General features: G+C 37.5%; 53 protein-coding genes and 1 other RNA gene. 14 read left to right on the top strand and 40 right to left on the bottom strand.

All coding sequences use genetic code 11. The features are described from left to right. Nucleotides 1-40 precede the first annotated feature (40 nt). The 4 genes from ABXH06_RS16290 to ABXH06_RS16275 are packed head-to-tail and all read right to left on the bottom strand — an operon-like array spanning nucleotide 41 to nucleotide 5,232. Nucleotides 41-760, bottom strand: coding sequence for a cytochrome b/b6 domain-containing protein (locus ABXH06_RS16290; RefSeq protein ID WP_353518881.1), 720 nt, complete (start codon nucleotides 758-760; stop codon nucleotides 41-43). A gap of 20 nt (nucleotides 761-780) precedes the next feature. After that, nucleotides 781-1,086 carry a DUF3240 family protein gene (locus ABXH06_RS16285; protein WP_311576337.1) on the bottom strand — a complete coding sequence of 102 codons (306 nt, stop codon included), beginning with the start codon at nucleotides 1,084-1,086 and terminating at the stop codon, nucleotides 781-783. Beyond that, nucleotides 1,079-4,153, bottom strand: coding sequence for an efflux RND transporter permease subunit (locus ABXH06_RS16280; RefSeq protein ID WP_353518924.1), 3,075 nt, complete (start codon nucleotides 4,151-4,153; stop codon nucleotides 1,079-1,081). The genes ABXH06_RS16285 and ABXH06_RS16280 overlap by 8 nt, the downstream gene beginning before the upstream one ends. After that, nucleotides 4,153-5,232 carry a type III secretion system chaperone family protein gene (locus ABXH06_RS16275; protein WP_353518880.1) on the bottom strand — a complete coding sequence of 360 codons (1,080 nt, stop codon included), beginning with the start codon at nucleotides 5,230-5,232 and terminating at the stop codon, nucleotides 4,153-4,155. Before ABXH06_RS16275 ends, ABXH06_RS16280 begins: the two co-directional genes overlap by 1 nt. A gap of 161 nt (nucleotides 5,233-5,393) precedes the next feature. Here ABXH06_RS16275 and ABXH06_RS16270 point away from each other — a divergent pair, with 161 nt between their 5' ends. Then, entirely contained in the window at nucleotides 5,394-5,888 is a 495-nt protein-coding gene (locus tag ABXH06_RS16270) for a helix-turn-helix transcriptional regulator (protein WP_311576341.1), read from the top strand. A 21-nt stretch (nucleotides 5,889-5,909) separates the two neighbouring features. Here the strand turns inward: ABXH06_RS16270 and ABXH06_RS16265 are convergent, their stop codons facing one another. Genes ABXH06_RS16265 through ABXH06_RS16225 form a run of 9 tightly spaced genes read right to left on the bottom strand, consistent with a single transcriptional unit; the run spans nucleotide 5,910 to nucleotide 12,615 of the window. Further along, nucleotides 5,910-6,608 carry a hypothetical protein gene (locus ABXH06_RS16265; RefSeq protein ID WP_311576343.1) on the bottom strand — a complete coding sequence of 233 codons (699 nt, stop codon included), beginning with the start codon at nucleotides 6,606-6,608 and terminating at the stop codon, nucleotides 5,910-5,912. Beyond that, nucleotides 6,608-7,402, bottom strand: a complete 795-nt coding sequence (locus tag ABXH06_RS16260) for a hypothetical protein (RefSeq protein WP_353518879.1) — start codon at nucleotides 7,400-7,402, stop codon at nucleotides 6,608-6,610. The genes ABXH06_RS16265 and ABXH06_RS16260 overlap by 1 nt, the downstream gene beginning before the upstream one ends. Then, the gene (locus ABXH06_RS16255; RefSeq protein WP_353518878.1) at nucleotides 7,392-7,739 is read right to left on the bottom strand and encodes a cupredoxin domain-containing protein; all 348 of its coding nucleotides are present in this window, start codon (nucleotides 7,737-7,739) and stop codon (nucleotides 7,392-7,394) included. Before ABXH06_RS16255 ends, ABXH06_RS16260 begins: the two co-directional genes overlap by 11 nt. Continuing rightward, entirely contained in the window at nucleotides 7,723-9,045 is a 1,323-nt protein-coding gene (locus tag ABXH06_RS16250) for an ATP-binding protein (RefSeq protein ID WP_353518877.1), read from the bottom strand. The genes ABXH06_RS16255 and ABXH06_RS16250 overlap by 17 nt, the downstream gene beginning before the upstream one ends. Beyond that, complete coding sequence (locus ABXH06_RS16245) at nucleotides 9,046-9,705, bottom strand: response regulator (RefSeq protein ID WP_353518876.1); 660 nt, start codon at nucleotides 9,703-9,705, stop codon at nucleotides 9,046-9,048. It lies immediately after the preceding gene. A 33-nt stretch (nucleotides 9,706-9,738) separates the two neighbouring features. Then, nucleotides 9,739-10,617, bottom strand: a complete 879-nt coding sequence (locus tag ABXH06_RS16240) for an FAD:protein FMN transferase (protein WP_353518875.1) — start codon at nucleotides 10,615-10,617, stop codon at nucleotides 9,739-9,741. Nucleotides 10,618-10,656: 39 nt separating this feature from the next. Continuing rightward, a complete protein-coding gene (locus ABXH06_RS16235) occupies nucleotides 10,657-11,943 on the bottom strand; it encodes a DUF3570 domain-containing protein (protein ID WP_353518874.1) in 1,287 nt (428 codons plus the stop codon). Beyond that, complete coding sequence (locus ABXH06_RS16230) at nucleotides 11,934-12,152, bottom strand: DUF4266 domain-containing protein (RefSeq protein WP_311576358.1); 219 nt, start codon at nucleotides 12,150-12,152, stop codon at nucleotides 11,934-11,936. Before ABXH06_RS16230 ends, ABXH06_RS16235 begins: the two co-directional genes overlap by 10 nt. A gap of 1 nt (nucleotide 12,153) precedes the next feature. Next, the gene (locus ABXH06_RS16225) at nucleotides 12,154-12,615 is read right to left on the bottom strand and encodes a TlpA disulfide reductase family protein (protein ID WP_353518873.1); all 462 of its coding nucleotides are present in this window, start codon (nucleotides 12,613-12,615) and stop codon (nucleotides 12,154-12,156) included. A gap of 217 nt (nucleotides 12,616-12,832) precedes the next feature. On the opposite strand from ABXH06_RS16225, the gene ABXH06_RS16220 reads away from it, so the two are divergent. The 3 genes from ABXH06_RS16220 to ABXH06_RS16210 are packed head-to-tail and all read left to right on the top strand — an operon-like array spanning nucleotide 12,833 to nucleotide 15,145. Next, nucleotides 12,833-13,471 (top strand): hypothetical protein, encoded by a 639-nt coding sequence (locus ABXH06_RS16220; protein ID WP_353518872.1) that lies wholly within the window; start codon nucleotides 12,833-12,835, stop codon nucleotides 13,469-13,471. Next, nucleotides 13,471-14,214 (top strand): DUF3307 domain-containing protein, encoded by a 744-nt coding sequence (locus tag ABXH06_RS16215; RefSeq protein ID WP_353518871.1) that lies wholly within the window; start codon nucleotides 13,471-13,473, stop codon nucleotides 14,212-14,214. Before ABXH06_RS16220 ends, ABXH06_RS16215 begins: the two co-directional genes overlap by 1 nt. 28 nt (nucleotides 14,215-14,242) lie before the next feature. Further along, nucleotides 14,243-15,145 carry an alpha/beta hydrolase gene (locus ABXH06_RS16210; RefSeq protein WP_353518870.1) on the top strand — a complete coding sequence of 301 codons (903 nt, stop codon included), beginning with the start codon at nucleotides 14,243-14,245 and terminating at the stop codon, nucleotides 15,143-15,145. A 220-nt stretch (nucleotides 15,146-15,365) separates the two neighbouring features. Here the strand turns inward: ABXH06_RS16210 and ABXH06_RS16205 are convergent, their stop codons facing one another. The 7 genes from ABXH06_RS16205 to ABXH06_RS16175 all read right to left on the bottom strand — a co-directional run bounded on the left by ABXH06_RS16205 (nucleotide 15,366) and on the right by ABXH06_RS16175 (nucleotide 25,201). Next, on the bottom strand, nucleotides 15,366-17,054 hold the full coding sequence (locus ABXH06_RS16205) for an MORN repeat-containing protein (RefSeq protein WP_353518869.1): 1,689 nt from the start codon (nucleotides 17,052-17,054) through the stop codon (nucleotides 15,366-15,368). A gap of 942 nt (nucleotides 17,055-17,996) precedes the next feature. Then, nucleotides 17,997-21,197 carry an efflux RND transporter permease subunit gene (locus ABXH06_RS16200; protein WP_353518868.1) on the bottom strand — a complete coding sequence of 1,067 codons (3,201 nt, stop codon included), beginning with the start codon at nucleotides 21,195-21,197 and terminating at the stop codon, nucleotides 17,997-17,999. Between the two features lie 10 nt (nucleotides 21,198-21,207). Beyond that, nucleotides 21,208-22,362 carry an efflux RND transporter periplasmic adaptor subunit gene (locus ABXH06_RS16195; protein WP_353518867.1) on the bottom strand — a complete coding sequence of 385 codons (1,155 nt, stop codon included), beginning with the start codon at nucleotides 22,360-22,362 and terminating at the stop codon, nucleotides 21,208-21,210. 141 nt (nucleotides 22,363-22,503) lie between these two features. Next, nucleotides 22,504-22,854 carry a hypothetical protein gene (locus ABXH06_RS16190; RefSeq protein ID WP_353518866.1) on the bottom strand — a complete coding sequence of 117 codons (351 nt, stop codon included), beginning with the start codon at nucleotides 22,852-22,854 and terminating at the stop codon, nucleotides 22,504-22,506. 56 nt (nucleotides 22,855-22,910) lie between these two features. Further along, on the bottom strand, nucleotides 22,911-23,813 hold the full coding sequence (locus tag ABXH06_RS16185) for a cation diffusion facilitator family transporter (RefSeq protein ID WP_353518865.1): 903 nt from the start codon (nucleotides 23,811-23,813) through the stop codon (nucleotides 22,911-22,913). Then, nucleotides 23,800-24,531, bottom strand: a complete 732-nt coding sequence (locus ABXH06_RS16180; protein ID WP_353518864.1) for a transglutaminase-like domain-containing protein — start codon at nucleotides 24,529-24,531, stop codon at nucleotides 23,800-23,802. The genes ABXH06_RS16185 and ABXH06_RS16180 overlap by 14 nt, the downstream gene beginning before the upstream one ends. Nucleotides 24,532-24,541: 10 nt before the next feature. After that, nucleotides 24,542-25,201, bottom strand: coding sequence for a cation diffusion facilitator family transporter (locus ABXH06_RS16175; protein WP_353518863.1), 660 nt, complete (start codon nucleotides 25,199-25,201; stop codon nucleotides 24,542-24,544). A 77-nt stretch (nucleotides 25,202-25,278) separates the two neighbouring features. Between ABXH06_RS16175 and cadR the strand changes: the two genes are divergently transcribed. The 4 genes from cadR to ABXH06_RS16155 all read left to right on the top strand — a co-directional run bounded on the left by cadR (nucleotide 25,279) and on the right by ABXH06_RS16155 (nucleotide 26,742). After that, the gene (cadR, locus tag ABXH06_RS16170; RefSeq protein WP_353518862.1) at nucleotides 25,279-25,668 is read left to right on the top strand and encodes a Cd(II)/Pb(II)-responsive transcriptional regulator; all 390 of its coding nucleotides are present in this window, start codon (nucleotides 25,279-25,281) and stop codon (nucleotides 25,666-25,668) included. 42 nt (nucleotides 25,669-25,710) lie between these two features. After that, on the top strand, nucleotides 25,711-26,088 hold the full coding sequence (locus tag ABXH06_RS16165; protein WP_353518861.1) for a MerR family transcriptional regulator: 378 nt from the start codon (nucleotides 25,711-25,713) through the stop codon (nucleotides 26,086-26,088). 61 nt (nucleotides 26,089-26,149) lie between these two features. Beyond that, on the top strand, nucleotides 26,150-26,539 hold the full coding sequence (gene merC / locus ABXH06_RS16160; protein WP_058405786.1) for an organomercurial transporter MerC: 390 nt from the start codon (nucleotides 26,150-26,152) through the stop codon (nucleotides 26,537-26,539). Next, entirely contained in the window at nucleotides 26,527-26,742 is a 216-nt protein-coding gene (locus ABXH06_RS16155; RefSeq protein ID WP_353518860.1) for a GDCCVxC domain-containing (seleno)protein, read from the top strand. Before merC ends, ABXH06_RS16155 begins: the two co-directional genes overlap by 13 nt. Before the next feature lie 224 nt (nucleotides 26,743-26,966). Here ABXH06_RS16155 and ABXH06_RS16150 read toward each other — a convergent pair whose 3' ends face one another. The 11 genes from ABXH06_RS16150 to ABXH06_RS16100 form a co-directional block, all read right to left on the bottom strand. Beyond that, nucleotides 26,967-29,162 (bottom strand): DEAD/DEAH box helicase, encoded by a 2,196-nt coding sequence (locus ABXH06_RS16150; RefSeq protein ID WP_353518859.1) that lies wholly within the window; start codon nucleotides 29,160-29,162, stop codon nucleotides 26,967-26,969. Further along, entirely contained in the window at nucleotides 29,159-30,478 is a 1,320-nt protein-coding gene (locus ABXH06_RS16145) for an ATP-binding protein (protein ID WP_353518858.1), read from the bottom strand. The genes ABXH06_RS16150 and ABXH06_RS16145 overlap by 4 nt, the downstream gene beginning before the upstream one ends. Nucleotides 30,479-30,482: 4 nt before the next feature. Beyond that, on the bottom strand, nucleotides 30,483-32,735 hold the full coding sequence (locus ABXH06_RS16140) for a tellurite resistance TerB family protein (RefSeq protein ID WP_353518857.1): 2,253 nt from the start codon (nucleotides 32,733-32,735) through the stop codon (nucleotides 30,483-30,485). Between the two features lie 149 nt (nucleotides 32,736-32,884). Next, entirely contained in the window at nucleotides 32,885-33,085 is a 201-nt protein-coding gene (locus ABXH06_RS16135; RefSeq protein ID WP_353518856.1) for a DUF5348 domain-containing protein, read from the bottom strand. A gap of 15 nt (nucleotides 33,086-33,100) precedes the next feature. Beyond that, nucleotides 33,101-33,292: a hypothetical protein gene (locus ABXH06_RS16130; RefSeq protein WP_353518855.1), complete on the bottom strand. Its 192-nt coding sequence runs from the start codon at nucleotides 33,290-33,292 to the stop codon at nucleotides 33,101-33,103. A gap of 1 nt (nucleotide 33,293) precedes the next feature. After that, nucleotides 33,294-34,742 carry a TnsD family Tn7-like transposition protein gene (locus tag ABXH06_RS16125; protein ID WP_353518854.1) on the bottom strand — a complete coding sequence of 483 codons (1,449 nt, stop codon included), beginning with the start codon at nucleotides 34,740-34,742 and terminating at the stop codon, nucleotides 33,294-33,296. Then, entirely contained in the window at nucleotides 34,739-35,689 is a 951-nt protein-coding gene (locus ABXH06_RS16120; protein WP_353518923.1) for a TniQ family protein, read from the bottom strand. The genes ABXH06_RS16125 and ABXH06_RS16120 overlap by 4 nt, the downstream gene beginning before the upstream one ends. 4 nt (nucleotides 35,690-35,693) lie before the next feature. Then, complete coding sequence (locus ABXH06_RS16115; protein WP_353518853.1) at nucleotides 35,694-37,142, bottom strand: ATP-binding protein; 1,449 nt, start codon at nucleotides 37,140-37,142, stop codon at nucleotides 35,694-35,696. After that, a complete protein-coding gene (locus ABXH06_RS16110) occupies nucleotides 37,132-39,315 on the bottom strand; it encodes a TnsB C-terminal domain-containing protein (RefSeq protein WP_353518852.1) in 2,184 nt (727 codons plus the stop codon). Before ABXH06_RS16110 ends, ABXH06_RS16115 begins: the two co-directional genes overlap by 11 nt. Next, a complete protein-coding gene (locus ABXH06_RS16105) occupies nucleotides 39,312-40,136 on the bottom strand; it encodes a TnsA endonuclease N-terminal domain-containing protein (RefSeq protein WP_353518851.1) in 825 nt (274 codons plus the stop codon). Before ABXH06_RS16105 ends, ABXH06_RS16110 begins: the two co-directional genes overlap by 4 nt. Nucleotides 40,137-40,180: 44 nt before the next feature. Further along, nucleotides 40,181-40,522: a hypothetical protein gene (locus ABXH06_RS16100; RefSeq protein ID WP_353518850.1), complete on the bottom strand. Its 342-nt coding sequence runs from the start codon at nucleotides 40,520-40,522 to the stop codon at nucleotides 40,181-40,183. 377 nt (nucleotides 40,523-40,899) lie between these two features. Between ABXH06_RS16100 and ABXH06_RS16095 the strand changes: the two genes are divergently transcribed. Both ABXH06_RS16095 and ABXH06_RS16090 read left to right on the top strand, forming a co-directional pair. Next, on the top strand, nucleotides 40,900-41,250 hold the full coding sequence (locus ABXH06_RS16095) for a DUF6957 family protein (protein ID WP_503012502.1): 351 nt from the start codon (nucleotides 40,900-40,902) through the stop codon (nucleotides 41,248-41,250). Between the two features lie 20 nt (nucleotides 41,251-41,270). Then, nucleotides 41,271-41,516, top strand: a complete 246-nt coding sequence (locus ABXH06_RS16090; RefSeq protein ID WP_353518848.1) for a hypothetical protein — start codon at nucleotides 41,271-41,273, stop codon at nucleotides 41,514-41,516. Between the two features lie 117 nt (nucleotides 41,517-41,633). On the opposite strand, the gene ABXH06_RS16085 is transcribed toward ABXH06_RS16090, so the two are convergent. The 5 genes from ABXH06_RS16085 to gcvT form a co-directional block, all read right to left on the bottom strand. After that, nucleotides 41,634-43,043 (bottom strand): UvrD-helicase domain-containing protein, encoded by a 1,410-nt coding sequence (locus ABXH06_RS16085; RefSeq protein WP_353518847.1) that lies wholly within the window; start codon nucleotides 43,041-43,043, stop codon nucleotides 41,634-41,636. 3 nt (nucleotides 43,044-43,046) lie between these two features. Next, nucleotides 43,047-44,771, bottom strand: a complete 1,725-nt coding sequence (locus ABXH06_RS16080) for an ATP-dependent nuclease (RefSeq protein WP_353518846.1) — start codon at nucleotides 44,769-44,771, stop codon at nucleotides 43,047-43,049. A 289-nt stretch (nucleotides 44,772-45,060) separates the two neighbouring features. Further along, nucleotides 45,061-47,949 (bottom strand): aminomethyl-transferring glycine dehydrogenase, encoded by a 2,889-nt coding sequence (gcvP, locus tag ABXH06_RS16075; protein ID WP_353518922.1) that lies wholly within the window; start codon nucleotides 47,947-47,949, stop codon nucleotides 45,061-45,063. A gap of 209 nt (nucleotides 47,950-48,158) precedes the next feature. Beyond that, nucleotides 48,159-48,548: a glycine cleavage system protein GcvH gene (gene gcvH / locus ABXH06_RS16070; protein ID WP_311576417.1), complete on the bottom strand. Its 390-nt coding sequence runs from the start codon at nucleotides 48,546-48,548 to the stop codon at nucleotides 48,159-48,161. A 108-nt stretch (nucleotides 48,549-48,656) separates the two neighbouring features. Beyond that, nucleotides 48,657-49,763: a glycine cleavage system aminomethyltransferase GcvT gene (gene gcvT, locus ABXH06_RS16065; RefSeq protein ID WP_353518845.1), complete on the bottom strand. Its 1,107-nt coding sequence runs from the start codon at nucleotides 49,761-49,763 to the stop codon at nucleotides 48,657-48,659. A 429-nt stretch (nucleotides 49,764-50,192) separates the two neighbouring features. On the opposite strand from gcvT, the gene ABXH06_RS16060 reads away from it, so the two are divergent. Further along, nucleotides 50,193-50,726: a hypothetical protein gene (locus tag ABXH06_RS16060; RefSeq protein WP_353518844.1), complete on the top strand. Its 534-nt coding sequence runs from the start codon at nucleotides 50,193-50,195 to the stop codon at nucleotides 50,724-50,726. Between the two features lie 53 nt (nucleotides 50,727-50,779). On the opposite strand, the gene ABXH06_RS16055 is transcribed toward ABXH06_RS16060, so the two are convergent. The 4 genes from ABXH06_RS16055 to ABXH06_RS16040 form a co-directional block, all read right to left on the bottom strand. Continuing rightward, a complete protein-coding gene (locus ABXH06_RS16055; protein ID WP_353518843.1) occupies nucleotides 50,780-52,042 on the bottom strand; it encodes an FAD-dependent monooxygenase in 1,263 nt (420 codons plus the stop codon). Between the two features lie 52 nt (nucleotides 52,043-52,094). Further along, on the bottom strand, nucleotides 52,095-53,354 hold the full coding sequence (gene ubiH / locus ABXH06_RS16050) for a 2-octaprenyl-6-methoxyphenyl hydroxylase (RefSeq protein ID WP_353518842.1): 1,260 nt from the start codon (nucleotides 53,352-53,354) through the stop codon (nucleotides 52,095-52,097). Nucleotides 53,355-53,553: 199 nt separating this feature from the next. After that, nucleotides 53,554-54,894: a Xaa-Pro aminopeptidase gene (pepP, locus tag ABXH06_RS16045; protein WP_353518841.1), complete on the bottom strand. Its 1,341-nt coding sequence runs from the start codon at nucleotides 54,892-54,894 to the stop codon at nucleotides 53,554-53,556. Nucleotides 54,895-54,953: 59 nt separating this feature from the next. Beyond that, nucleotides 54,954-55,523: a UPF0149 family protein gene (locus ABXH06_RS16040; protein ID WP_311576433.1), complete on the bottom strand. Its 570-nt coding sequence runs from the start codon at nucleotides 55,521-55,523 to the stop codon at nucleotides 54,954-54,956. 230 nt (nucleotides 55,524-55,753) lie between these two features. Between ABXH06_RS16040 and ABXH06_RS16035 the strand changes: the two genes are divergently transcribed. From ABXH06_RS16035 to ssrS, 3 genes are all read left to right on the top strand, one after another. Next, a complete protein-coding gene (locus ABXH06_RS16035; protein ID WP_311576436.1) occupies nucleotides 55,754-56,050 on the top strand; it encodes a cell division protein ZapA in 297 nt (98 codons plus the stop codon). A 59-nt stretch (nucleotides 56,051-56,109) separates the two neighbouring features. Continuing rightward, the gene (locus ABXH06_RS16030) at nucleotides 56,110-57,342 is read left to right on the top strand and encodes a hypothetical protein (RefSeq protein WP_353518840.1); all 1,233 of its coding nucleotides are present in this window, start codon (nucleotides 56,110-56,112) and stop codon (nucleotides 57,340-57,342) included. Nucleotides 57,343-57,454: 112 nt separating this feature from the next. Beyond that, nucleotides 57,455-57,636: non-coding RNA, 6S RNA (gene ssrS / locus ABXH06_RS16025), on the top strand. Nucleotides 57,637-57,671: the final 35 nt, after the last annotated feature.

The following is a 57,671-nucleotide window of genomic DNA, read 5'->3' as shown; positions in this document are numbered from 1 at the left end:
TCTTCAAGAGTTATATCACTGGATCTAACAGAGGTGATAGTTATTTATCTTGGTCAGTCTTTTTGGGGAGATACTTATAACCATTCACCATTGAAGACACTAAAGCGCTTCGCTCTCGTCTCTCCGCAATGATAACTCCAATAATATGCAGTGGGATCAAAAATATCAGTCCATAGAAGCCATAGACATGTGCAGTAATAAAAGGTTTGCGAACTTCTCTCATTTTTTTATAAGCGATTTCATCTACGTTATCCTTTGAATTTGGCTTAATTTCATTCGCTTTGTCTTTATCAATAGCAATAGAATGGGCAAAATATTTTCCCAATGGAGGGTAGTAAATGTCTGTTCCCGCAATCACTAACCCTGAAATCATTTGAATTGTCATTAAAAAAAGTAAAGCAAATACCATCAATTTTCCCGCAGGGTTATGGCCTTTGTAAGTGCTCTTTTTCCCTTGAATAAAGTTCACTAACTCGGCTTTAAACCCTTTTTGAAAAGGTAAAATTTCAGTCCATCGTTCATGTGTTCTGCCTATAAAGCCAACCATAATTCTAATGATTAGGTTGAAAGCAAAAACGTAACCGACAAGCACATGTATCGTTTTTAATAACACTTTACCGTCAGTACTAACCCCAATCAGTTTACTATTAAGAATAATGACACCAATAATGATCAGTAATGAAATACAAATGACATTAATCCAATGAAAAAGCCTAATTTTACGACTCCAAACAAACACTTGCTCTCTTTTGTTACTCATAATATGTTCCTTTTCTGAGTTCATTCAAAATGACCACTGTCTAATACTGGAGTGATCCAATATTTTAACTTGGCACTAGGACAAACTGAACTTACGTTGCTTTTTAATTTATCAATATTGACTTTTGAAATCAGCACTTCAATTTGAAAATATGATTTATAGCCTTCAACCTGCTCCGAGATATCATATAAACTATGTTCTTTGCTATAACCATGAATATTTTTTAAATTAAACCCTGTGATGCTAGGTAAGGCAATTAACACATCAACAACATCATCTTTTAGCTCAGTTGGTACATTTAATGTGAATATGACTTGATCAACCATTTTTTTTCTCCAACCAAAAGTAAAAAACTGGCAATAAATAAAGGGTGGTTATTGTTGATGTTATAAGCCCACCAATAACAACGATAGCCAATGGTTTTTGAATCTCTGCGCCTGGACCTGTCGCAAAAGCAAGTGGCATTAATCCAAACATGGCAGTTGTTGCAGTCATTAACACAGGCCTAAGTCGTCGGTTTGCTCCATTGATAACACGAAGAATTAAATCTGTTGCAAAGACCTTTGTTTGTTCAAAATAACTTACCATTACAATGCCGTTTAACACCGCTACCCCTAGCAAAGCAATAAATCCAACCGAAGCGGGTACAGATAGATATTCTTTGCTTATATATAACGAAATCACGCCGCCCATCAAAGCAAAGGGAATATTGGCAAGAATTAAAGTAGATTTTGCAATTGAGTTAAAGGTTGTAAATAAAATAATAAAAATAAGCACCAGTGCTAATGGAATTAATAATAGTAAATTATTGGTTGCTCTTTGCTGACTTTCAAACTCTCCACCAAAAGATAAGGTATAACCTGTTGGGAGTTTTATTTTATCTTTTATTTTAGCTTCTAACTCATTCACATAACTGACAACATCTCTGATGGAGATATTAACACTCACAGATGAAAATCGATTGCCTTTTTCTCTTTCAATAAGCAAAGGACCAGATTTGAAACGTATCTCTGCAATTTGCGCTAAAGGTAATAACGTATTATCAGGCATAAGTATCAACTGTTTTTTAAGTGCTTGAATAGACGATAGTTCTCTTTGATTTAATTTGTGATTATAGTTTCCATTAAACACAATGGGGATAGTGCGATTCCCTTCAAGTAACGAAGATACTTGTACCCCTTCGACTTGAGATTTTAAATAATCACTGAGTGCGTCAGTCGATAAAGCAAATTGACTCGCCACTTCGGGAAGCAGCTTAATATTGATAAATTTTCCACCTTCAATAATAGCCATTTGAACATCTGAAGCCCCGTCAATTTCTTTTGCTAATTGGGCTATTTGTTCCGCTAACTTGGAAAGTGTTTGCATTTCATTGCCAAAAACTTTAATAGAAACATCTCCTGTTCCCCCCGTTAACATTTCAGAAACTCGCATTTGAATTGGCTGAGTGAAACCAACATTCATGCCAGGGTAATCACTGAGTGTTGCCCTGATATTTTCAATAAGTTCTGCTTTACTATTAAATCGCCATTGCGCTTTCGGTTTCAATTCCATAAAAACATCTGTTTCATTAAGCCCCATTGGATCTAAACCAAGCTCATCAGAGCCAGTTCTTGAAACAATTTGTTTTATTTCCGGCGTATTTTTTAATAAGGCTTGTTCAACTTGTTCATCAATATCGATTGAAGCAGACAATGAAATACTTGGTGACTTTTCTAATTGAACGATAATATCCCCTTCGTCTAAGGTTGGCATAAAGCTCTTTCCAAGTCCTTGGAAAAGAAAGAAACTAAAAATAAAAACACTAAACGATAGTACTATTATTACGACAGGCTTATTGATCACCTTTGTAAGTGTTTTCGTATAAAAACTCTGTAACACTTTGATTAATTTCGGTTGAGTCACAGGGCCATTTTTTAATATGAATGAAGCTAATATAGGAATAATAGTCAGTGACAAAACTAAAGCGCTTAACATTGCAAAAACAATAGTTAGCGCAACCGGCTTGAATAGCTTACCTTCTAAACCAGATAGCAATAAAAGCGGAGTAAAAACAATAATAATGATCACTGTACCTGAAAAGACTGGTGTTGCAACTTCCTTACAGGCTCGAAAAATCACATGTAACCGGGGTAAATGTTGATTGTTAGCTAACCTGTTGACTATATTTTCAACAATGACAACGGATGAATCAACTAACATGCCAATCGCAATGACTAAGCCACCTAAACTCATTAAATTTGCCGATAATTCAAATTGTTTCATTAAAATAAAAGTAACCAAAGCTGCCATAGGTAATGACAGTGAAACTACCAACGATGAGCGAATATCCCCTAGAAAAATAGCGAGTAAAATAATAACCAAAATCACTGCCTGACCTAAAGCAGTTGTTATTGTGCTTATAGCTGTATTAATTAAATTGGAACGATCATAAAAAACATTAATCTTGGTTCCATCAGGTAAAGATTTCTCTATTTCTTTTAATTTATTTTTTACATCTTCAACAACTTGTGCTGTATTGCTATTCTTTAATGCAATGATTAAACCTTGCGTTGCTTCAACACCATCTTTAGTGACCGCACCATATCGGGTTAAAGCACTTTCATTGACATTGGCAATATCACTAAGGCGAATCACTTTATTATCGATTATGCGAATAACGGTGTTTTTTATTGAATTTATGTCTTCAAATTTCCCTTCTGTTCTTAAAATTAAAGCATCATTACCTTTGATTAATCGGCCAATTCCGCCATTTCTATTCAGTAAAGAAATTGACGTTTCAATGTCTTTGTATGAAATGTTGAACTGTTGCATGGTTAAAATATTTGGCACAATCGCGTAAGTTTTTACATAACCACCCAAACTATTTACATCAGCAACACCGGATACGGTTCTTAATAATGGCCGTATTTGCCAATCAAGCAATTCTCTTTTCTCAGTAAGCGATAACAAAGGGTTTTCAACCGTAAACATAAACACTTCACTCAAAGGCGTACTCATTGGCGCCATACCGCCACTAATATTAGCGGGAAGTGATGACATAATACCCATCAAACGTTCATTTACTTGCTGTCTTGCCCAGTAAATATCTGTGCCATCTTTAAAATCAATCGTAATGTCTGTGATGGAATATTTAGTTGTGGATCTAAGCATCTCTTGTGAAGGTATACCTAGTAATTCAGTTTCAATTACTTTCGTCACTTGAGATTCTATTTCAACCGCATTCATGCCTGGTAGCTTAAGCACTATTTTCACTTGAGTAGGTGAGATTTCCGGGAAAGCATCTATAGGAATACTTAACCATGAATTAACTCCAGCAAACATCGCCATTAAAACAAATACACTGACAAAAAGTCGCTGTGTTAATGAGAATTTAACCAGTAAATTCAGCATCATTCTGCTCCCAGTTTAAGTAAGTAACCTTGCAAAATGCTTACTGAACTAATTAATGCTTTTTGGTTTGCAATATTCTCATCGCTTGTAAAGTAATAATCTCCCCCTGTCGACCCCATTATATTAATTGGAGTTAATACGACTTCGTTGCTCAATTTTATAGCAATATAATTAATGTCCTCAAATTCAAAAACAGCTGATTTATTTATTTGAAACCCATTGAAATTTTCTATTAGCGTAGCTTGTAAAACTTGTCCAATTGTGAAATTGCATTCAGAGACTTTTCTTGGTGTTGCCCATAATATTTTATAATATTTATCTGCTATATTTTCTATGTTATTGATCTTTAACAAACAGTTCGGCGATACTTTAATGTGAGATATTTGAGTTGCGCGAAGTAACGGAAGGGATACTTTGACTTGAATAGCATCAGCATCAAAAAGCTCAAAAGCAACCTCTCCTTCTAAGCTATTTTCTGATAAGTCTGGTATTTTTACTCTGCCTGCTCTAGGACTGATTAACGTCACTCTTTCATTTTCATCAATATTTAGAAAGGCCATTTGATGTTGGAAATGTTCAAATTTTAACTTCAAGTCGAAGTAGTTTTTTGTGATCGCCAGCCATTGAGAGCTTTTGATTATGTTGTTTTTAAAATATTCTTTATTGGTTTTATAATGTTTTTCAGCCGTTATAAATAATGTTTGAGCTGATTTATATTCATCAATAAAATGATGAACATCAAACCCTTCTACGGTTGCAACAGTATCTCCTTTATTAATCAAACTTCCATTATTTATAAGGTAACGAACACTTTGTACATTAAATGGAAAATTGACCGAATACATCTCACCGGGTTTAATGCTAACTTCGCCAATAACATTTTGCCCTTCAATAAAGCTAACTTGTTTGATCTCATTAAAGTGAGTCTCAAAACTTCCAAGTGTTGATAATGCAATTTTTTTTACATTATCGTAAGAAAAAGCGTGCGGTGATTGAAGTAAAACAATAAATAAAAGACAAAAAAGTGTATATTGAAACGTAGAATAATTTAGACTTTTTTTTATAAATAATAACATCATATGATTCGATTAACGTTTAAGAAATGTATGATGTGATAATTGCTTATTTTGAAAAGTCAATCATGAGACAAATGTCGAGCTTCCATAAATAAATTGTTTTTTTGTTGTATGGTACAAATGTCTATTGTTATTTTAAATAATTGTTAAATAAAGGTTTTACTATGAGAGATGGTGTAATAGCAATAATTTTATTACTCATAATGATCTTAAATTTTTTTGATGTACTAACAGATATTTCATTAGGTGTGCCCCTATGGCATATTTTTTCTGAGAGTTTAATTGTTGTTGTTTCTGCGATAGGTGCATTATTTTTAATTAGAGATATGAAAATTAGAACATCTAATATTGTTAATTTAAAGAAAGAGTTAAATTTATCTGATGACAAGTTAAGAAATATTTCTGATGAAATGAAAAATGCACGTCATGAATACAGTGCCATTATTCAAAATCAATTCGATCGTTGGGCTCTGACCTCAAGTGAACAAGAAGTCGCTATGCTGCTATTAAAAGGCCTCAGCTTTAAAGAAATGAGTGCTGTGAGAAACACCAAAGAAAAAACAATTAGACAACAAGCCTCAACTATCTATAGTAAGGCGAATGTTGAAGGTAGACATGAATTCGCTGCTTGGTTTTTTGAGGATTTTATACAAGATTAAATGCCCCAAAAGCTGCTTTGTTTAAAACTCATACTCAAGTGCCACTCTTAACGTATGATCTTTGCCTGCATTTGAAATTTCGGAGATAAAGGCCGCTTCCCATTTTAATTGTTTTTGTCCATCAAATCGTTGAATCCCCATAAATGCTGGTCCAATTCCAACAAAGTTTTCACCGGTGTAAATTTCAATCGCCGGTTGAATTTGAGGGATCCAGCGGTAGCGATATTTCATTCTAAACTCAACTTCGACTTCGTCTTGTATATTGTCGCCCCACTCATAAATACCAAACAAATTCATCGTAAGACTAGTACGGCCAAACTCTTTTTCAAATAAAACGCCAGTCGTTACTTCCCAGTCATTGCTAGAATGCATTTTCTCAACTTCAAATAACATCCCCCAGTCAGCCCACAACTCTCCTTGTTCGGTAAGCATCCAGCGCACTTCTATTTCGTATGCTTGTAAATCAAAATCTTCTTCAACCGTTTTTTCCCCTACCAAATAGCCTTCAACGACAACAGAATCACTCACAGATTGTCCATAAGCAATTCTTTGTCCTAACAAGCTATTATCTTCTGTTTGTCGTGACATTAACCGCCATTCAAACTCTTTTTCATTGGGTAAGACATAAGGATGATAAACTTTATCAACAACGATACCATCTGCCCAAACCACTTTTGAGCCAATTAGTAAGATCAATAATAGCAATCGATAGTTCATCATTAATTCCCCACTCTATTATTTATAGATTCATCCGTTTTACTGTGTGCATAGCAATAAAAGTAACTAGTAAGCATGAATAAACTCAGGCTATATAACGAGATAAACTCAAATGAAGGCTGTGCTTCATAACCTACAAGTGCATTTAATAAGTGACCATACTCCGAACTGTCTTCAATAAAGCTTGAACTGTCCCATAATGCCCCACTCATATTAACAATATCGACTTGTTGCAATAAGTTGATAACTTCGCAGAGTTGTCCAGTTAGAAAGAGAGTCCAAAAAGTATACGTAACTCCACGGTAGTTTTTTTTATTCAACCACAATAATAAAAATAACAATAACGCACTAAAACTTAAGGAAATACCAAACCCAATGGTTAATCCCGCAACGACAATATTGATTGATTCACTATTGCTCAAGTAACTTTCTAAAAAAACAATAAAAGTGCTGGTATTTAACACAACAAACACCACAAAGGCCGCCGCTACAATATAAAGTTGCGGAGAAGTTGGCGGCTGATTTTTGATCGCAAACGAAGCGGTAGTGCCTAAAGCCAGATATACCAATAAAATTTCAAAGGTTGTAAGTATTTCTATGCCTGCCCCGCCCCATAATTCGCTTATAAATGGCAACCATTTAAACGTGGCAAAGATACCGATCCCACTGGCTAAAAAAATTAAGCCAATAGTGCGTTTACTAAGCTGCATATTAGCCAGATTCGCTTTAAGTAAACAAAATAAGATAAAAATTGGCAGTAAATCTTTTAGAAAGAGAATAACGGTATTAATTAGCATTATTAACCTCCACTAAAATGACTCCTCTGGCAATATTGGGATGATATTCACCAAAGTACTCATACCTTCCCGGTGAAAGAGGACCGACAAAAATAGTTGTTTTTCGACCGGGAAAAAGGACTTTTTCTCGGTTTAAGTCAAAACTATCAAATTCTTCCGAAACATTATCTTTGTTGTAAATAATCAACTTTACTTTGCTATTTGCAGGAATAGTTAACTCTGAAGGAGAGAAAATATGGTTTTCAATGGTTAAGTAAAACTCTTTAGTTTTTGCTAATAACGTAAACGGCAAAAGTACCATACAAAAACCAATAATTAAGCTAGTGCTCTTCAACATGACCAGCCCCGCGGTTAATATTTTGAGGAAATATTAAAGAAACACTAAGTCCTCCTAGTGGAGATTGAGTTAATGCTATTTCACCATGATGCAGGTCAACGATATGCTTTACTATCGATAATCCTAAGCCACTCCCCGTTTCAGCATGTTGTTTTATTCGATAAAAGCGTTGAAAAACTTTGTCGAGTTTATCTGGCGAAATTCCAATCCCAGAATCTTCAACAATGACTTCAATCCTTTGTGCCGTTGTGTTAATTGAAATCATTATTTGGCTATTATCGCCGCTGTACTTATTCGCGTTTTTAATTAAATTATCAAAAAGTATTTCCAGTGAAAATGCGTCACCATAAAATGGCGTAGCTTTAGCATTTAAGGCAATAGACTGTCCTACTTTATCAACTTTCTCGTAATTATCCGAAATCACTTTTTGTAATAATTCTCTTAGATCTACCAGAGCGGTATTCTGTGAAAAATTTTCAGGTGTTGTTCTATTTAACGTAATAATTTGTTCAATAACATGTGCCATACGCAGCGTATTATCATTTAATTCGTCAATATGTTGTTGGCTAATATTATTGGCTTGATAGGCAACAGATAAATTATGTGCTGTAATTTTCAAGACACTAATTGGCGTTCGTAATTCATGAGCGGCATCAGCAGATAATCTTTTCTCTCGTTCAAAAGCATTATCTAAACGCTCTAGTAATAAATTCAGAGTTTGCTCTATCGGCTTTAATTCGGCAGAGTTTTCATTTACTTTTACTGGGGTCAAATCATTAACGTTTTTTTGTTTAAGCTGTTTCGATAATAAACTCAGTGGTTTTAAACTTCGGTTTATCGCAACAAACACCACTAACCCTATTATAGGGATCACATAAACAATAGGCAGTATCGCTTCTAATAAAACATGTTCTACCGACTCAACTCTTTGTTCTATTGCTTGTGCAACAATGACCTTAATATTGCTATTCACTAAAACAAAAACACGCCATCTTTTATTTAAAAAATTATCGTCTACAAAGCCTTGGTTATTCGTTGTCATCGCTTTATCGGGCGCATTATTACTTTTTAATAATAATGAATTATTGTCAAACACCTGATAAGCAAATGTGGAAGGTAGCGTTGTTTGTTGACCGCCTAATTTTATAGGGCTATTCATCAAAGCCAGCGCAAAAGACTTCATTTCTTCATCAAAAATTTGCGTAAGACGCTCTCTACTGGCTTTATACCCTTGCAAGGCAGCCGCAAAAGATGCCAATGTAACCACTGACAAAATAACAATTAACAAATAACGTTGAACGCTCACTTAAGCTTTACTCACCACGTAACCGACTCCCCTGACAGTTTTAATAAATGCCTTAGGTAATTTTTTTCTAATATTACTAATGTGAACCTCAATGGTATTTGAAGCAACCTCTTCGCCCCATTCGTAAAGTTTACTTTCTAACTGTTCTTTTGATTGAATTCTTCCAATATTTTCCAATAAAGACTTCATGATCATGTATTCTTTACGTGAAAAACTCACTTCGGTTCCATCATGAACAATCGTATGAGCTTGAGTATCAAGAGCAATACCATGATGTTCGATAATCGAAGAAGTGTGCGTTCCTATTCTTCTCTCTATAACCCGCAACCTTGCGAGGAGCTCAGCAATACTAAAAGGTTTTGCTAAGTAATCATCTGCTCCTAAATCAAGCCCTTTTACTTTGCTTTCAATACCATCTCTCGCGGTTAAAATGAGAACTGGCAGTGCCTTGTTGATATTCTTCGCTTGTTTTAAAACCGCTAAACCATCGATATCAGGTAAACCTAAATCAAGTATCACCGCATCAAAATCACCACTTTTAATTGCTAATAAACCATCATTTCCATTATTTACCGCGTCAACACTATAGCTTTCGTGCCTTAATGACTCAGACAAGCCTTTAGCAAGCTGTGTATCATCTTCAATTAACAGTAATCTCATTTGGTAGCTTTCCCAATATTAAGGTGGTAAATATTAACGTATCGACCAATGTGTAATGCCTTGCTCTGCAAGAAACGTTTCCGCATTTTCGCCTTGTAATAATGATAATGTTGCTAAAAAGCCAGCTTGAATACATTTAGGAGCTGCCACCGTGATAGCGTTTGGCGGTTTTTCCACCGGCCAACCAGTCGTAACATTTAAAATATGGCTATATCTGTGCCCTGCTTTTAATAAATACCTATTAGCATCACCACTGGTGGCTATTGCACCATTATATAAAGTAACTATGGATGATTGATTTGCATTAAAAGCAGGATGTTCAATACCAACTTGCCATGCTTCATTATTTTTTCTCTGTCCGCTAACCGCTAAATCACCACCATAATTAACTAAAAAAGGAATATCGGCAGTACGGCTTAACAATAACACCGTGCGATCAACCGCATATTCTTTACCTAGGCCACCAAAATCAATTTCCATGCCTTTTTTTAACTGGATATAATGATGAGAAAAAGTAACCTTATCCCAACCAATATAAGGTAATAAAGCTTCAACACTTTCTGCACTGGGTAGGTTATCACTGCCATCAAAATGCCAAACTTTACGTAAAATACCTGACGTAATATCAAAAGCACCGTCACTAATGTCATAACATTGTTGAGCAAAACTGAGCAGATTAAAGGTTTCTTCATCTATTTCAATCTGCGTTCCTGCGTTGTTATTAATTTGACTACACAAGCTGTTTTGATCATACCGTGAATATTTATCTTCAATACGCCACGCTTCATTGGCGGCAATATTACCCATTTTAATAGCCAACGCTTTATCATCAGTATCAATTAACACTTCACAAGTACTTGCCATTGAAAAAAAAGAAAGCGTAAACCCCTCCGCACGGGATTTACACTTCACAATTCTGTTCGGTTTAGCTATTTTCCTCATGAAACTCGCTTAAAATGAATAAGTTACCTGTGCAATTATAGCATCTACTTGCTCATATAACTCAACTTCATTTAATACACCAACGGCCTCTATTCCATTATTTTTAGGGGTTTGATGATAATATTCCAACCGAAAAGCTAGTTCATTTCCATCACCAACAGGTAAACCATATTTAATACCAACCGTGTAAGTGTCTAAATCGCCGATACGGTAATCAGAACTGATATATTGCGGCATGATCTGATCATCACTGAAAAAAGGTTGATAAAAATCAGCGGCACTTTGCGTATATACCCTTAGATGAGGCTCAATGTAATGACCATTATCAAATGGAATTCGATACATGACATCAACGGTATGAGAATCAATCTCCCAATCGTCGGTCATAAACCGATAACTTGCGTCTAATATTCCTGTATCAAAATGATATTTTGTTTGGCCAAAAAATGAATGTTTAGTTCGTTCATCCGGACGGTTTTCATATATATAATCTTCCGCGACACCACTGGCATTAATGGCACTCACCACCTTAAATGGGTCGGTTAAATAACCACTAGCCGTTGAATATGAATAATTCAACTGAACAATCATATTTCGGTTGATCACTTGCGTAACACCAAATAATAAATCAAGTGTTGTTTTAGAATCATCACTCCCCATTCGTGTGTGATTAAACGCTTCATCAAACCCTGACTCATTTGAGTCACCAATAACCATTGAAGAAAATGGCGTTGGTAAGCCACCTTCAGGTTCAATCACATCATAAGCATATGACATACCTGCCGACAAGGTAGTATTTTTTTGATTAAAGTCTCTCGCTAAATTTCCGTTGATGGAAGCAGACATATAATCATATTCTTTCGAAAAATTACCACCGACACTTACCACATAATCAGATAATAATGGTTGGCTCCACTGGCCAGTAAGCTGAACACGCGTGTCATGAAAAGTATCATCTAACGGAGTTTCTCCGGCGTTTACAACATATTGTCCATTACCTGAAGGTCGTGTGAAAGTTTGTGCAGTGGGTTGTGCCGTTGCACCATTAGGAGATGCCCCAGTTAACGCATCAACAGTCAGTTTAAGATTAAGCACTTCATCATTAGCAAATGTTTTTTTACCGGCAATAATCGCTTCGGTTGCAGAAACTCGGTCAATTTCAGCATAATGCATAATTGCGGTATCAAACTCCCAGCTTTCTTCTGTTGAAGCCTGCGAAGCAGTACCTAATAACGCGCAAGTTGCAGTGCTTAACAGTACTTTTAAGTTAGGCTTTGTTTTATTTTTTAATTGCATCCGCAACCTCCACCACCAAAACTACGGCCACCACTTGTTGCCTCTTTACTAAAATAGATATGATCATTAAGTGCAGCATCAATTGGAGCACTGGTTAAAGCCATTTCTTTTTTCGCCAATAAGTCTCTTTGCCATGGCTGTACACCAAGGCTAGAGCAACCACTTAAAAGAGTGACGCTAACAATCAGTAATATTTTATATTTATGCATATTAATCCCCTTGCACTAAGCTAATTATTTCTTGCTCATATTGTGATTTCTTGTTTTCCGTGAAGCCGACATGCGCACTTATTACCCGACCTTTTGAGTTAATGATAAAACTGCTTGGCATTCCCTTTAATTTCATTTGTGTTGCGATATTCCCTTTAGGGTCATACAACACAGAAAACGTGGCGGGATTTTGTGCTAAAAACTTTTCAGCAAGTGACTTTTCAGCATCCAGATTAACACTGATCACCTTAAAGCCTTTTTTGCCGTATTTTTGCTGCATTGCATTCATCCAAGGAAATGATCTTCGACAAGGTACACACCAAGATGCCCAAAAATCTAAATAAATAACATAACCTGCATTTTTATTAACAATATCTTGCAAATTCACTGGCTTGGTTTCATTTGCATTCACCCAAGGCATGGAGAGAACTGTAATAGTGATAAAGCTGATTATTCTTTTCATCGCTCACCTACGGAAAAACTGATTTTAAATACGATAAGTGACTTTCCTTAAGAAACTCTTAAGAAACGTTGTTAAATTTTAAATGCAAAATACTGATAGTTTTACTGCCACTAAAAGCAACTAAATACAATTGCTAATAACAAGGCAATTAAATAAGGTTGCATCTAAATTAGCAATCAAATATAGTTGCATGAGAGATAACCATGAGTAAATAACGATGATTGCAGTATTAACAGGAGACCTTGTACATTCTACAAAAATGACAAATAAAACCTATGCAAATGTCATTCAGAGTCTTAAAAATTTATTAAACGAAGCCAATGAAAAATATGATGCGATTGGTGAAATATATCGAGGAGATGAATTTCAAATTCAGTATCCTAACCCCGTTTATGCGTTAAAAAGTACCCTTTTACTTAAACTGGCGTTACATTTATCAAGTTTTTCACCTAAGCCTATTCAATGTACGTTATCGTTAGCATTTGGTGATCATAATATTTACGGAGAAACACCAAACACTTCCTCAGGGGAGGTTTTTATACAGTCAGGTAGAGGCTTAGCAAAAACACAACGTGGTGAATTATCAATACAATTTGCTCAACAAACTCACACATACGAATTAAACCTATTAACCCAATTTTTAAATCATTTGCTAAGTAGACTGACTAAAACACAAGCCGAATTATTATTTCAATACATAGAAAGCAGTTTCGCTGAACATAAAAAATTAGCCGAAATTACCGGTACAACACGTCAAAACATCAGTAACAGGCTAGCTAACATTGGCGCTTTTCTTGTACGAGATTATATGGAAGTTATTAACGAAAAAGTCATGCAACTGCAAAGGCAGCGCTAATGGAATTATTACTGTTATTACTTACTGTTCACTTTATTGGTGATTTTTACTTGCAACCAATCGCGTGGATTGAGCGTAAAAGCGAAAATCATTTAAAATCGATTAGGTTGTTAAGTCATATTCTTATACACACAATACTTAATACGGTAGTATTTCTCCTCACAGACTATCCGTTATTGCCAGCAATAATCGCCATTAGTTTCATCTCACTTTCACATTTAATAATGGATCTATTCAAGCCACATAAAAAGCAAAACCTCAGCTACTTTTTAATTGAGCAAAGCATTCACCTAATTATTATCATTTTAATATGGCTCTATTTCTCAGGGTTCACGGTTGAACAAGTGGCAACTTTTACCGCCAACTTATTTAGTACCCAAAATATGATCATCGCAATATCTTATTTACTTGCATGTAAACCTGCTTCGGTCATCATCTCTCTTGCGTTAAAAAAACATACCGATAGTTTAATCAAACACAGTGAAAATCAAGAGCTTGGTTTAGTTTCTGCAGGAGCATGGATCGGTTACTTTGAACGCTGTTTAGCCATTTCATTTATCTTTATGGGCCAATTTGCCGGTATTGGATTTTTAGTCGCAACCAAAACCATCTTCAGATTTGGCGACTTAACGAAAAACAAAGACATGAAATTAACCGAGTACATGATGCTTGGTACCTTACTCAGTTACGCCATCGCCTTGTTCATTGGTTGGAATGCGCAACAACTATATTTCGCTTTATAGCTTACTTGATACGGAACTTACAAACTCTATGATAACAATAAAAAAAACCATCAGTGCCCTTTTCATCTTAGCGCTAACCTTTGCGCTTGGTTGGTATGTATCCTCTCTTTCTGTCACACCAAAACCAAAAGACGAAAAACAACATACCGCCGCAGACAATGTGCAAAACCCAATTACCTTAGAAATGACAGCGTTAAATCGCAGCCGTAACCTTCGAATATATTTACCACCAAACTACAACACGACGAATAAACGTTATCCGGTACTTTACATGCACGATGCGCAAAACTTATTTGATGAATTTACCAGTTACAGCGGCGAATGGGGTGTTGACGAAGCACTTAATACGCTAGCGCTCAGTCATCAGTTAGAGTTAATTGTTGTTGGCATTGATAACGGCGAAGATAAACGCATTACCGAATTAAATCCCTGGGACCACAGCAAGTATGGAAAATCAGAAACAGATGGCTATTTAGACTTTATCGTCAATCAAGTAAAACCTTATATAGACGAACATTTTCATACTCTTAAAGATCGCGATAACACCGGCATTATGGGCAGTTCACTTGGCGGTATTACCAGCCATTACGCGGCATTAAAACACCCACTAACTTTTGGTAAAGTTGGCGTTTTCTCGCCTTCTTATTGGATTGCCTCTGACATAACTACTTTTCTTCAACAACATACTATTGAACTACCTCAACGATATTTTTTTCTAATGGGCGAAGCAGAAGGCGGTGAAATGTTGTCAGACTTTAACAAAGTTAAAGCACAATTGAAGACACAAAATACTGACAACCCCAATGCTGATTTAATATTCATCACCGTAGCTCATGGCAAACATCACGAATCAATGTGGCGTACACAATTTTCCGCCGCAGTCCTTTGGTTATTTCAACCATCGGTAAAAACAACTAATGAGATAAAATAGCCACAAAGTATAAAAACCAATAGGCAAATCGATATCAAAAAGGCGAGCCTAATGGCTCGCCTTTTCAAGTCTTTATGAGTCACAGACTTAATTAGAGTACGACAACAACTATCATGCTTAAATAAGGAGGCCAAAATCGTTATATCACTACATTCCTAACTAGTAATGGGACACTAACGAGTCAAATTGAAAGCAGCTCGCCTCATTTTAATTTATGTAGCTATTTTATTGTTTTCTCATGGGTTGTGATTTGTGTTTCCCCAAATGAAAATTCCATAACCCATTTATCTTTTTTAACTTTTGGTTTTTCTTTGTATTGATCAATGTTTACTGAATACTGATGTAGGTTTGCCTTAAATAACTCTGAAGGATCTAATTCTCTGTGTTGGATTGCTTTAAATAAATTACTGTTAGTAGTTATTTTTGCTAATTTGTTAGTTGAATCATTGTAGATCAATTTCGGTTCTACATTTCGAACTCTTTGAAGAGCTAATTTATAACTAAGGTTTAAATTTGAATCATATCCATTATATTTCTTCTTGGATAACTTTCCTTTCGTTTTAACTTTATTTCCTGAAAGAGTTACTCTTTTTGTGCAACGATATTTATTACTATCATCTGCTTTACAAAAAGAAGGATAATGTGTAGCCGTTCTTGTAGTATTTCCTCTCCTTGATTTCACTTTATGCTTTGGTTTGAGATTACCTTTATCGAAGTATCCTCTTACTGAAGACTGGTTAGGATAATATAAGGACCCATAACCTTGGTACTTGCCATTTTTTAGCTCCCCTTCGTAAATTGTTCCGTCAGTATATAAAATGTTTCCAAACATAAATTCCGAGTTTTCAAAATAACCAATGTATTTGGTTTTACTGGATTTAACAGTATAAGCCCCCATACCATGTAATTTATACTTACCTTTTTGAGGGTCACCTAAAACAGCCCCTTCATACAAGAAAGTTTCATTATCGATCGTTACATCGCCAACTCCGAACTCAGGTGAATACTGACCGTCAATCGTCCTTTGCCGGTTTGATTCAGATATATTCCGATACCATATTTTTAAATCCGTAAAAGGGGTTTGATTTTTTTTCCAACTTTTCTTTATTGTCTTTTGGTCATTAAACGAAATTTTGCCTTTTTTTGGCATTCCATTCTCGTAGATTTCACCTTTAAATTGAAATCCTTCAGCTAGATCCGTACCACTGAAATTTATAGTTCTAATGTTTGTGGTTTTAGAGTCGATAATATGGGTTTCTGTACCCCAAGGTTGTTCTTTCAATTGCACATTATTACCGTTTTCCAACTGAAAGTTATAATCGTCAGTCCTAGATTTAGCCAATTCAATTAAGTAATCTAAATACTTTAATGGTTGATTAATTGTATAGAACCAAGGTTTTGAATACCTTAGCGGCATTTTAATACCGATAGACTTTCCAACGTTCATCACTAAGCTTAAACAGTCTCTTGAACCAAGCGAATAATCACCATCATTATAAAAACCACTTATAGTCTTCTTTGCATTTTTTAATTGATTTTCATCAACTCGAAAAAACAACTGATTTAATGAAGAGTCTAAGGAACCATTGAACCAATCGTTTCTTAATTCATCTTCTGTAGGTACAACAATCGAAGATATTACTTCAGCATCTAATTTTGGGTAGTAACCAATAACTTCTTGAATAGTCATTCTATTGTTTATTGGGCGGCCTATGACAACGAATGCATGACCTGACAAACTACTGACTTCGTCACCATTTATATCCTTATAATTCTGTCTTGAAACTAAACCTACATAGAATTCTTTTGACGTAATATTTTCTCTAATATCTACAAATTGCTTTTCTACTGCATTTGATTTCAAGGGAATAAGAGCCAATAAGAACAGAAATAAAGGTATTGTTTTCATTAAATTATCCAAGTTAATTTAAAATATAGTTTTACAACCCAAAACGAGCCCTAAAGTATTTAATTTATACTAGACGGTTGAAGTAAAATAACCAGTAAAAATCGATTTAAACATAAACTCGGCAAAATCACTTTATGTAACTTACGATAAAATTTCACAACGTCTGTTGTCCATATAGACCAAAGGAACATTATCTTTTTATTGCAATAAAAGTGGTGTTATGGACTGGACTTCCCGGAGTTTGAAAATGCGACTGAAAGTGTATGTCATTTTATTGATAAATTATGTGGCAAACTAAAAGAGCTAAAAAATGAAATATCTAAATAGACTTGAGATTAAAAAAGCGAACCATCTCTGGTTCGCTTTTTTCTTATTTATGCGTTCACAATCTTAATTGCATTCACATTTTTAATTGCAGCGTTCACAATCTTAATTGTTGATCGCCAACAACAAATGTCGTGCTCGAATAAAGTTTGTGAGTCGGGGTCCCGATTTATAAGGCTTACGTGCGACTAAAAATTGAATAGAGTTTGTGAGTAAGTTGATAAATCTAGTGAATGTAGCCCACTTAAATTTAATAAAGTTTGTGAGTAATTATTTTTGACATTTCTGCCTCGCACTCACTTAGTTGTAGCGGTTCATATTTGATCTAACATGTGTTTAGACACCATCTGATGAGTAATTTGAGACAACAGATGGACGGTGATGTTGAGGTTTTTTAGCGTCTGGTCAGTGCCATTAGCAGACCTAGCGACAATTAACGATTAAGGCAGCTTTGATACGAAACCGGACGTTAGCCATGGCTTATCGGGCGACAAGTGCTCCTACAAAGCGGTCGTTGCTCTTAACTTTATATTTAAATCTAATATTTCTTTTCGTTCATCTACTCAATAATCCCACACTAAACGTGACTTTAGCGTAGGATTAGGATTCACAGTTATTTTATCTGGATAGCTCTTCTATTTTTTTCTTTGAGAACCATCGGTATAAGACGGGTAGTACAAATAACGTCAAAAGCGTTGCTGTCACTAATCCCCCAACAATTACACTCGCCAGTGGTCGCTGTATTTCAGCACCAACTCCATTTGACATAAGCATAGGGATTAGGCCCAATGCTGATGTAATCGCTGTCATAAGTACAGGTCTTAATCTTGAGGTTGCGCCTTCAAATACAGCTTGAGAAACTTCCAAGCCATCTCTAATTCGTTGATTAATACTTTCAACCATAACCACACCGTTCAATACAGCAACGCCAAATAGTGTGATGAAGCCAACGGAGCTTGGCACGGATAAATATTGTCCAGACAAATATAAGGAGAAAACACCGCCAATTACGGCAAGCGGAACGTTGACTAATATCAGCATTGCTTGACCAACAGAGCCAAAAGCAAAGTAGAGTAGCAGTGCGATTAGTGCTAACGATAAAGGAACTACAATAGCTAATCTGTTCTGAGCACGTTGCTGGCTTTCGAACTGACCGCCAATTGAAACAGAATAGCCTGAAGGTAAATCAACCTTATCAGCAATTACCGTTTTGATATCGGCAACCACGCTACCCATATCGCGGTTTTGAACATTTGCTTGGATAACAACCCGTCTTTGTACATCGTCGCGTCTAACTTGCGGAGGCCCCGATTCAAACGACACCGTTGCAACATCACCTAAGCGTACCCAAGCACCTTTTGGTGACTGAATGCGAATATCTGAAATCGCTTCCTTATTTCGTCGGTACTCTTCTTCAATACGCACGTAAATATCATAACGCTCGTTGCCATTGATGATTTGCCCAGCTTCAACGCCTCCGATGCCATCTCGTACAACTTCCATAATATTACTGACGGAAAGCCCAAATCTTGAAAGCTCTTGCCTGTTAGGCTTTATAACGAGTTGCGCTTCTCCAGCGATTTGTTCAAGGGCAACATCTTTTGCTCCATTGACTTCTCTTATGGCAGCTTCAATTTCCTGACCTTTAGCCGCCAAAACATCGAGTTCTGGCCCAAATAACTTAATCGCCAATTGAGCTTTAACGCCAGATAGTAGCTCGTCAACACGAGTCGCAATTGGCTGAGAAAAGTTAAGTAGTAGCCCCGGAAACTCTTCTAATGATCTTTCCATCTTACCTTGAAGTTCATAGCGGTTAGATGCACTTGTCCATCCAGAGATAGGTTTTAAACCAATGTAAATTTCAATATTGTTGACAGGCTCTGGGTCGCCTCCAATTTCTGCCCGACCTATACGGCTAAGTGCATAGGTTACTTCCGGGAACGCCATTAATTTTTCTTCTAGAATTGGCGCGACAGTTAACGCAGTATCTAAACTTGAAGAAGGTGCCAGCGTTACTCTTAAGTTTATCGTGCCTTCTTCTAACTCTGGCACGAACTCAGTACCAATATAAGGCACGGTCACCAAAGCAGATACAACTAATAGTATGGATGTAGAAACAATCAATTTAGTGTGTTTTAGAGAAAATTTCAGCCCTTTTTTGTAAAGCATGTTTAACGGCTGGAGAACGAAACTTTCTCTCTCTTTTACACCAGTTCTAAATAGATAAGTTGCCAGTGCAGGTACGATACACAACGCAACCACAATCGCAGATACAACGGCTAAGATGATGCTTATTGCCATAGGTTGGAATAACTTTGCTTCAACCCCTTCAAAGCTGAACAATGGCGCAAATACGACTAAAATAATCGAGGCTGCAAAAAAGACAGGACGAGCCACTTCTTTACCTGCATTTTGGAGACGTAATTTAATGCCGTGCTCATCGTGCTCTACATCGTGCGGATCTGTGTCAGAAGTTGGAACACCTTCCTTTACAGTTTTCGAATGTGTCGCGTCAGGTCTATTTAAATGTTTAAACATATTTTCAACCATAACGACTGAACCATCAACTAGCATACCAATGGCTACGGCAATGCCACCCAATGACATAAGGTTTGCAGAAATGCCCCACCAAGCCATGATCATTAACGCGATACCAATTGAAATTGGAATGGAAATTAAGACGAGAAAGGTGGCACGTAGATTCATTAAGAAAAGCGCCAGTACAATACAAATGAAAATAAACGCCAGTGATAGCGCATCAACCACTGTACTTACCGCTTTTTCAATCAAGTCTGCCTGATCATAAAAAGGCTCAAAGCGAACACCTTTCGGTAATGCTTGATTAATTAATGGAATTCTTGCATTGATGCCATCAATGGTGGCTTTAGTATTTGAACCCATGCGTTTAAGTACAATGCCAGAGACAACTTCACCTAAGTCCTCGATGTTGCCGTCTGAGGTTTTGCGCGTCATGGTGACAGCGCCTTGACGAATTTCACTGCCCATTTGAACTTTAGCAATATCAGAAACCGTCACAACCGTACCATCAACCGTTTTAACTGGAACTTGTTTGATATTACTGATGCCAGCTTCACCGCTTTCAAACCAACCTGTGCCACGGATCACGAGTTGCTCTTGCCCACGATTCATATACCATCCGCCAACGTTGGTATTATTGCTATCTAATGCGCTAACGATATCTTCTTGCGTTAGTTCATATGCTAAGAGCTTTGAAGGATCGACGTTGACTTGATATTGCCTAACATTACCACCAAAAGATAATACATCCGTGACTCCATCGACGGGCATAACGAGCAATTTTACTATCCAATCATTGAGGCTCCTGAGTGCCATAGCATCATAACCAGCGTCTTTATCTGAAATAAGTAAGTATTGAAACACCTGACCTAAACCCGATGTGTTTGGTCCCATTTCTGGCGTGCCGACACCTTCCGGTATTAATTCTTTTGCTGCTTGAAGCCGTTCAAATACGAGTTGTCTTGCAAAGTAGATGTCGGTGCTTTCTTTGAACACTACGGTTACGCCAGAAAGACCTGTTTTAGAAATTGAACGTACTTGCTCAACATCTGGTAAGGCGTACATAACCGCTTCAATGGGGTAAGTAATAAGTTGTTCAACTTCTTCGGCAGCTAGTCCCGGTGCTTCAGTATTAACAGCAACTTGAAGGTTAGTAACGTCTGGAAAAGCATCCAAATTTAATTTTGGGATCACCATAATTGAGCCGACAATTGTGGCAAACAGTGCAATTAATATCAGGAGTCTGTTGTTAACAGACCAATCTATTATTTTATTAAACATAGTCTGCCCCTTAGTGGTTATGCGGATCAAATCCGCCTTTCGCGATTTCAGAAGCAATAAAAAATGCACCTTTGGTTACAATTCGCGTTCCACTGTCAAGTCCAATGATTTCTCTAAGATTTCCCAAGGCACGGCCAAGTTCAACTTCTACGGCTTTAAACTCTCCGGGATGGTCTTCAACAAATACTGTCCAATCACCATCTGCACTGCGGACCAGTGAATCTTCTGGTACAGCCATCACTTTCTGTTTTGTGGCGAACTGGAAATAGACTTTGACGAACATACCTGAATGGAGTTTATCTTCGGTGTTTTCTACAGCCAACCTAATGATGCGGGTTCGGGTTTGTGGGTCGATTGTATGTGCTTCTTGGATAACTTTGGCCTTGTAACTTTGACCTTCCAATTTGATTGTTGCAGGTGTGTTAATTGAAAGACTAAGTTTTTTGTTCGGTGAAACTTTTGCCTCAACCCATAATTGCTTTTCATCGGCAAGCAACATGACAGTATCTCCGGCATCAACACGTTGTCCTTGGATAAAGTCGTCTTGAAGCACGACACCTTCACGCTGGGCAGTTAATGTATATTGTCCAAATGCTTTAATGTCTTTGTTAGAAATATCATTTATTGCTTTTTCAGTTAACCCTAAAGCGATGAGCTTCCCATAACTCGCATTGTATGTTGTTTCAGCTTGTAGTAATCGGCTTTCACTCACCGTCTTATTACCTAGCTTTTTTACACGTTGCCATTCCGTGGAGGCAATTAAATAGTCTGCTTGTGCTTGTGCCATCGCCTCACTAAATAGCGTAACTAACTTTTGATCTATTTCTACGTGTTCTCCAAGCGCTGTATGGCGACTAATAATGACGGATTCAGTACGAGGTGAAACCACATAGCTCTTATAACCATTGGCTTTTATTTCACCGGGGGCATATACCGTGCTAAATTGATATTCTGGGATGACGCTTTCCACTTTGATGTTAGCAAGCGACATTTGTTTCGGGCTAAAGGTTATGCCTTCTTCGTGTTCATCTTCCTTTTCACTATCCAACGCTTTTGTAGCATGTGAACTTCCTTTTTCAGAATGTTTATGAGACTCATGAGTCGCTTCAGTAGATGTAGTATTCGTATTTGTCGATACTTGCTTTGCTTTTGGCTCACCGCTCATTAAAGCTGATGCAATGAGAAACAGGCATACACCTGTATTCTTAATATATGTATACATATGAAATCTTAATTCTTTAATTAATAAAAATTAACCTTTATATCCTTTCTTACAGGATAAAAAGACCATTAAAAATCAACTAAATTAAGAAATGGGTGGGCGAAGTATTGCCTCTAGGAAGGCTTTGGTTTGATCGAATTGATAGGGAGTGTTATTGATATTGAATAACTTTGTAGAGTTATTTAGATTATTGATCAAAATCCATGATAAATGGCTACCGCTACAATGACCGCAATGGTGACAATCTTTAATATCATGATGTTCGTCACCTGCACTTTCCGTCAGAAGACTAAAGTCATCGTTATGATCATGTTGAGTTTGAAGGTGTTCTATCTCTATTTGATGATTTTCAGACGTTGCAGATACAACAGCAGTCAACGATTGCAAAACAATCGAAACGACTAATAGTATTTTTAACGCAACAGTGAATTTCAAAAATAAATACCTGTAAAAATATGAAAAATTAGTATACCAGAGCACTACTTTTTGAGCTAGTCATGAGCATTTTCTTCATGCTCATCACGGCAAGTTTCTTGAGGAAACTCAAACTCAATGGTTGTATGAGACAAATTATAGGAAGTAAGTTTCATAGCCACTTGTTGTTTTAGCCTAATTAATTTATCAACCTCAAAGTTATGGGCTAACTCTAGGTGAGCAGTTAATACGTGACTTTCCCCGTCTAATGACCAAAAGTGCATATGATGGATACCGATAACTTCAGGTAATTCATTTAGTAATTGCTTTATATTTTCTTGAGTCTCTTCATCTGGTGCGGCTTGAAGAAATAAGACGAGTGTTGATTTCAGGTTTTTGAAAACATTAAACAAGATAAACAGCGTGAACCCTATTGATAATAGAGGATCTAATATCGGCATTTCAACAAACAACAGTACAATAGAAACTATAATAACGGCCACCCAGCCAAGTACATCTTCAAGAAGGTGCCATGTCAGGACTTTCTCATTTAATGTTTCACCCGTTTTTAATTTGAATACCGCATATCCGTTAACGGCAACACCAAGTATGGCAAGACCTAACATCCCCTCGACTACTGGCATTTCAGGATTGGACAGCCTTGGAATTGCTTCAAATAAAATCCAAATTGAGCCAATGATTAAAACAATACTGTTTATCAATGCGCCAAAGAGCGTAAGTCTACGATAACCATAACTAAACTTATCTGATGCTTCTCTGTTTGAAAAACGACTTAAAATCCACGCAAAACCTATTGAAAGACTATCACCAAGATCATGAACTGCATCTGCCATTATTGCGGTACTGTTAGTAAGCCATCCACCAATAAACTCAATAATAGTAAATGTCACATTCAGAAAAAATGCCCAACCAATACGGTCGTCTTTTCCATGCGAATGACTGTGGCTATGGTTGTGCATTTTGCACCTCCGGCACTCTCTTATTTCTTAAGTTGGCTACATTAAAATTGATCAGATGACGGATCACGCGTTGATATAACCAACGTTTTACTCCTGATAAATTTGTGCCTTTTTCACGATAAAATTCATCAGGAGAATCATAAACACCAAAGTCATCGTGGATACCTTCTTTTTGAATATAGGTATCTTGGCCGCGCCAATTTGTGTCTGGTGAAGAGAAACACTTTGTAGCAACGCCATAGCCACAAAATTCATTTTTTATTTGGCTAAATTTGTGCTGTAGTGAACTTAAATACTGCTCATCTAATATAAAGCCTTCTAAGTTTATCCAGCGATCCTCGAAATAAACTTCAACCCAACTATGAATGATATATTTAGGTGCTAACCAAAATACATAAGTTGGAATCGCGCCTTTTTGTAATTGCTGCTCAATAGTAAAGCCGTGAAAACGACACTGAATGCCTAACCCTCGCAACAAGGCCATGAGTAAGTTGCCTTTGGTATTACATTGTCCGTAACCATCGGCTAAAACACTGCTTGCTGAAATATCATCGCTTTCGTTGTAACCAAATAATATTTCATCTTTAACGAATTGGTAGGCTGCACCAATTTTGTTGAAGTCATCAAGTTCTAGCCATTTTCGCTCTGCGATTAAGGCTTGAATAGCAGAATGTTCAAAATCAACTATCTTGGTTTTTTCTAAACATTTAGTATTCATAGGTGTCTCCTTACTTTGAACAACAAGAGGTTGTTTGTTTATCTTCACTTGGTTTTTCACATGTTTTTTGAGCAGATGCCAATTCTTGCTTGGCATCGTTTAATATTCGATAAGCGCCTCGAAGAATTAACACTGAAATGATGCTGCCTATAACGATATCAGGCCAGCGTTGTTCAAGTACCATAACGAGTATGCCTGCGATAACGACACCAAGGTTTGCTATCACATCATTCGCTGAAAATATCCAGCTTGCTCTCATATGCACCTCATCGTTGTTGTGCTTTCGAATAAGGATGAGACAAATCACATTTGCAACTAAAGCCACCATGCCTACGCCAATCATAAACCAAGAGTGAGGCTCACTTTCACCATGCAGCCTTCTAGCAATATCCATTAGAATTAGCACGCCTAGCCCCAGTTGGAAATAGCCACTCACTAAAGCAGCATTAGCCTTATGTTGGATTGACTTTCCCACCGCGTATAGTGCAATTGCATAGACGATTGCATCCGCTAGCATGTCTAACGAATCTGCAATTAAAGCCGTTGATTCTGATAACCAACCAAAGCCAATTTCAAAAACAAACATCGAGGCATTGATAGCCAGAAGCCAATAAAGCACCGTTTTTTGCTGGTTATCTTTTAGCTCAACTTCACATCCACAACCGCTCATTTTCATCTCCGATTAACTTGTATGCTCTAACTATAAAATCTATAGTTACTATAGAGTCAAGTTTATTTGGAAATTTTATGAAAATAGGTGAGTTATCGAAAACATCGGGGTGTTCAGTACAAACCATCCGATATTATGAAAAGGAGGGCTTGCTGTCAGATCCTGATCGCTCTGAAGGGAATTTCAGGTTGTATTCTAATAAGGCACTAAAAGAGCTGGAATTCGTCAAACATTGTCGAAGTTTAGATATTCCGCTTAATGATATTAAGCGACTCATTGAATTAAAAAACAAGCCAGAGGAGAGTTGCTCTAGTGTAAATGCCTTGATTGATCAACAACTCGAATTAGTTAATCAACGAATGAAAGAGTTAAAGGCACTTAAAGCTGAATTACAGCAAATGGCAAGCACCTGCGGATCAGGCGGTACAATTGAAGCTTGCGGCATCATCAAATCATTGGATAGTTAAACTAAATATAACTTTAGATTATTAGTATTCACAAAGGCAATAATGAAAACCATTGGCAAATTAGCAAAATCATTAAATTTAAATGTAGAAACCATTCGTTTTTATGAACGAGAAGGGCTGATTACACAACCTGAAAAACCAATATCTGGTTATAGACAATACGACGAATCAATAGCAGGACAACTTAGGTTCATTACAAAAGCCAAAGCGCTCGGTTTTACGTTAAGAGAAATAAAATCGCTAATGTCTATGGACAGCAACTGCGCTCAAGTTGAGCTATTAAGCCGACAAAAGTTAGTAATCATTCGAGACAAAATTAATGACCTTCAACGTTTAGAGAAAGTAATTGTGGGTATGACAAATACCTGTATGCAAAACGAAGATCCAACACATTGCCCCATAATTGATTCATTAAAATGATTGACTCCGTACTTATATACGGAGTTTAAAGTGCTGGTAATATCAACCAATAGACTTTCAAATGATAAATAAAATTTTAGATAAAGTTGGCTCAGGCGGGGTTTGGCTTGCAGCACTTAGTTGTACAGGGTGTTTCCCTGCACTCGGTTCATTAGCATCAGCGTTGGGGTTAGGTTTTCTTTCTCACTTTGAGGGGATTGCTGTAAATACCTTGTTACCTATATTTGCAACTCTGGCGCTACTAGTAAACTTATACAACTGGCACAAAAATAAAAGCCATACCAGAGCTGCCTTCAGCATTCTAGGGCCTGTAGCAGTGCTATTAACGCTTTATCCTCTTTGGCAATATGATTGGAGCACATACCTATTTTACTTTGGTATTTGCTTAATGGTCGTTATGTCAGTTTTGGATATAGTAAAACCAGTAAGGGAGCAAACATGCAACGTATAGAGCTAAAGTCGACTATTACATGTCCAGAATGTGGGTATAGTAAAATAGAAGAAATGCCGACAAACGCTTGTCAGTGGTATTATGAATGTGAATCGTGCAAAGTTTTGTTAAAACCATTAAAGGGTGACTGCTGTGTTTATTGTTCGTATGGAACGGTAAAGTGTCCACCCATTCAAGAAGGACAAAATTGTTGCACGAACTAGCGGATGTGATTGTTTAATTTGTGCTAACCATTGTGACTATTGTGACTATTGTGACTATTCAAGGGCAGCTTCACGCCTGAGCTGCACTTAATTTCTGAAAAGCTAATGTCGGCTTATGGCTAACTGCTGCCATTAAAAAATTAAAGGTCAATGTCCGCTTATCGCTGATAAGTGCTATCTCAATTTCAATAAACCAACGCCCGTTATACGAACACAAGGGATTGTCAGAATTGATTAGTCAACCAACTTTTCGTATCGGCTATATTAAAGGCTCTGCTGCCATAACCGAAGTTCAGCAAGTCATTCGGTATATATTCATCGAACTTTTCGATATTTTTTTCTACGACTGAAGCTGCTAAATCTGACTCACTCGGTAGAGACTCCGCATTTAATTTGGACAATAATCGTTTTACCTCTTCCACATTGGATTTTTCAACTTCAATCACACCACCAAATGCCCCTACTTCAAAACCATTTTTGTTCAACAGCGCCACCAAAGTATTAATAACTTTGTCGCCCATCCAAGTAAATATACATGTGGTTTTACCTTGCTGTACGACACAAATGTTAGCTAGGTTAGCTTGTTGGAAATAGTTAACCGCCTCTTCGAACATCACTTTAGCCTGAGGATCTATAAAATCGACTTTATGCTCACCAATTGAAATTCTATAGTCTCCTTCTGATAGGATTTGAAACATTTCTTGTCTTACGCGGTTATGAATAGACATGCCTTCTCCCCCAAACTTTGGTGGTTTTCCGCCTTTGGTTTTCTCGACGTAAATAGTCTTCTTATCTGTATCAACATCTACGACTTTCCATCTACGTCCGCTAAATACAATATGTTGGCCTTCCAATACCAAAGAGTCTATTGGCAATGTTCCTAGAGTTTTGTTTCCGACTATAATTCGATATTCTTCTGGCGTTTTGAATACGGCATAGAACGAATAATGATCTACTAAGCGTTCACCTTTAATACCTAATACAAGTTCACCGCTAGAGATCTGTGTTAATAATTCTTGGCTTCCCATATGTTGTAACAAAGATTTGAATTGCGAAGCCGTTGTATGCTGAAAAGGGCCATTCTTACAAAGGAGTTCAAATAGTTGATCTGCTCTAACTCCTCCCCATTGGGCTACTAAAGCTAGTACTTGATGAAGCAAAGTAGAGAAATGCATTAATTGATTATCAGCAGGTTCAAACCACTTGTTGCTTATTAATAATCTAATCATTGCTAAGGACTGAATTAGCTCTAATCGCAGGCAATCAACGATACTGGAGTTTTCAGTTAATTCATTTTCAGCTATCAACATACGCAGAACTGCTGGAGAACCTCGTCTACCTGAGCGCCCCATTCTTTGTCTTAAGCTTGAAACTGAATGCGGTGCTGCCACCTGTACGACTGAGTTGACCTTTCCAATATCTATACCCAATTCAAGTGTCATGGTGCAAATCGCAGTTGTTGGAAGAGTTTCTTTTTGAAGACGAGCCTCTAGCTCCTCTCTACTTTCTTTAGCCAGTGATCCGTGATGAGGAAAAAATTCATTAGGTACGAGCTGTTGCTCACAAAAGTCACTAAGCTGTACCGCGATACTTTCCGTTCGCTTTCTGCTATTTGCAAATACTAAATGTGAGTCTCCCCTGCACAGTTCAAATAGCTTTTGGCAAATTTGGTATTCGGCTGGGTAACGTTGGTCATCTTCTTCAGTAATTATTGGCTCTACATATCCGTGGACTTTGATGCTGAGTTGAGATTTATGCTTTTCATCAGTAATCAATTCACATGGCAACGTTTCATTCGGGCGAAGCAATGCAGGAACTTTCTCCAACTCACCTAACGTAGCACTTAGGGCCACTCTTGGCACCGGATTGCTATATCTTCCCAATAAGTGTTCTACTCTATTTAAGAGAGATAACAGCTGATGGCCCCTTTCAGAACCAATAAAAGCATGAAATTCATCTATGACAATATACTTTAGATTATTGAAAGCACTTTTAACCCACTTAGGATCTCTAATTAATAAAGACTCTAAAGACTCTGGTGTTATTAATAAAACGCCTCTCGGGTCCTTTTTAGCTTTATTCTTTAGCGATTGTGGGCTATCCCCATGCCAAGGAACTACTGGCATATCTAGCAAGTCGCAAAGACTCTCAAGTCGCCTGTATTGATCGTTAATTAGCGCTTTTAAAGGGCTAATATACAAAATGCCAAAACCATCAATGTCATCAGCAATTGCACTACAAGCAGGTAAAAAGAATGCTTCTGTTTTACCAGCTGCTGTAGAAGCACTGATCAGAACATCAGATTTACCCGCGAGAATAGGCGGAATAGACTTCTTTTGGATCTCCCTTAAATCAGGCCAACCTTGTTTGAAAAGCCACTTCTGTACTCTGTGATCAAGTAATTTGTACGGTTCAATCATAAAGAAAAGTTAGCCAAGTCATCTGATTTAGCATCACTCTCATCATGAAACTCAATATCTAGATCACTTGGTTTTTCGTCTTCTACTGTTAACTTCTTAACCAATTCAGACCACTGGATATTTGGGTTTTGATCCATTACTGCTAGCATATCTAGAAACGCTTTAATGGTATTTCTTGGTGTTCTAAAATAAGCGTCACCAATAGTCTGACTGCAATGATGCAAGAATGACTTAAGTGCATCATTAGGTACAAGGTACTTTTCAACTTCGCCACTTGCATACACATGGCGTAAATTCTTAAGGAGAATATAAAGTTCTTCTGGTGTTAAGCTGGCTAAATGAAGCGCTGGGGACGAGTAATCGATAACACCCGCTTTTTGAGCAAATGTGTTTTCAGCTAAACGTGATTGCAAAGCCTCGTAACTATACAAGCCCTTTCTAGGATCTAACAAAAATTCCGGTGTCCCGCCCAACAAAAAACCCAAAGACTCGGCACTTCCTTGTAGACAATCGTTCAGTATTCTTAATATTTGTTCATAATTTGACGTACGAGCCTGTGTGCTATTCAATTTATACAAGTTAACCATTTCATCAAGATTAACAAGTAGTCCTTCATACCCAGCTTGACGCACGAATAGGCTCATAAGTTTAAGTGAGTCATAAAAAGTTGCATCTGAAATTATGGTTCTAACACCTAGGTCTTTTTTAGCATCTGTTTTTGTAGAATACTCAGCTCTTAACCACCGAATTGCATTAACTTTAAGCTGCTCGTCATCATGCTCATGACCTTTCCAGTATGCTTCTATCACTTTGGCAAAATCGTAACCACCTACCAGTTCAGATAGCAAAGCCAATCTAGTATGAATTACATTTGAAACTTTATCTTGTTTCGCATCAGCTTCTTTTACCGTTTCTGTAATAAACTTTTCAACAACACTGGTAAGTGCATTACCATCAGGTTTGTTACGAGTTGAAAGGTTCCGCATTAATTCAGAATAGAGGTTTCTAGCTTGTCCTGCCGATGCATGGATTCGTCTGTCGGGTGATAAGTCAGCATTTACTGTTACCAACTTTTTCTCTAGAGCAATTGAACGTACAACGCTTAAAAAAAACGTTTTCCCTGAACCATATTCACCAATAATTAGCCTAAAGGCTGAGCCACCATCACAAATTTTTTCGATGTCGCTATAAAGTGCTTCTAATTCTTTTGAGCGGCCAACTTGAATATGTTGGATGCCGATTTTAGGAGTGACCCCAGATTTCAACGATTGAATTATTGCATCTCGTTCTTTTGACCTAATACGCTTAGAAACCATTTTATTATCCCTTTAACTCTTCGACTATTTCCAAATCTACATATATATCATCGTCATCATCTAGTACGGGAGCTTCAACCGTTTCATATGACCAATCGTTAATTGTTTCTATAGCTCCATCAACCATAAGGTCAAGTTTACGACATAACTCAATTACATCATTTCTAGCCCATACCTCTTTTGTTACAAGCTCTTGATAGAGACTACTATGCTTGCTATCAAGCCCTGACTTGGATTGATCTGGAGCAGATTCGACGAAAACATTGTCTTCAGCCATAGGTTCATCTTCAACAAATATTGAACCTAACATACTCTGTACATCACTTGTTTCAGATTCATGTAAAGCCAATAGTTCTTCATCAAGTGCAAAAGCATCAACTTCACTTTGTTTTGATTCTTTTTGAATTGTGCCTAAAGACTTTTTAGACGAAATATTATGAATATCACTCGTAACAAGTGATTTATCTAAACCCAAAGCAGTGTAGAGTTTTTCTAGCTGTTTTATCTCGGTAGGATCAATCTTTCCATCTGCCAAAGCGACAGTAACCAAAATATGGCTGACTAAAGATTTAGCTTTTTCATCCAACTTCTCAAGCCTAGCTTTCAAACCGTTCATATTTGATGGTGTATTTAGTCGCCAAGTAACATAGGCTTTAAGTGACTTTTTCTCTGTTGGCGAAAGTTTTGTATCATGTTCTATGAGGCGGTGCAGTACTGTTAATTCATGTTCATCTATATGAGAATCAATTGTCGCTACCATAGCGCCAAGTCTAAGTGCCATTGCAACTTCGTTAAACGACTTGGATGGTTCAAAGTAATCTCCATGGCCTTCAACAAATAAAACCAAATTTCCATCGAGTGCAGGTTTGGCCTTGTGATAACGAGGATCAGGAGCAAAACCAAACCCTGACTTACCAGTAAGATTTTGGATTAATTCCATTTCTTTTTTGTTCAACTTTTCTGGAAGACTTTCACCTGTCATTTTCCAAAATTCAGTTAAAGATACTAAGCCAGAATTCTGTTGAATTGCATTGTTTGCCCAAGTTCGGAAACTAGTTATAGCTGATGAAGAACTACTACTAATTAATTTTTCAGGCAATAAAAGCAATGCTGCAATGTCATCGCTAGATGTGTCTTTTTTCCCAATATAGCGACTGTATTGCTCAAGTTCTTCTGTACAAATATCTGCGATGGCTATTAATTTTTTAGTTGGGCCTTTCAGCATACTTGGATCTGGGAGGTCTTCTTGATTTATTTCTACACTATTTAACGTGCTACTGGCGGGCCTGTAACTGATATTCAGCTTTGTTTTGTTAGGCTTAACAATAATGCCATCGCCATATTTTTCTTCATATCTAGTTTTAAACAGTGCTGTAAACTCTTTTGTGCACCTTCTCGCAGGAGTTCTAAACTTATATTCTGGATAAAATTTAATCCAAGATAAAGCTAGTTGTGAGGAAATTGATTGGCCTGAAGCAACAACTTTAGATAATTCAAACTTAAACAGCAGTGAGTCATTTGCGAAGGAAAAGCTTTCAACATCAATTTTGCAAACATCAGGGCGTTGCAGACACATGAACTCAATTAATCGAGTCGCATAATTGAAAAATGATCTACTCTCACTGTAAACCCCTTTCAATCGGCCTACTTCTTCAAACAGTCCTAAATATTCACTATCTGAAACCTGCTTATTGTTTGCATCATGAATGACTCGACGTTCAATTCCATAAAAATAAATAAAAACGTAACCAATTGGTGTATCCGGGTGATTTCTCTCACTTGCTAACCAATTTAAATATGCCCCTCTCGCTTGTGGTGAAAGTGAAATAAACTTAGGCCAATAAGCGAGGCTTTGATCTGTATAGAAAAAATCTGATGGAGTAATCTTGAGCGAGTCATCTACGAGCGATGCTTCCGTCTCCTGATAACCATAACCATTATCAAGGGCTTTTAACTTGCCGCCATAGTATAAGTTTCCGCGAATCTGAACCCCATTCACATTGATAGAAGCACTGCTGGATATCCATTTCCCGGGAGTGTTGTTTTTACTCTTTTCTTCTTCATGACCATAAGATATCGTAAAAGTCGCGAGTTCATTCTCATCGTCTTCATCGTCTGAATAGCGGCTAAAATTACTCGTTTGATTTTCTTTCTGGACTCTACTGGTTGCTTTGATTACAGGTTTTGATTGTGGCTTTGAACTACCAAATACTTTGTATAGAACATAACAAACAGCGATAAAGATGAGTAATTCCATGTAATTCCCTTTATTCTTACAGTTGAAACAGAGAAAACAGATTACCACTTAAATACCTGTTTTCACAACAACTACACATTTTGCTTGGGTCGTTCAAATATTGATTTTCATACTTATCCTGAATAAGAAAACCTGACAATATTTTACACTTACTCCTCTTCAAATTGTCGTAAAGGTTTACCTAGGATTTCATAGTCATCCACTGAGTAGTAGCCACCTTGGGTATCGCTAAATTCAATTCTTGTGACTTTCCAATTTTCTCCATCAAAAACTTCCACTACGTCGCCACTAGTGAACTGCACTCCATCGCATTCAAATCTTCCTAGTTCATTTAGATAACAACAATTCATGGTATACCCTCCTATTCAAAGCTTAGCTAATACTGTTTTTATTCCTGACTTGTACGATGGAGACATTGGCTTGATTCTCTCTAGAATCGCGTTTCTCTCTTCATTACTTTTGTAATCATCTCGAACAGGACGATAACCAGATCCATTGTCAGTGATTAATTCCTTAACGATGTCTTTTACGTTAAATTTAGATTTTTCATTAGCCATTTTATTTCTCCAGTTTTGTATATTGCTTGCGGATTGGTAAGTGTCGGTACAGCCAATTCTTGTCGTGTTTAAAAAGCCACAAGTAACTGGCGTTAAATTTGTTTTTGAGTTGATTACGTGTGTGATTTGGAAACATCTTCATTGCTTGAGACAACGATTTACGATGGGTCAACTGTTTCGTTCTAAGACGTAGAAACTTTCGTTGCTCAACTAGCTCTGGGTACTGAGTCAGTACTTGTTCGATGGCACCAACGCTTAAATCGAAGCCTTTAGCGATATCTTTTGTTGGAGTGCCCATCAAAAGTTTACGTAAAATTGCTCTACGGTCTTTCTCAAAAATCTTTGATGCACGGCTTTTTACTTTTTCGCCACCAGCAACAACCTTAGATTTAACGGCAGTAACACTCAGTTTTACTTGATTTGCTATATTACGAAGACTTTTCCCTTGTCTAAATAAATTCAAGATTAGCTTACTTTTTAAATTGTCTTTTGATGTCTCTCGAATTGGTTTATTTTCATTAAAGTGGGCCTCTAAATCATCATTTGCGCTTTGGTATTTTGATACAAATGACTCAGGCGTAGAGAAAAGGTATGCGATCAAAGCCAAGTGTTTAGCTGGATGAAAATGGCAATCATGATAGTTATAAAAAAGCTGACACGGATAAGGATATGTTTTGTTGGTCGAGAACAAATCCTGCCATCTCTTATGCTTCAATTCAGCAACATAATACGCATATAAATCTTCCCTTAAACATTTCTGCCTAACTCTAAGAGTGTTACATGCGAGTTCTTTATTAAATAGCGCAATACGGTAACAGTTCGATAACGTTGCGTAATCGAATGCTTCTATGTCTTTTTGAATAAGCGCCCAATGGCTAAAACTTGCAAAATGATTTGGAATTAATCCTGAATTATCTTTTAATTCATGGTGCCGTTGTGGTGGTAACGCTATTTCTCTTCTTGTGACTTTTATCCCATCTAACGGCCCACCATGAGTAGGACAAGTTATCATTCCGTACAACTGATGCTTCCTATGCCAATAGGTCACACCGTAATTGTTTAAATCTTCATTTATGCACTCAGGGCAATAGTACAGTCGATCTCCTTCTTTTACCCGGTTTGATATAATACCAAGCCACTTTTGAACAAACTCAACATCACCAGCAAGCAGTGTTTGTTTGACCAGCTCGTATTTATTCTCACTTAGAAATGGTTTGTAGTAGCCTAGGCTAGTGTGATTTTCTAAAAGCTCATTTCGCTTGAGGTTGAAGTTTTCTGAAACCCAAGGGATCAAGCTAGGAAATGATGTGTTTAACTGAAGGTTGTCGTTACCCCATAATGATTGCTGGGCAATACGGAATGAGGGATAGCCTGCCGCAATAACTTGTCGTGATAAAAAACTGCACAACGTTTCGTCGGGAAATAACTGGTCCCACGCAAAGCCTGTCATAGCAAAGCCTTCGATATTTCTTCTTTGCTACAAAAAGCCGCTAAAGCTGCAAAGTAGCATACGGGATGATAATTCCCATCTCGATACATCAAGTGAATTAGATTTAACGAGTAAGGGTTTGGCGGTCTATCACCTCTATAGTTCGCTAGACAAAAGTATGGTTTATACGCGCCATTATCTATCCAATTATTTAAATAGTCCTGAGCTTTCCGTAGTTGCGCTCGTTCTACCCTTGAAAGGTCTCTTTCTAACATTGGGCAATTTAGCGCACTGCGTAGAAGAGAGGCCACTGTAAATCGATGGCCCAGTCGTTTTGAAACCAATAATTTATTAGAAATATTCTCAAGCCATTGTTGCTCGTCGTTTAAGGAAATAAATGTAGGTTTAATTAATTCGTTGCAACGAGGGCAAGTATTTTCTTGAGGTGACAACTGCAATTTGGCTAAATTAGCAATGGTAAAACCACAATGGACACACAAGCCCGTAAGAGGAAATTGATGCTTTGCACACCTTAGCATCGATGGGATTTGATGTTGAGTATGCCAATATCGAAAGCCTTGTGTGTCGTAATCCTCTTCAATACACATATCACACCACCGCCAGTATTTTGAGTGGCTAATATTTGTAGTACCGTTAAAACTCAAAGCCTGCTCTAATTTCCCACTTTCAATTTCCACACAGGTTTCTCTATTCAAAAATTTAGCATCGAAATAATAAGGTGTATGCCACGTTAAAAGCTCTTTACGATGTAAAATTCCACCATAAAACGACCATAACTTGTCAAACTCTGGTCTCCACGCAGACTTAAGGTTTATCGGTTTGGTTCCTCCAAACAACGCTCTCATTGTGAGGTTTATATCTTTTGAAGTTAGATACATATAGTGATACCTAGCAAGCAAACTAAATACATGTTCTCCCGGTGCTGGGTTGGGAAAATAAGGTAGCATTTCACTAGTCATTTAAAATATCCCCACCACTAATGAAGTCGTCGTCATCGAAGTCCTGTTTCGGCTTACTTCCTTTAATTGTTGGTGCACGAAGCGATTTTTCACTCGTAGTACCACTGGCGCTACTAGATGACTTCTTTTGGTAGTCGCTATAATCAGGCCGCCCATCTGCCATCGTTGGTATTGCCTGTTCAAAAGCAACCAAATTATTATTGCGTAAATGTTTAAGTGCAGGTTCCCAGCGATGAAACTGCCTCTTAAACAAATCATCCAGAACCGTCTTATCATCAATACGGGCAACATTACGTTTGTCGTTAGCAGCGCGGATTATCATTTTCTTGATATGAAGCCTAGCAAGACGAGTAATTATCGATTGCAAGCCCCCAGTTAAGTAATGAAAGTACGCCTTAAACTCGTCACTAGGTGTTATTCCATTGATGCATATACCTTTTTGGTAAAAAGCGTCAAAAATTTTATCGAATTCCTTACTCCCTGCTTTATAGGGCTTAAAATTATCCTCTCTCTCGCTAATCATTCTTCTCAGCGTCTGTACTTTCGGCATTTCATTTGGTTCATCCTCTAAAGGATCAAAAAGCGCAGTCCCCTCTGGGGTACAACTCAAAAATACGGGAATGCCGAGCTTATTAAACAAGCTTTCTATAATCTGCAAATTAGGTGAGTTAGGTGATTTAATAAATTTTAAGAAAAACTGAAGTTCATCAAAGTGAATAAGTCCAATATGGTATTTTGTCGCTAGTTGTTGCATTAATCCATAAAGGTGTTCAACACCAATACGGTCTCTATTTTGATATTTTGGTGCGTATTTAGGCTCGCCCAACGCAGTATCTAACGCTCGAAAAAAAGAAAGGGCTAGCGCTTTTGGTGACGCAGTTGCTGGACAATCAAAGCTCAACCATACTATTTGTGCCCTATTAAACGGCTTACCTTGATACTCGATATGATCAATTACTTGAGGAATTAATGATAATACATTTCGAATAGTTAATGTTTTTCCAACTCCTGAGACGCCAGAAATAAGACTAGATTGAGCTGTTGTCATACCGGGAAGGTTTGATAGAACAGGCAAATACTCTTCCTTCTTCACCTTTTCTGCTATCGCCATCGTCAATCTGTTCTGGTTAGCTGAAAATGGATTTCTACGCTTATAGTTACATAGAATTTGTTCCATAAACTCATAGTATAAAAAAGGTACTAGTTTTGAGTGTGGTATAAATATATCTAACAGCTTACTTAGCTGCGTTTTTTTATAAAAGTTACTCAATTGCCAAAAGTTAGACTGCATAACAGGAATATGTGTTAGGCGCTCTAAAACGATATTTTCATTCTCAAGAACCTGTAATGAAGCAGTTAGAGGGTTACCATTTAACTCTAGATCGTCATGATCTTGATAATTAGCGTCGAGCCTCTTTGGTTCAAACTTCTCAAACGTCATAGTCATCCTCATCGATACTTTCATTAGTTAAAAACTCTCTAATTCCACCGCTAAATTGCTCAGCTATTTTGAATGCTGCGTTTAGTTTATCGATGTCACCTTGTTCAGCTCTGCGCTCTCGTACACCTTTCTGTGGGGCCTTGGTTGTCGTTACTAATGCACCTTCAATTTGCTTAAGGTTTAGTTCTCTTAGGTCATCTACATCAGAATCTTTTTTGAGTTTTTCTATACGCTGCTGTAACTTAAGATTGTGGCGTAACAAGCCCTCCTGTTTTAGTCGATGTTCAACCACCTCCCAAGGCAAGTTATTAAATCGGTGGGGTTTATTAGTAGATGATTTAAGGAAAAACAAAACATACTCACCACCCGTTGTCTGATAAATAATGAAGGAGGCTGAAGCCCATGTGCGCCTAAACGTTGTTTTGAAAGCCCCTTCAAGTTTAGCTTTGGTATACCAGTTGGCTTGTTTGGCATAGTCTGAGTGATAAGGAACACCTTTAAAGTAAACACCATCTCCTCTAACAGTTACTTCTATTTCAGCCATGAACGGCCAAACATAATCAGGCATTCGCTCAGGAGTTGTTGGTCTACCACCATTCATTTCTTCATTGATATTCGATCTCCAAATATCCAATGGCGTAATCCCGTGAAGTTCTGATGCCATTCTAAAATCATGTAATTCAAGTCTGTCTGCATTATTATTGTGATATTTGATTTCAAGAATTATGGCGGCATAAAGCGAATCTATATCCCACAATGACTCATTGCTAGGATGTATATCTTCGCGCTTAAAATCTCTGACAGAACCTGCTTCATAGTTAACCACCTCATTAGCAATGACCCCAAACTTACGTTCAACAATCCCCTTGCAATCCCCTCTAAAAACCGCGACATAGTTAACAGTCTCAATGCCGACCACGCTACTTTTTAGTAGCCCAGACATGTGACCTAGTGAATATTCAACGCCATTATCAACTGTTATCTCATAACAAATATGGTGACACGGCCAATCATCTTCCTTCAATTCAACGCCATACCTAGCAGCAAAATCTACTTTATTCGAGAAGGCGTTGATCATAGCTTCCGATGCTCCAATCCAGTCGGGACCATGAAAACCAATATACATACCAACAACAACAGTCGTATAAACATCAATAACGAAGTATAAGACTGGTCTCCCCATAGAAAACCGCCCAGTCGTGTCGTAGGGGTAACGAACATAAATATCTAAAACAGTGGCATCTATTTCATAACGAAAAGTAGGTCCAATTACTCCGTCACGTGAGATACCTTGCCTATCGGCAATATCTTTCTCATAAGCTATATTGCCGTGCCAGTTTTTGAGTTTGTCTTTCAGTGAAAGAGTTTTACGGAAATGGAAGGCCAACTGTGATTCAGATAGTGAATCCTTTTCATCAACAGTCGATACTAATTTGCGAGTGCCATGCGGGGTTTCGATAAGTTCAACTATCTTTTCGAAAAGCTTACGATAGCCCAATGTAAAATTTGTAGGTGTTAGTTTAATCCCTTGTTTCTTCAAAGTTTTAATCGTAGTTAAAAATTTCGCCTCATCTTGCTTAACTACACCACGAGACTTGGATACTGATTGTGAGTTATCGGCTTTGCCGCATCCTCTTTTAATGTTGTCAGGGCCATGCTCCTCAGGCCAAAAATAATTACTTCCTACATTTTTAAGGTTTACAGGCAGTAACGCATTTTTAGTACAGCCCCAAGCAATAAATCGGTTTAATATATTGTAATATGCACCTTCCGTTTTAAACGGGCCTCCTGCATTGATTATTTCTTGTATTTGAATAGCAATGCTGTCTCCGAAAAGGTAAATATTTAAGATACTAGAAGAAACTAACGTTTCGACAGCTTTATACCGAGCATCACGTTTATCTAGCCACTTTTGTTTTTTTTCTCTAATTAAGCGAGCATCGGTATATCCCATCTCTACAGGTAATTTATATTCTTCGACTTCGTAACCTTCTTTATCGATTAACCCATAAAGCTCATCAAATCTATAAACCATTGGCCTTCGGGCGTTGGCATTTTGTGTCGCCCACGCCATATCAGCTACCGAGGCTAGAGAGCGCTCGACATTTATCGCACAAACTCGTTTCGACACACCATGAGATTTGTTGAAAATATGCATATTCACATGGATCATGTCAGTACCTTCAACGGTTCACGAAGTAAAATTTGCTTCGTTAAATCAAGTTTTAACACTCGATCTAATGCGACTTTCTTAAACACAGTTTGACTGCGTTTAATATCAAGCGATATTGCATTTCCAGCATTAGTAATGTGATCGATCGTCGGCAAGAATTTATTTGAATACCATGAATCGTAAAAGGCTTGTGTAAATTCTAATTTTTCGGTGTCACAAACTTTAGCTCTGGCTTCTGTTGCGAACCAATCTAGATTCCAACAGATCTTCTTAGTGGCTTCTCGTTCCGATATAAGAAATAGCTTTACGCCCCTGCGCTTCCAATAAAGTTTTTCAATTTCTATCTTTTGCCAAACTCGATAATGCGCCTTTTTAAGTACACCATTATCGTCATGTCGCCATAGCTGATTCCAATACTTAAAATTGTATGCACGCCTTACCAATTCACCCGTTTCAAATGAAACATGCTCAGTATAAAAATCTGTAGACATCACATGCGCAGCTTTAGTTTTGTAATCGCCCGAATGCAGATATCCAAGTTCATTTGCGATATCCAATGTCTCATTAATATCTAAGGGAAACTGTTCTTCTATTTTTAACGTATCGGGTCTCCAAATAAGTATCTTATAAGCTCGTTTTTCACCATCACTTAGAAGATGTATAGTTCGATTCTGTTTTAGACACTTGTGCAGATGTCTGCGGCCCACTTTGTTGACTTGTGTAACCTTAACCCAAGGGTGATGTTCCCCTAACCGATCAAGCTCAGCATTCCATTTATCAATGCTTTTTATGATCTCTTTGGTAATGATTCGTTGTTTCATCAACTCACCCCCAAAAACTAATAGAAATGGTGTTCATCTGACTGCTAATCACGGAAATATCTGCGTAAAATTGATGTAGGGATCTGCTCCGCTTCCAATTTCGACAAACTGTTTTCAAAACTCAACTTCAGGTTTAAATCGAATAAAAGCGATAAGATTCTAAGTGCATCGGGGGATTCAAGGAGTGACTTGGGAACTTTGATGCACTCAATTCCATTTACTCTTAATACTGTTAGCATTTTATGACGCAACGCACACATACCAACCTTTTCGAGTTCAAAGCATTGAGGCAACATTCGGACTTTGAGTTCTGGGGCTGTTATTACTGATCTACAGAACTGTTTGACGCTGTTAAAGCTTTCTTCGTTAAGAATGAATGTTTTCATGATGAAACCTTACTTTTTATCCTCTTTCAACGAATAGATGACAAATCAAGTTTGCGCAAGAAAACTAAGAACTTTAAACCACTGATATTTATACATTTATTATTTTATTTGTGTAATTTAATTTAAAATTTATTAAATCACACAAAACGCAAACCAATGATATTACGGTAATATTTTTTGACTTATTTTCACGTAAATTATTTATTTTAAGGACTTAGTGGTTTAAAGGTTTCAAACAATTATTTTTTGGGGGTTTTCAGAAAAGTTGATACTACAGTCTGTTTTATCTTTTGCGTGAAAAACTCACTATTAGATCCACGCATTTGATATGTTTTTAAGAATCTTTGATTTAAGCTTTACAGCAACTCTATAAAAGTATCGAGGCTAATATGGCAATAACGACAGTTTACAATTGGATTATTGTTTCAGTATATGACCGCTTTGATAAGAATGACGATAATACTTTCATAGGAAATGTGTTGTATGGTTTCGTACTAGATGACCAAACCTACAGGTTTACTCCCAATGACTATGTCACCACCTCTCGCATCGTAAAATGTGACCTGAAAAGAAGTATTGTTGAAACACACAGCGGCAGTATCTATGTGCTTCAGGGCAATGGAAAAGACGCAACGATTGATTTTCGTGATTTTGAGTTGCTGCGAAATGGTTTCAGTCCAGAGCAGATAAGGCGATTGAATTTGGCACCAAGCGGATTTTTTCATTAAAAATCAAGCAGGGTATTATCATGACAACTCAAACAATTGATTTTCACAATGCCGAATGCTCAGCTTGTCACAAAAAACATGTCGATATCAGGACTGAGATAGTTGCTCCTTCGACAGAACGTCCCAATGCTATTAGAAAGAAAATTATCTTTCGATGCGAAGATCACCTTGACTGTGATGTTGATGAAATTGAAAAGCTCGCGCTGGTCAAAAAGCGATTTCAAGATCTAGTTGAAACTGACCTTGTTGACGGTAAAACCTACTAGTCCAACAATGAGGCTGACTTTAGTAAACGAAACATTTACTGCGAGTGACATACTCAATTTTAGCCTGAATTGAGAAAAGCTACACTTGCTAAACAAAAATCTAAGCAGTAACTATAGTTAACCCACTAGTGGAGATTGAGAAAACACAGTTATAGATTTAACACCTCTAGATAAAGCCACATATAAGTTTTGGCTATTCATATCGTCAGCATTTTGAATTAGAACATGGTCAGCTTCTAAGCCCTTTAGTAGCAACGTGCTTCCTATAGCTCTATAAGGAACCCTGTTTTCACCATTATGCCTTCTTGCTTCTCGAACGACTTCAGCCGATTGAAGAAAAGTATAGGCTGGGTTAGAAACTTTTAGTTGCAACACTTCTTTGACGGCACTGAAAGCTGATGTTCGAAAAACTCTAGTATTTCCCGATTCCTCTAGCGCAAGGACTAATGAATTAGCAGCTTCAGGATTAAACGAATCGCACATTTTGATATACGCTAATTCAATAGCAGTGGCTGGAGTCCTATTTCGACCATTAACGATTGATTCTGCTCTTTGTTTTAATTTAGCTTTCTCAGTACCTGACATCATTGTTGTTAAAACTGTCAAAAACTGGTCTAGACAAGCTTGCCCATTGAAATTATCCAAGACATTTGCCAAGTAGACTACATCCCTCAAATCAACAGTTTCAACAACATCGACACCATTCACTGAACTTGCGAAACTATGGCGAGATTCAGCCCGATAAGGATTTCCAATAATCAAAAGAGAGTCATTATTGTTTTTCCTAATTTCATACTGTGAATCGACCTGCTGCTGGTGATCCTCTCTGTCGTTACCTGTTAGCGGCTTCCAATATATATAATCTGGACAGGTGGTTAGATCTATTTTGTCTCCTCTTGCCAACTGTGTGCGACTCTCCAGTAACCAACTTCCCAAGTCATGAGTACCAGAATTTTCCCACCGCCAAGGCGTAGCTAACTCACAGATAACTGGAAAGTTGACTAAAACCTCCGTTTCCCAATTGGGAAGCCTCATGCCTCTAAAGTTGAATATCCTTTGCATCGGATCGCCAAATACTGTTGTTGGCAATATGCTCGACAAAGTACAAATAATATTGTGTTGATCAAAATCACAATCTTGATACTCGTCAACTAATAGCCTTGAGTATGTAGAAATAAGAATCTCATTGACCGCACCAGAAGCTAAATAACTTAAAACCGATTTTCTTAACTCAGGATAGAATGTTCCCGGCTGGTCGACATTAGATTGAATTGGGCAAGAATTATTGAAGGAATTGGTAAACTTCATGCACCAACCATCTATTGTAGTAATCACACAATTTTTAGTAGGGATTTTCAGCTTGGCTAGACGTTTTTTCAAAGCAGCTACTCCAGCGGTAGTGTGAGTAAGAACCAGATATGGTGCAGGTTGAGATTGTCCTAAAATCTCAGTTAAAAGGTGAGTTTTGCCACACCCCGCTGGCGCTATTACAGAACCATTCCCGCTCTTAAGTACCGTTTCTATCATATGCTAGCCTTGTGAGTTACGAACATTTTGAAAGAGCTGATTTATTGGTGCAGTAAATTGGGCTAAAAAGTGGTCATAGTGTGGACCAATAATATTTCTAGATATATATTCTGCTGGCTCGATATCTTTAAACCAGCCTTTTTTCTTTGCAGCCTTCCCTAAAATTAATCTTAAATCAGGGGTGTCAGTAATTAATGCACTCTGCAAGTTATAACTATTTTGAGATATATCAGAAATGTGTTGATTTATTGATTGTTCACCTCTCAGCGAAACAGCATAATTCAGCAAAAGAGGAATACACTGCGCTGGACAACAGGTGAACAAAGCATTTTCAGTTGCGAAGTTATTACCCCAAGCAAAAATTTCTATGCCATTACCTGTGCATGTTTGAACATGTTGTTGATGTTCAGCGTCTATGTCCGAGTCCTTTAGTATAACGGTGTGATACCCTAATTTTTTGAATACCAAAGCTCTAGTAAACATTGAATCGCCACCACCATCAGCACAAAAAACACCTTGTGCCTGAATACTATCGTTACCCAAAGATTGGCTAAATAAGTCAATGCCTTTAACCAGCCCGATCTCAGTTTTCCCTTCGCATACAATAACCGCCTTACTAAAGAAAGCTTCCGCACAAACTCTCAGCGTTGACTGGTCTTCATAGCTGTTAGTTAAGCCGTACATGAGATGTGAAAACGGTGGATTTGGTGGAGGTAATGGAGCTTGCAGCTTTCTGACAACAAATAACTGCTGAGCTTGTAACTCCCTTAGAACATAGGGTGAATGAGTGGTAATGAAAACTTGCTGCTGAGGCTCTGCTTCCTTTGAGCCTAACTCATTCAATAGCCTTGTGATTCTGAATGGCTCTAGACCATATTCTGCTTCGTCAACAATCAATATATTGGAGTTACTAGACTCTTTCTGAAGACCACTAATCAACAATCTAGAAGAACCTGTTCCAAGTTGTTTCAGTGGTGTGTTATCGCCATGTAAACTGATTGCACCATTTGAGAAAGAAATACTCCCTACATCCAACTGAGCTTCTAATTGCTCAACAGAAACCCCTAACTTATTTGCAATTGTCTTCACTTTAGTAAGTATTTCGTCAATGCCTTCTATCTCCTGCTCACGAAAGGATTCACGAGTTACTCTACCCAGTTGAATCAAGGTGTCTGAAACGTCAATGCTATCTTCTGAAAGCTTATTTAGTACAGATCTATTACTCCAACCTAAATGATGAGAAGATATTGTTCCAAGACGGGCTGGAGATACTAGCTCTCTATGTTTCCAAGGAAGTCTTCTTTCGATATCTTCTGCAAATGCTCGGTCAGAATATAATAGCCAGTCAGGGTTCAGATCTTTGTCAACCACCAATCTGATTGTTATAACAGTTTCATGACCGTTAGCTGGCTCGTCATATAGTGTTTTGTTTTGAAAATCGAATGCTCGTAGAAATTTCCCATATTTTTCGTAATTAAGTAAATCAGGAGCTAGTTGCCCTAAGGTGACAAATATTTCGATAGGATCATCTGTATTTAGTCCATTAAAATCAGCATCTGAAAATGAGTAAGAGCGTCTAGCGCCTAAAGCTAAATCTATAGCTTCTAGAATAGTCGATTTGCCAGAATCACCTGCTCCAATTAAACAATTCAATCCGGGGTTTGGTGTCCAAACTAAATGTTTAACCACTCTAAAATTTTTTATTTCAACATGCCTAATTTGAGACATTACTAATCCTTGTAAAAAATAACTACAGGTAATTGATAAATTAACACTAATTGTAAGTTTAACTCTCCTAGAGTATGCCAACCTAATGAAAATAAAGCATTAAGTTTATTGAAGTTATAAATGCTTAGGCATAAAAAAAGCTACCACTGAAATCAGTGGTAGCTCCAAGTTTATTACGTAGCCCGGCACTAGGCTCACCTTTTCATGTATTTATGACTCACAAACTTTATTCGACTCACAATCTTAATTAAAGCACTCACAAACTTAATTAAGCATCGACAACAAAAACTTAGTCTTTATACGTATCAACACTTGGACAAGAACATATTAAGTTTCTGTCGCCAAACACGTCATCAATCCGGTTAACGGTTGGCCAGAATTTATTGGCTGCAGCTGCTGGAACTGGGAATACCGCTTCTTGAATACTGTAATTTCTGTCCCAAGGTGCTGTTATATCAGCTAATGTATGCGGAGCATTGTGAAGAGGGTTATCTTCTAGCGTCCATTCACCTGATTCAACTTTTCTTACTTCGTCACGAATACACACCATGGCTTCAATGAAGCGATCTAATTCAACTTTTGATTCAGACTCTGTCGGCTCAATCATAAAAGTGCCAGCTACAGGGAAAGACATAGTTGGCGCATGGAAACCGTAGTCCATTAAGCGTTTCGCCATATCTACTTCAGTAATGCCTGATTCTGCTTTGATTGGGCGTAAATCAATAATACATTCGTGAGCAACGCGACCATTTTTACCTGTATATAAAATAGGGTAATGTTGGCTTAATTTTTTCGCTAAATAGTTTGCGTTGGTAATTGCGTATTTAGTTGCATCAGTAACCCCTTTTTTACCTAACATAGCAACATAAAGGTATGAGATACATAATATGCCTGCACTACCATAAGGCGCGGCTGAAACGGCACCGTTACCTTTTGTGCCTTCATTCACATTAATTAAAGTGTGATCGGGTAAAAATGGAGCAAGGTGAGATTTAACACCGATCGGTCCCATACCTGGGCCACCACCACCGTGTGGAATCGCGAAAGTTTTATGCAAGTTTAAGTGAGAAACGTCAGCACCAATATGACCTGGCGACGTAACCCCCACTTGAGCATTCATGTTGGCGCCATCAAGGTACACTTGACCACCGTGTTCATGCACAATGTTACAAATTTCTGCAATGGTGGTTTCATACACACCATGCGTTGATGGGTACGTGATCATAATACAAGAAAGGTTATCGGCCATTTCGCTTGCTTTAGCACGCAAGTCGTTCATGTCAACGTTACCTTCTTTGTCACAATCAACAACCACAACTTTCATGCCCACCATTTGCGCAGAAGCAGGGTTAGTACCATGCGCAGAAGATGGAATTAAACAGATATTACGATGGGCATCACCACGGCTTTCGTGGTATTTGTGAATAGCGATTAAACCGGCGTATTCGCCTTGTGCACCTGAGTTAGGCTGCATTGATATGTTGTCGTAACCTGTTAATTCAACTAACCAGTCACCTAACTCGTCAATCATTTGCTTGTAACCTTGTGCTTGGTCAACCGGAGCAAATGGATGCATGTTAGCGAACTCTGGCCATGATACTGGGATCATTTGCGCAGTCGCATTTAATTTCATGGTACATGAGCCTAATGAAATCATTGAATGGTTAAGTGCTAAATCTTTGTTTTCTAATTTTTTAATATAACGAAGCATTTCTGTTTCGCTATGGTACGAGTTAAATACAGGATGAGTTAATATCGCTGATTCACGTACTAATGACGCAGGGATTGATGAGTGACCACAAGCGATAATTTTTTCATCAAGTTCAGCAACATTTAATCCGTGCCCTTCCCCTAATAAAATATCAAATAAACCTGCTACATTTTCACGCGTGGTAGTTTCATCTAAAGAAATACTAATTTGTCCGTCAACATCAGTACGGAAGTTAACGCCAGCGGCTAATGCGCGGTTAACAATTTCATCTTTGTTAGCAACGTTAAACGTTAAGGTATCAAAGTAATGTTGATGAATCGCCGTTAACCCTTTGGTTGCCGTACCTAAACATAAAATATCGGTTAAACGATGAATACGTTCAGCTATCACTTTTAAGCCTTTAGGACCATGATAAACCGCGTAAAACGCAGCCATATTAGCCAATAACACTTGTGCCGTACAAATATTTGAGTTGGCTTTTTCACGACGAATATGCTGTTCACGCGTTTGCATTGCCATACGTAATGCAGGGTTATCACGCGTATCTTTAGATACACCAATTATACGGCCCGGTAATGAACGTTTATATTTATCAGAAGTGGTAAAAAATGCCGCGTGAGGACCACCATAGCCCATTGGTACACCAAAGCGTTGCGTTGAACCAATAACGGCATCAGCCCCTAACTCACCCGGCGCTTTTAACATCACTAAACTCATGATGTCGGCAGCGACAGCAACAATGCCTTTTTTCTCATGAACCTGAGTAATAAGATCTGAAATATCACGTACTTCACCTGTAGCACTTGGATATTGTAATAGTGCACCAAATACATCGTGTTCTACTACTTCGTTAGCTGGTGCAACGATGATATCAAAACCAAACATTTCGGCACGTTGCTTAACAACGTCAATGGTTTGTGGATAAACATCTGATGAAATAAAGAAAAGGTTGGATTTTTTATTTTTAGAAACACGTTTAGCTAACGCCATTGCTTCTGCAGCAGCAGTACCTTCATCTAATAACGAAGCTGATGCTAAGTCTAAACCGGTTAAGTCTAAACACATTTGTTGATAGTTTAATAAAGACTCTAAACGGCCTTGAGCAATTTCTGGTTGATAGGGCGTATAAGCCGTATACCAACCTGGATTTTCTAAGACGTTACGTAAAATAACGTTTGGCGTTAAGGTACCGTAGTAACCTAAACCAATGTATGTATCGTTAACTTTGTTTAAGCTAGCGACTGCTTTTAAATCAGCTAACGCTTTGACTTCTGTTTTACTTTCTTCAATCGCGGGTAAATTAGCTAAACGAATATCGCTTGGCACTATTTCATTGATAAGTGCGTCGACAGATTCTGCACCAATGTCATTTAACATTGCTTGCGTTTGCTCGGCATTGGGCCCGATGTGACGACGGATAAAATCTTGTGTTTGCTCTAATTCAGAAAGTGATTGAGTAGTCATAATACAGCTTCTTTAGTGAGTATTTATCATTGATAAATACAGTAAAATAAAAGAAAGCCCCGAACAGTTTTAGTTTGAGGCTTTAGTTTTAACGAAAGCAATCGAGTTTTATACGAGGCCGTCGAGCACTGAGTCTCTTGAGCTTAGTGCACTATGTGTTTGAGACTAAGTGCAATAAAAATAAAGTATAAAGCTTGAGTGCAAACGATAAATTAGTCTTCGTCGATAGAGTTAGCGTAACCTTCAGCATCTAACAATGCGTCAACTTCACCAGCGTCATCTAATTTAATTTTAAACATCCAACCGTCACCAAACGCATCAGAGTTAACAAGCTCTGGTGAATCTTCAAGTTCTTCGTTTACTTCAATAATTTCACCAGAAACAGGAGCATAAATATCAGACGCAGCTTTTACTGACTCAGCAACAGCAACATCGTCACCTGTACTAACGTTTTCACCTACTTCAGGTAACTCAACAAAAACCATATCACCTAATAGCTCTTGTGCATGCTCAGTAATACCAATAGTAACAGTACCGTCACCTTCATTTCGTACCCATTCATGTGATGTAGCGTATCTTAACTCTGAAGGAATATTGCTCATTTTTTTGTTCCTAATATTTTATTAAATTATTTATTAAAGTTAGCTGAATTCAGCTTGTTTAACTATGACGTGCTCTACTCAAATACAGAATATAGAGCATCTTTAAAATTAATCCAACTGGCTTTTGCCGTTACGCACAAAGCTTGGTTTAACAACTTCTACTTTGACCAATTTTTTGCGCATTTCTACTTCAACGGTATCACCAATTTTAACACTGCGTGGTACGCGTGCCATTGCAATGGAATGACCTAACGTTGGAGAAAACGTACCTGAAGTAATAACGCCTTCGCCTGTTTGACCATTTTCGTCAACCGAAATCACCTTTAAACCAGTGCGAAGTACGCCTTTTTCTTTTAACACTAAACCCGTTAATTTTAATTGGTCGCCAGCCGCGCGTTGCTGAGCTAATACTTCACGACCATTGAAGTTTCTATCTTCGTCATCCCACGAAATAGTCCAAGCCATATTCGCTGCTAATGGTGAAATGCTTTCGTCCATGTCTAAACCATAAAGGTTCATACCGGCTTCTAAACGTAACGTGTCACGAGCGCCTAAACCACATGGTTTAACGCCAGCGTCTAATAATTGTTGCCATAAGTCTTCGGCTTCATTTTGTGGCACAACAATTTCATAACCATTTTCACCGGTATAACCTGTAGTCGCGATAAATAAGCTTTCAGCTTGAGCACCAAAAAAAGGTTTCATGCCTTCAATCGCTTGATTTTGTTCTGCAGATAATATGGTTGCCACTTTTGCTTTTGCTTGTGGGCCTTGTACCGCGATCATTGCAAATTCAGGACGTTCAATAATTGAAATATCAAAACCTGTGGCTTGTTGATGCATCCACTCGAGATCTTTTTCACGTGTAGCTGAGTTCACAACTAAGCGATAATCAGTGTCTGAAAAATAATAAATAATTAAATCATCGATAACTCCGCCGTTGGAATTACACATTCCGGTATATAAAGCTTTGCCTGCCACTTCTAGCTTAGCAACATCGTTAATCACTAAACGACGTAAATAGGCTTTGGCATCATTACCGTGTAAATCAACAATAGTCATGTGTGAAACATCAAACATGCCAGCGTCTTGGCGTACGGCGTGATGTTCTTCTATTTGAGAGCCATAATTAATTGGCATTTCCCAACCGTGAAAATCAACCATTTTTGCGCCAGCTTCAATATGCTTAGCATGTAATACGGTTTTATTTGTCATCGTAACATTCCACTTTTAATTATTAGTCTAAACTTATTAGCCTTTCAGTTAAGGGTAAAAGTCGATTCTTTGCAAAATTCTAAAGCAATTATAACCAGCATCACCCGTTGATTCAACAGTTAAACCACTACAGTCAAAATATAAAACCACTTAAAGAAAATAAACAAAATTTTATTTTTAAAACCCTCCCCTTCAAAAATTATATTCAATTTACATAATTATAACCGTAGCTCTACGGTGATATATTCGCTAGCATTAGTTAAAATAAAACTTTGATTATAATTTCAGCGTTAATTCGCAAGTTTTGCTTATTTATTCAGATAAATAATCTGTGCATGTAAATACGGTTTTCAAATGCTAAGATAATTATATAGCGCTTAAAGTAGTAGAAGAATACTTGGGGTTATCCCCCTAGTTCAGGAAAAATAAATGACTATATTGGGTTTACAGAATTTGATTCAATCGGCAACAGTTGAAGATACGGTCGATCTTAAAAGTATCTGTCAAAAGCTTAAAATAAAAATTAGGATGGATGATAGTTCACAAGACCTCTGCAAAATTGGCCAAAACTCTGATAAACAAATTATTATTTGGCTTAAAAGCTCATTAGATCAAAAAACTAAATTTACTTTTGTTGCGATTGCCGTTGCTGACTATATGCTCGATTCTGATAGGGTTTGTAAACAAGGTGTAGTTTACGACATGTTCTTTTTACGTGATTTAAATGCCAATAAAGCCACGAAATTAATTATGCTGGCTACTCGTTTAGCCATGCCAGAGCATATCATCGAAAAGCTTTCAAATGCCTTAGAAGTACAATTTTCAAAAGATAACAAAGAAACCTTCGACGCCGATGCATATGTGAGAGATTCTAAATTTCTCCCTGAATTTGTACGTTGTGCTATTAAAGAAAGCACCAGTATCTTTTTAATGGATAATTTGAAAAACAAGTATGAGCATTAACTTTTTTAAATCGCTCACTGCCATCTTATTCGAATAAACGTTTAGCCGATAATTTAATCAATAACTTTTGATAACTCAGGTAAATGACTTTTAAAACCTAGCGCTTGTTTAATCATCACATTTTTAACGGGCTTAATTTGGTTAATAATACTCATGCCTATGCCCCTCAAAAATTTTACGGGCGCTTGTTGAGGGGTAAACGTTTGTTTGATCGCTTCCATTGCCGCTATCATTTCACCCGCTTCAGCTTTTCGCCAGCGTTCGTATTGTTTTAAATGAATGGGGGATAACCACTGCGGGTTATTGCTTGTTACACTTCCTTGCTCGTTATTTAATGGCTCAGTCAAGGTTTGAGCTATTGCAGCAGCGTCAAGTAAACCTAAATTCACTCCTTGACCGGCAAGTGGATGAATAGTGTGGGCAGCATCCCCCACTAATACAACCCTGTCTTTGATAAAGTTTTGTGCATAACGCATGGTTAATGGGTGGCTAAAACGTTCGCTTACTAACGATATATTGCCTAATTTACCGTCTGAGGCTGCAGTTAATGCTTTGGCAAATTCATCCTTTGAAAGCGCAATCAATCTTTTTGCTTCTTCTGGAGACGTTGACCAAACAATCGAACATAAGCTGCCATTAGCGCTGTCGGCTTCGGCTAACGGTAACAAGGCTAATGGGCCGGTTGCTAAAAAGACTTGCCAAGCCGTTTGTTGATGTCCTTGTGGACACTTAACGGTAGCAACAATGGCATGATGATCATAATCACGAAAAGTTAACGCCATTTTCATTTGTTGTCTCACCCAAGAATTGGCACCATCAGCGCCAATGACAAGTTTTGCTGTGATAGGAGCTTGAGTGGAAAAACTAGCAAAAACCTCGCTATCTCCCATGGCAATATTGGTGAGTTTTTCTTGCGTAAAAAAACAAATGTTAGCCTCGTGTTCAGCTTTTTTCCATAACGCTTGGCGAATAATACTGTTTTCAATGATCCAACCTAATTGGCCGTTATGCTCGCGCGTTGATAAGTCCGACAAATCAAAATCAATATGACCATAACCAGCTTTGTCCCAAATATGCATATGTTGATAGGGTTGCGCTCGAGAGCTTTCAATGTCTTGCCATACATCAAGGTTGGTAAATAATTGTTGGCTAACACGATTAATAGCACTTACCCGCACATCGTGATGTGCTGATATTTCAGCTAAAGGTTGAGTATCAACAATAGCGATCCGTAAATCACTTTTTTTACTAATCGCCAAAGCGGTAGTTAAACCAACCATGCCGCCGCCAACAATAAGCACATCAAATTTTTGCATTATTTATCACATTCATATTTATTAATTTATTTGTCGATAAAGCTAACATCGCCTAATAACCCATAGTTTTATTCACTAAGCGATTTTTTAAAGGTGTACAATAATTTAACACCTTTAAACCAATATTTCTTCCGGCAACTAATGGTGGTAAATCATTAGAAAAAAGCGTAACCAATGAGTCAGTTAACGCAATAACTTGTTGATGATCGGCTTTACGATCATTGGCATAACGCATTAACGCACTAAAGTCTGCAATATCGGCTCCATTGGCGAGGTTAGTAGCGATTATGTCAGATAATTGCTGGACATCTCGTAACCCTAAGTTAAAACCTTGCCCTGCAATAGGATGAATCGTATGAGAGGCATTACCTATCAGAGCCATTCGGTGGTAAACCTGTTCGTTAGCTTGAACTAAACTAAGCGGATAAATCGCCCTCTCACCCAATGTTTTAACCTGTCCTAACCAACTACCAAACGCGAGCTCTAATGCCTGTTTAAAAAGGGTATCGTCTAATGCCATCATATTTGTTGCTTGCTCTGGAGTTAAGGTCCAAACAAGGGAGCATTTATGACTTTCTTTGCCATTATCCGTTAACGGTAACATGGCGATTGGGCCTGATTCGGTAAAACGCTCAAAGGCAATATGATGGTGAGGTTTTGCCATGCTAACATTCGCGATAAGTGCACATTGGTCATACGGTTTAGTAGACGAAGAAATATTGGCAAATTCACGACAAGTTGATTGTCCGCCATCACAAGCTAATAAAAGCTTAGCACTTAGTTGCTGTGAAGAGTTTAAGCTAACCTTGACCGAGTCGTCGTGCCAGCTAATATCAGTTATATGATCTGGACAAAACCAAGTAATGTTTTGATCAGCCTGAGGTGTCGATTTTCCAACCGATTGGAGTTTACTCAGCTTTGATAAAAATGCCTGGCCTAATATCGACATTTCAACCACATAGCCCAACGCACTTACATGATGATTACTTGCAGCAAGTCTCGCTTTACCATAATAGCCACGGTCAGAAATATGAATATTTTTAATCGGCGCGGCATGTGGCGCAATATCTTGCCAAACGTTCAACGACTTTAAATACTCAGCACTACCATGCGAAAGTGCTAAGACTCTTGAATCAAACGTTAATTTAGGTGTTTGTTGAATATCATTCGCTTCGATAATAGCAATAGTTAACGCAGAGCCATCAGCTTTAGTTAGAGATGCTAAACCTAATGCCGATAAAGTGCCCGATAAACCACCGCCTGCGATGATAACGTCGTATTGATTATGCTGTGTTTGAGTTGTGTTATTCACTTTTATTCTGCTTTTAGTGCGATATTTATCACAAAGAATGCACTGTTTAGTTCAATTATCGTTAGAACCAACTCAGCCATGTTCGCTACCATTTCACGACATATTAAAGGAAATGAGCTGTTTTCTTAACTTTTCTTTATTTCTATTCTTAAAATAAAAGACTCATTAAACTTTGGCGCTTATGTTTAATGTTTAATGTTTAATGTTTAATGTTAGCTTTCGCCATAAGTTGTTCTATTTCCACAACTGATTTTGGCGCATTTACCGTTAAATTTTCATGACCTTGATCAGTAACGGCAATATTATCTTCAATTCTTATACCGATCCCTCGCCACTTAACATCGACATCGATATCATCTAACGGAATATATAGGCCTGGTTCAATGGTCATAACCATGCCCGCTTCAAACGGTCTAGTTTGTGCGCGATTCACCATTTGATAATCCCCCACATCATGTACATCTAAACCGAGCCAATGTCCTAAACCATGAATAAAATATTTTTTACAGGCTTTTTCAGAGAGCAGCGTTTGATAATCGCCAGTCAAGATCCCCAACGCTAACAGCCCTTTGGTTAATACTTCACAACACAATTCATTTAAATACCCTAACGTTTGGCCAGGTTTGATTGCTTGAATACATTGTTCTTGCGCATCAAGCACTAGCTGGTATAACGCTTTTTGTGGCGCTGAAAAAACGCCATTAATTGGGAACGTTCGAGTAATATCGGCAGCATAGCCAGCTAGCTCACCACCGGCATCAATTAACAATAATTCACCATCATTTAATGATTGGTCATTATTGGTATAGTGCAAAATATTCGCATTATCCCCGCCTGCCACAATAGAGTTGTAAGCAGGAAATCTCGCACCATGACGAGCAAACTCATGTAATATTTCCGCTTCAATTTGGTATTCAAACTTACCTGCCGTTGTTTTTTCCATGGCTCTTTGATGGGCTTTACCACTAATTACATTGACTTCTCGCATGACCGTGAGTTCTTTAGCACTTTTGATCAAACGTAATTCTTCAACCATTTTCTGGCAATCGATAATCTGCTGAGGAAAGCCTACGCCGAGACGATATTTTGCTTTATTGGTCTCTAACCATTGATAAATCTGTTGATCAAAAAATTTATTTTGACCACGACAAAAATATAAGGTGTTTGCATGATTAAAAAAGTTAAACATCTGCTCGTTTAATTGCGCTAAGGTAAAGCATTGATCAAAACCATAATCTTGTTTTGCTTTCACCTCTCCTATTCTTCTGCCATGCCATACTTCGGCTAACGGATCTTTTGGCTGACAAAACAATATTGCTTGTGGCGTTGCCGATTTTATTAACACCAAAATAGCTTCAGGTTCATTAAAGCCGGTTAAATAATAAAAGCTTTTATTTTGACAAAATGGATATTCAGTATCATTACTGCGGGTCACTTCTTTATTTGCTGAAAAGATAGCGATACTGTCATCAAGCATTTGCGCAAAAAAGCGTTGACGTCGCTGAGTAAATTCAGACAAAGGTAATAAGGTATTATTCATAAAATGGCCATTATCCAATAGAAAATCAAAATGTTGCTTTATTTTAAAAATGAAAAGCTTTAATGAACCGTTTCAGAAGCTTCTTTACTTTCTGGCGGCGTGCCTAATTCGGTAAAACACAATAACGCAGAAATACGAACATATTCAGATATTTCAAAATACGCTTGTTCCGTCGTTTCATCTTCTTCAATTTCATCAGATAAATTGGCGATATCAGCAAAATCAGTCAACACTTCTTTGACATCTTCAGAATAAACAGCACTACTTTTTTGTTGTAAACCAAAGCCTAGATTAAAACCCTGAACCCAAGCTCCCAAAGCATGTGCACGCTCTACAAGCGAGTCTTCGTCATCAGGTAAGAGTAAAGTAAAGCTATAAGAGTCATCTAAAATATTTTGCCATACCTGACTAAACAGCAATTTAACCGTGACTTGTAATTTATTTGGCAAGGTTTCACCATTATTGAACATATCGTTTATCATGGTGAGATAGTCTTGATCTTCAAAACTATAGCCTGCACAAATTAAACCGGTTAATACTCCATGTAATTCTGAACCATGAATTTTAACATCTTGGGTGGTGATTAACGCTTGAACAGTGGCAAAATCTACTTCGTTATTTTCTGACATTTAGCTAACATTTATTAAGGATGTGATTATAGTGATATCCTAACATTGCACTAAAAGTGATGCTAGCGCCTTATAAGGGAAATTCTCGCTTGCATCTGAGATCTTGCACCGTTATAGTTCATTTTTATAAGTTCAGTTAAATTTGTTTATTAAACAAACAACTAGCTTTATTTTAATTATTTTAGCGTGTTCAGATTTCCCAGAGCATAAAGAAAAGAGCCTATATTTTTATGAGCCAACACAACGTTACAATTGAAGTGGCAAACCGCCGACTTAAAATTGCTTGCCCGAAAGGGAAAGAGTCTGCGTTGCTGCAATCGGCCAATGAAATTAATCGTCGACTCGAAAAAGATAAAAAATCTACTAAAACGCCCGAGCAAGCTATGCTGATGGTTGCCTTAAATCTAGCGAATGATTTATTAGACAGTCAAAATGCGGCGAAACAACAACTTCAAGAAATGCAAAATAAAATCGATTTATTACAAGAGACGATTGAGCAAGCGGTAAATCCCAAAAAGAAAGCTTAGCTTAAGTAAATTTAGCTGAAATAGAGTTATTTTAGCAAGTCATGTTTAAAGGATAAAACATGAAAAATCATAAACTAATTTTCATCTTATTCTTTATTACCGTTTCTGGTCTTTTCTTATTTTTATATCTCACACAACAAAAAAACAATGCTTTCCTAACGAATACTTCTATCAATACGATCGCAAAAGATATTAAACAAGAATTGCCAACAGCAGCTCAAGAGTTAATAACAGGAAATAAAGACTCGCGCCTTGACAAAACAACAGTAAGCGCTAATAAACCCACAGAATTAAGTAACCAGAAAAGCACTGAGCACTTTGACGAACCTTATATCGTTGAGTGTAATGCTCCTGATAATGATACTTTTCCTGAGATCCGAACAGAAATAGACAAGCGCAATAATCAACTTATCCAGCAATTAGACTTAGCAGAGCCGAGTGAATTATTAGCTTCTATTCTCTTTAAGCCAAAAATATTCACTCAAAATAATGAAAATATACCTGCCAAAAAGCAATTAATACAATATAAAAAAGAGCAAATTGATGCGCTTTTAACTTATCATCAACAACATCCCAATGAACCACTAAGCTATGCACGGTTATTAACTGAATGCAGTAAATCAACACAAAATTATTGCACAGATGATTTTTTTAATAAGGTGAATGAAATTGATAAAAACAATGGTGCACTTTGGCTAACTATTGCCAATATACAGTTAAATAGATCAAACTTTAAATTCGCTAATAAAGCACTGTATCAGGCTAGTATATCACCTTCATTTAGCATAGATTATTTTGAACTTATTCAATTGCATCAAAATGTTGTAGTAAAGTATCAACCAAACCAATCGCCTTTAACTCTCGCCTCCTCTATCGGCTTTGCCGCCGCAGTTTCAGTCAGTATTGTTGAATCAATAGATTACTGTAGAACATCAAATATTGAAGATCTATGGTTGCAGCAAACATGCCTTCAACTTGGCCTACAAATGGAAGCACATGCTGAAATCATTATCTATCGATTATTCGGCATAGCACTGCAAAAAATTTATCATGAAAAGTTTAATAATATTGAGCTGGTAGCAAAATTTGAAGATAAGAGCCAAAAGCCATATCAAGGCATAGATATAGCATTAATGAATAAAGCCTCTGCATTGATGTTTTATGACAATGATCTAGCGCGACAATGGCTTAATACCGGAATTCAGTTTGGAGAAAAAGTAGCTTTTACAAAAGTAATTGAAGAAGCAATTTGGCGTTCCAAAGATCCAAATTACAACCCTTGTCCCAAATAATTTGAAATAAACTGCTTAAAGATAAATCAGTTAGTTTAAAACATCAGCGGTTAGTACATTTCATTATAAAAAACAGTTAATCCTTTCTATTAGATTCGCTATAATATGTTTAAGTCTTCTGGGATGTTTGTATGTTAACTATGTCCCTGAGCCGATAAGTTTTACCTATGGAAATTGACATTTAGCTATTGTGCAAACCCGGCTCGTATCGGGAAGCCTACGGTTGAAAAGATATTTCCGCCCTGAACACACGGTGTTCAGGACTAAAGTCGACTGCGGCATTCTGGAAGTCTTACCTTTCTTGCTTTAACTTTATGAAAACTCAATTT

Origin of the sequence: Thalassotalea sp. SU-HH00458, assembly GCF_040362795.1 — a bacterium.
GTDB classification, from domain to species: domain Bacteria; phylum Pseudomonadota; class Gammaproteobacteria; order Enterobacterales; family Alteromonadaceae; genus Thalassotalea_H; species Thalassotalea_H castellviae.
This window is presented reverse-complemented; position numbering and strand designations above follow the sequence as displayed.

Excerpts from the sequence above, each read along its gene's own strand:
- ABXH06_RS16290 (WP_353518881.1), bottom strand. The coding sequence starts at position 760 with ATGAGTAACAAAAGAGAGCAAGTGTTTGTTTGGAGTCGTAAAATTAGG.
- ABXH06_RS16285 (WP_311576337.1), bottom strand. The coding sequence starts at position 1,086 with ATGGTTGATCAAGTCATATTCACATTAAATGTACCAACTGAGCTAAAA.
- ABXH06_RS16280 (WP_353518924.1), bottom strand. The coding sequence starts at position 4,153 with ATGCTGAATTTACTGGTTAAATTCTCATTAACACAGCGACTTTTTGTC.
- ABXH06_RS16275 (WP_353518880.1), bottom strand. The coding sequence starts at position 5,232 with ATGATGTTATTATTTATAAAAAAAAGTCTAAATTATTCTACGTTTCAA.
- ABXH06_RS16270 (WP_311576341.1), top strand. The coding sequence starts at position 5,394 with ATGAGAGATGGTGTAATAGCAATAATTTTATTACTCATAATGATCTTA.
- ABXH06_RS16265 (WP_311576343.1), bottom strand. The coding sequence starts at position 6,608 with ATGATGAACTATCGATTGCTATTATTGATCTTACTAATTGGCTCAAAA.
- ABXH06_RS16260 (WP_353518879.1), bottom strand. The coding sequence starts at position 7,402 with ATGCTAATTAATACCGTTATTCTCTTTCTAAAAGATTTACTGCCAATT.
- ABXH06_RS16255 (WP_353518878.1), bottom strand. The coding sequence starts at position 7,739 with ATGTTGAAGAGCACTAGCTTAATTATTGGTTTTTGTATGGTACTTTTG.
- ABXH06_RS16245 (WP_353518876.1), bottom strand. The coding sequence starts at position 9,705 with ATGAGATTACTGTTAATTGAAGATGATACACAGCTTGCTAAAGGCTTG.
- ABXH06_RS16235 (WP_353518874.1), bottom strand. The coding sequence starts at position 11,943 with ATGCAATTAAAAAATAAAACAAAGCCTAACTTAAAAGTACTGTTAAGC.
- ABXH06_RS16230 (WP_311576358.1), bottom strand. The coding sequence starts at position 12,152 with ATGCATAAATATAAAATATTACTGATTGTTAGCGTCACTCTTTTAAGT.
- ABXH06_RS16225 (WP_353518873.1), bottom strand. The coding sequence starts at position 12,615 with ATGAAAAGAATAATCAGCTTTATCACTATTACAGTTCTCTCCATGCCT.
- ABXH06_RS16220 (WP_353518872.1), top strand. The coding sequence starts at position 12,833 with ATGATTGCAGTATTAACAGGAGACCTTGTACATTCTACAAAAATGACA.
- ABXH06_RS16215 (WP_353518871.1), top strand. The coding sequence starts at position 13,471 with ATGGAATTATTACTGTTATTACTTACTGTTCACTTTATTGGTGATTTT.
- ABXH06_RS16210 (WP_353518870.1), top strand. The coding sequence starts at position 14,243 with ATGATAACAATAAAAAAAACCATCAGTGCCCTTTTCATCTTAGCGCTA.
- ABXH06_RS16205 (WP_353518869.1), bottom strand. The coding sequence starts at position 17,054 with ATGAAAACAATACCTTTATTTCTGTTCTTATTGGCTCTTATTCCCTTG.
- ABXH06_RS16200 (WP_353518868.1), bottom strand. The coding sequence starts at position 21,197 with ATGTTTAATAAAATAATAGATTGGTCTGTTAACAACAGACTCCTGATA.
- ABXH06_RS16195 (WP_353518867.1), bottom strand. The coding sequence starts at position 22,362 with ATGAGCGGTGAGCCAAAAGCAAAGCAAGTATCGACAAATACGAATACT.
- ABXH06_RS16185 (WP_353518865.1), bottom strand. The coding sequence starts at position 23,813 with ATGCACAACCATAGCCACAGTCATTCGCATGGAAAAGACGACCGTATT.
- ABXH06_RS16180 (WP_353518864.1), bottom strand. The coding sequence starts at position 24,531 with ATGAATACTAAATGTTTAGAAAAAACCAAGATAGTTGATTTTGAACAT.
- ABXH06_RS16175 (WP_353518863.1), bottom strand. The coding sequence starts at position 25,201 with ATGAGCGGTTGTGGATGTGAAGTTGAGCTAAAAGATAACCAGCAAAAA.
- cadR (WP_353518862.1), top strand. The coding sequence starts at position 25,279 with ATGAAAATAGGTGAGTTATCGAAAACATCGGGGTGTTCAGTACAAACC.
- ABXH06_RS16165 (WP_353518861.1), top strand. The coding sequence starts at position 25,711 with ATGAAAACCATTGGCAAATTAGCAAAATCATTAAATTTAAATGTAGAA.
- merC (WP_058405786.1), top strand. The coding sequence starts at position 26,150 with ATGATAAATAAAATTTTAGATAAAGTTGGCTCAGGCGGGGTTTGGCTT.
- ABXH06_RS16155 (WP_353518860.1), top strand. The coding sequence starts at position 26,527 with ATGCAACGTATAGAGCTAAAGTCGACTATTACATGTCCAGAATGTGGG.
- ABXH06_RS16150 (WP_353518859.1), bottom strand. The coding sequence starts at position 29,162 with ATGATTGAACCGTACAAATTACTTGATCACAGAGTACAGAAGTGGCTT.
- ABXH06_RS16145 (WP_353518858.1), bottom strand. The coding sequence starts at position 30,478 with ATGGTTTCTAAGCGTATTAGGTCAAAAGAACGAGATGCAATAATTCAA.
- ABXH06_RS16140 (WP_353518857.1), bottom strand. The coding sequence starts at position 32,735 with ATGGAATTACTCATCTTTATCGCTGTTTGTTATGTTCTATACAAAGTA.
- ABXH06_RS16135 (WP_353518856.1), bottom strand. The coding sequence starts at position 33,085 with ATGAATTGTTGTTATCTAAATGAACTAGGAAGATTTGAATGCGATGGA.
- ABXH06_RS16130 (WP_353518855.1), bottom strand. The coding sequence starts at position 33,292 with ATGGCTAATGAAAAATCTAAATTTAACGTAAAAGACATCGTTAAGGAA.
- ABXH06_RS16125 (WP_353518854.1), bottom strand. The coding sequence starts at position 34,742 with ATGACAGGCTTTGCGTGGGACCAGTTATTTCCCGACGAAACGTTGTGC.
- ABXH06_RS16120 (WP_353518923.1), bottom strand. The coding sequence starts at position 35,689 with ATGCTACCTTATTTTCCCAACCCAGCACCGGGAGAACATGTATTTAGT.
- ABXH06_RS16115 (WP_353518853.1), bottom strand. The coding sequence starts at position 37,142 with ATGACGTTTGAGAAGTTTGAACCAAAGAGGCTCGACGCTAATTATCAA.
- ABXH06_RS16110 (WP_353518852.1), bottom strand. The coding sequence starts at position 39,315 with ATGATCCATGTGAATATGCATATTTTCAACAAATCTCATGGTGTGTCG.
- ABXH06_RS16105 (WP_353518851.1), bottom strand. The coding sequence starts at position 40,136 with ATGAAACAACGAATCATTACCAAAGAGATCATAAAAAGCATTGATAAA.
- ABXH06_RS16100 (WP_353518850.1), bottom strand. The coding sequence starts at position 40,522 with ATGAAAACATTCATTCTTAACGAAGAAAGCTTTAACAGCGTCAAACAG.
- ABXH06_RS16090 (WP_353518848.1), top strand. The coding sequence starts at position 41,271 with ATGACAACTCAAACAATTGATTTTCACAATGCCGAATGCTCAGCTTGT.
- ABXH06_RS16085 (WP_353518847.1), bottom strand. The coding sequence starts at position 43,043 with ATGATAGAAACGGTACTTAAGAGCGGGAATGGTTCTGTAATAGCGCCA.
- ABXH06_RS16080 (WP_353518846.1), bottom strand. The coding sequence starts at position 44,771 with ATGTCTCAAATTAGGCATGTTGAAATAAAAAATTTTAGAGTGGTTAAA.
- gcvH (WP_311576417.1), bottom strand. The coding sequence starts at position 48,548 with ATGAGCAATATTCCTTCAGAGTTAAGATACGCTACATCACATGAATGG.
- gcvT (WP_353518845.1), bottom strand. The coding sequence starts at position 49,763 with ATGACAAATAAAACCGTATTACATGCTAAGCATATTGAAGCTGGCGCA.
- ABXH06_RS16060 (WP_353518844.1), top strand. The coding sequence starts at position 50,193 with ATGACTATATTGGGTTTACAGAATTTGATTCAATCGGCAACAGTTGAA.
- ABXH06_RS16055 (WP_353518843.1), bottom strand. The coding sequence starts at position 52,042 with ATGCAAAAATTTGATGTGCTTATTGTTGGCGGCGGCATGGTTGGTTTA.
- pepP (WP_353518841.1), bottom strand. The coding sequence starts at position 54,894 with ATGAATAATACCTTATTACCTTTGTCTGAATTTACTCAGCGACGTCAA.
- ABXH06_RS16040 (WP_311576433.1), bottom strand. The coding sequence starts at position 55,523 with ATGTCAGAAAATAACGAAGTAGATTTTGCCACTGTTCAAGCGTTAATC.
- ABXH06_RS16035 (WP_311576436.1), top strand. The coding sequence starts at position 55,754 with ATGAGCCAACACAACGTTACAATTGAAGTGGCAAACCGCCGACTTAAA.
- ABXH06_RS16030 (WP_353518840.1), top strand. The coding sequence starts at position 56,110 with ATGAAAAATCATAAACTAATTTTCATCTTATTCTTTATTACCGTTTCT.